Annotated in this window: 45 protein-coding genes and 1 tRNA gene; 21 read left to right on the forward strand and 25 right to left on the reverse strand. The window is 53.8% G+C overall.

What is annotated here, in order from left to right:
• Positions 1-261 precede the first annotated feature (261 nt).
• A tRNA-Leu gene (locus JXO50_06285) sits at positions 262-348 on the reverse strand.
• 151 nt (positions 349-499) lie between these two features.
• On the opposite strand from JXO50_06285, the gene JXO50_06290 reads away from it, so the two are divergent.
• From JXO50_06290 to JXO50_06305, 4 genes are read left to right on the forward strand one after another with little or no spacing between them, the layout of a single operon-like run.
• On the forward strand, positions 500-3,238 hold the full coding sequence (locus JXO50_06290; protein ID MBN2332697.1) for a PD-(D/E)XK nuclease family protein: 2,739 nt from the start codon (positions 500-502) through the stop codon (positions 3,236-3,238).
• Positions 3,228-6,539: a UvrD-helicase domain-containing protein gene (locus JXO50_06295; GenBank protein ID MBN2332698.1), complete on the forward strand. Its 3,312-nt coding sequence runs from the start codon at positions 3,228-3,230 to the stop codon at positions 6,537-6,539. The genes JXO50_06290 and JXO50_06295 overlap by 11 nt, the downstream gene beginning before the upstream one ends.
• Before the next feature lie 24 nt (positions 6,540-6,563).
• Positions 6,564-7,973, forward strand: coding sequence for a diguanylate cyclase (locus JXO50_06300; protein MBN2332699.1), 1,410 nt, complete (start codon positions 6,564-6,566; stop codon positions 7,971-7,973).
• A gap of 13 nt (positions 7,974-7,986) precedes the next feature.
• Positions 7,987-8,460, forward strand: a complete 474-nt coding sequence (locus JXO50_06305; GenBank protein MBN2332700.1) for a tRNA (cytidine(34)-2'-O)-methyltransferase — start codon at positions 7,987-7,989, stop codon at positions 8,458-8,460.
• On the opposite strand, the gene JXO50_06310 is transcribed toward JXO50_06305, so the two are convergent.
• Positions 8,457-10,412, reverse strand: a complete 1,956-nt coding sequence (locus JXO50_06310; protein MBN2332701.1) for an ABC-F family ATP-binding cassette domain-containing protein — start codon at positions 10,410-10,412, stop codon at positions 8,457-8,459. The two genes, JXO50_06305 and JXO50_06310, sit on opposite strands and share 4 nt — an antisense overlap.
• Positions 10,413-10,556: 144 nt before the next feature.
• Between JXO50_06310 and JXO50_06315 the strand changes: the two genes are divergently transcribed.
• On the forward strand, positions 10,557-11,276 hold the full coding sequence (locus JXO50_06315) for a septal ring lytic transglycosylase RlpA family protein (protein MBN2332702.1): 720 nt from the start codon (positions 10,557-10,559) through the stop codon (positions 11,274-11,276).
• Positions 11,277-11,435: 159 nt separating this feature from the next.
• On the opposite strand, the gene JXO50_06320 is transcribed toward JXO50_06315, so the two are convergent.
• The 7 genes from JXO50_06320 to JXO50_06350 form a co-directional block, all read right to left on the reverse strand.
• The gene (locus tag JXO50_06320; GenBank protein ID MBN2332703.1) at positions 11,436-12,671 is read right to left on the reverse strand and encodes a hypothetical protein; all 1,236 of its coding nucleotides are present in this window, start codon (positions 12,669-12,671) and stop codon (positions 11,436-11,438) included.
• Positions 12,672-13,793, reverse strand: coding sequence for an SPFH domain-containing protein (locus tag JXO50_06325; protein MBN2332704.1), 1,122 nt, complete (start codon positions 13,791-13,793; stop codon positions 12,672-12,674).
• Positions 13,794-14,078: 285 nt separating this feature from the next.
• Entirely contained in the window at positions 14,079-15,233 is a 1,155-nt protein-coding gene (locus JXO50_06330; protein MBN2332705.1) for a class I SAM-dependent RNA methyltransferase, read from the reverse strand.
• Positions 15,234-15,245: 12 nt separating this feature from the next.
• Complete coding sequence (gene argB, locus JXO50_06335) at positions 15,246-16,127, reverse strand: acetylglutamate kinase (GenBank protein ID MBN2332706.1); 882 nt, start codon at positions 16,125-16,127, stop codon at positions 15,246-15,248.
• 32 nt (positions 16,128-16,159) lie between these two features.
• A complete protein-coding gene (gene hslU, locus JXO50_06340) occupies positions 16,160-17,557 on the reverse strand; it encodes an ATP-dependent protease ATPase subunit HslU (protein ID MBN2332707.1) in 1,398 nt (465 codons plus the stop codon).
• Positions 17,558-18,109 carry an ATP-dependent protease subunit HslV gene (hslV, locus tag JXO50_06345; GenBank protein ID MBN2332708.1) on the reverse strand — a complete coding sequence of 184 codons (552 nt, stop codon included), beginning with the start codon at positions 18,107-18,109 and terminating at the stop codon, positions 17,558-17,560.
• 49 nt (positions 18,110-18,158) lie between these two features.
• On the reverse strand, positions 18,159-19,103 hold the full coding sequence (locus JXO50_06350; GenBank protein ID MBN2332709.1) for a tyrosine recombinase XerC: 945 nt from the start codon (positions 19,101-19,103) through the stop codon (positions 18,159-18,161).
• 260 nt (positions 19,104-19,363) lie between these two features.
• On the opposite strand from JXO50_06350, the gene JXO50_06355 reads away from it, so the two are divergent.
• Positions 19,364-20,302: an energy transducer TonB gene (locus JXO50_06355; GenBank protein MBN2332710.1), complete on the forward strand. Its 939-nt coding sequence runs from the start codon at positions 19,364-19,366 to the stop codon at positions 20,300-20,302.
• Between the two features lie 47 nt (positions 20,303-20,349).
• Here the strand turns inward: JXO50_06355 and JXO50_06360 are convergent, their stop codons facing one another.
• The 6 genes from JXO50_06360 to JXO50_06385 form a co-directional block, all read right to left on the reverse strand.
• A complete protein-coding gene (locus JXO50_06360) occupies positions 20,350-20,619 on the reverse strand; it encodes a zinc ribbon domain-containing protein (protein ID MBN2332711.1) in 270 nt (89 codons plus the stop codon).
• A gap of 87 nt (positions 20,620-20,706) precedes the next feature.
• Positions 20,707-21,000 carry a DUF167 domain-containing protein gene (locus tag JXO50_06365; protein ID MBN2332712.1) on the reverse strand — a complete coding sequence of 98 codons (294 nt, stop codon included), beginning with the start codon at positions 20,998-21,000 and terminating at the stop codon, positions 20,707-20,709.
• Positions 21,001-21,038: 38 nt separating this feature from the next.
• Positions 21,039-21,341 (reverse strand): YggT family protein, encoded by a 303-nt coding sequence (locus JXO50_06370; GenBank protein ID MBN2332713.1) that lies wholly within the window; start codon positions 21,339-21,341, stop codon positions 21,039-21,041.
• Between the two features lie 28 nt (positions 21,342-21,369).
• Entirely contained in the window at positions 21,370-22,230 is an 861-nt protein-coding gene (pgeF, locus tag JXO50_06375) for a peptidoglycan editing factor PgeF (protein MBN2332714.1), read from the reverse strand.
• 58 nt (positions 22,231-22,288) lie between these two features.
• Complete coding sequence (locus JXO50_06380; GenBank protein ID MBN2332715.1) at positions 22,289-23,254, reverse strand: RluA family pseudouridine synthase; 966 nt, start codon at positions 23,252-23,254, stop codon at positions 22,289-22,291.
• An 89-nt stretch (positions 23,255-23,343) separates the two neighbouring features.
• Positions 23,344-24,111: a tetratricopeptide repeat protein gene (locus JXO50_06385; GenBank protein ID MBN2332716.1), complete on the reverse strand. Its 768-nt coding sequence runs from the start codon at positions 24,109-24,111 to the stop codon at positions 23,344-23,346.
• A gap of 519 nt (positions 24,112-24,630) precedes the next feature.
• Here JXO50_06385 and JXO50_06390 point away from each other — a divergent pair.
• The gene (locus JXO50_06390) at positions 24,631-25,416 is read left to right on the forward strand and encodes a hypothetical protein (protein MBN2332717.1); all 786 of its coding nucleotides are present in this window, start codon (positions 24,631-24,633) and stop codon (positions 25,414-25,416) included.
• Between the two features lie 186 nt (positions 25,417-25,602).
• Here JXO50_06390 and JXO50_06395 read toward each other — a convergent pair whose 3' ends face one another.
• Together JXO50_06395 and JXO50_06400 are read right to left on the reverse strand one after the other, a co-directional pair.
• Complete coding sequence (locus JXO50_06395) at positions 25,603-25,794, reverse strand: zinc ribbon domain-containing protein (protein ID MBN2332718.1); 192 nt, start codon at positions 25,792-25,794, stop codon at positions 25,603-25,605.
• Between the two features lie 59 nt (positions 25,795-25,853).
• Complete coding sequence (locus tag JXO50_06400; GenBank protein MBN2332719.1) at positions 25,854-26,177, reverse strand: winged helix-turn-helix transcriptional regulator; 324 nt, start codon at positions 26,175-26,177, stop codon at positions 25,854-25,856.
• Positions 26,178-26,652: 475 nt separating this feature from the next.
• Between JXO50_06400 and JXO50_06405 the strand changes: the two genes are divergently transcribed.
• From JXO50_06405 to mltG, 3 genes are read left to right on the forward strand one after another with little or no spacing between them, the layout of a single operon-like run.
• Positions 26,653-28,449, forward strand: a complete 1,797-nt coding sequence (locus JXO50_06405) for a DUF342 domain-containing protein (GenBank protein MBN2332720.1) — start codon at positions 26,653-26,655, stop codon at positions 28,447-28,449.
• Positions 28,446-30,029, forward strand: a complete 1,584-nt coding sequence (gene murJ / locus JXO50_06410) for a murein biosynthesis integral membrane protein MurJ (protein MBN2332721.1) — start codon at positions 28,446-28,448, stop codon at positions 30,027-30,029. Before JXO50_06405 ends, murJ begins: the two co-directional genes overlap by 4 nt.
• On the forward strand, positions 30,026-31,036 hold the full coding sequence (mltG, locus tag JXO50_06415; protein MBN2332722.1) for an endolytic transglycosylase MltG: 1,011 nt from the start codon (positions 30,026-30,028) through the stop codon (positions 31,034-31,036). Before murJ ends, mltG begins: the two co-directional genes overlap by 4 nt.
• 74 nt (positions 31,037-31,110) lie before the next feature.
• Here the strand turns inward: mltG and argJ are convergent, their stop codons facing one another.
• The 3 genes from argJ to JXO50_06430 all read right to left on the reverse strand — a co-directional run bounded on the left by argJ (position 31,111) and on the right by JXO50_06430 (position 36,291).
• Positions 31,111-32,289, reverse strand: a complete 1,179-nt coding sequence (argJ, locus tag JXO50_06420; protein ID MBN2332723.1) for a bifunctional glutamate N-acetyltransferase/amino-acid acetyltransferase ArgJ — start codon at positions 32,287-32,289, stop codon at positions 31,111-31,113.
• A gap of 41 nt (positions 32,290-32,330) precedes the next feature.
• On the reverse strand, positions 32,331-34,976 hold the full coding sequence (gene secA, locus JXO50_06425; protein MBN2332724.1) for a preprotein translocase subunit SecA: 2,646 nt from the start codon (positions 34,974-34,976) through the stop codon (positions 32,331-32,333).
• Positions 34,977-35,364: 388 nt separating this feature from the next.
• Complete coding sequence (locus tag JXO50_06430; GenBank protein ID MBN2332725.1) at positions 35,365-36,291, reverse strand: M23 family metallopeptidase; 927 nt, start codon at positions 36,289-36,291, stop codon at positions 35,365-35,367.
• Between the two features lie 186 nt (positions 36,292-36,477).
• On the opposite strand from JXO50_06430, the gene JXO50_06435 reads away from it, so the two are divergent.
• The 4 genes from JXO50_06435 to JXO50_06450 all read left to right on the forward strand — a co-directional run bounded on the left by JXO50_06435 (position 36,478) and on the right by JXO50_06450 (position 41,120).
• Positions 36,478-37,938, forward strand: coding sequence for a DUF342 domain-containing protein (locus JXO50_06435; GenBank protein MBN2332726.1), 1,461 nt, complete (start codon positions 36,478-36,480; stop codon positions 37,936-37,938).
• Positions 37,939-38,001: 63 nt separating this feature from the next.
• Positions 38,002-38,862: an NAD(+)/NADH kinase gene (locus JXO50_06440; GenBank protein MBN2332727.1), complete on the forward strand. Its 861-nt coding sequence runs from the start codon at positions 38,002-38,004 to the stop codon at positions 38,860-38,862.
• Between the two features lie 33 nt (positions 38,863-38,895).
• Positions 38,896-40,620 carry a DNA repair protein RecN gene (recN, locus tag JXO50_06445; GenBank protein ID MBN2332728.1) on the forward strand — a complete coding sequence of 575 codons (1,725 nt, stop codon included), beginning with the start codon at positions 38,896-38,898 and terminating at the stop codon, positions 40,618-40,620.
• Between the two features lie 23 nt (positions 40,621-40,643).
• Entirely contained in the window at positions 40,644-41,120 is a 477-nt protein-coding gene (locus JXO50_06450; GenBank protein ID MBN2332729.1) for an N-acetyltransferase, read from the forward strand.
• Positions 41,121-41,180: 60 nt separating this feature from the next.
• Here the strand turns inward: JXO50_06450 and JXO50_06455 are convergent, their stop codons facing one another.
• From JXO50_06455 to JXO50_06470, 4 genes are all read right to left on the reverse strand, one after another.
• Positions 41,181-42,314, reverse strand: coding sequence for a sodium ion-translocating decarboxylase subunit beta (locus tag JXO50_06455; GenBank protein MBN2332730.1), 1,134 nt, complete (start codon positions 42,312-42,314; stop codon positions 41,181-41,183).
• Positions 42,311-42,472: a hypothetical protein gene (locus JXO50_06460; GenBank protein ID MBN2332731.1), complete on the reverse strand. Its 162-nt coding sequence runs from the start codon at positions 42,470-42,472 to the stop codon at positions 42,311-42,313. The genes JXO50_06455 and JXO50_06460 overlap by 4 nt, the downstream gene beginning before the upstream one ends.
• A gap of 191 nt (positions 42,473-42,663) precedes the next feature.
• Positions 42,664-43,944: a diguanylate cyclase gene (locus JXO50_06465; protein ID MBN2332732.1), complete on the reverse strand. Its 1,281-nt coding sequence runs from the start codon at positions 43,942-43,944 to the stop codon at positions 42,664-42,666.
• Between the two features lie 15 nt (positions 43,945-43,959).
• On the reverse strand, positions 43,960-45,168 hold the full coding sequence (locus tag JXO50_06470) for a PAS domain-containing protein (GenBank protein ID MBN2332733.1): 1,209 nt from the start codon (positions 45,166-45,168) through the stop codon (positions 43,960-43,962).
• 275 nt (positions 45,169-45,443) lie between these two features.
• Between JXO50_06470 and JXO50_06475 the strand changes: the two genes are divergently transcribed.
• From JXO50_06475 to nadA, 6 genes are all read left to right on the forward strand, one after another.
• Complete coding sequence (locus tag JXO50_06475) at positions 45,444-46,712, forward strand: CCA tRNA nucleotidyltransferase (GenBank protein MBN2332734.1); 1,269 nt, start codon at positions 45,444-45,446, stop codon at positions 46,710-46,712.
• Between the two features lie 4 nt (positions 46,713-46,716).
• Positions 46,717-47,598, forward strand: a complete 882-nt coding sequence (locus JXO50_06480) for a menaquinone biosynthesis protein (protein MBN2332735.1) — start codon at positions 46,717-46,719, stop codon at positions 47,596-47,598.
• Positions 47,599-47,713: 115 nt separating this feature from the next.
• A complete protein-coding gene (locus JXO50_06485) occupies positions 47,714-48,295 on the forward strand; it encodes an SIS domain-containing protein (protein ID MBN2332736.1) in 582 nt (193 codons plus the stop codon).
• Positions 48,296-48,297: 2 nt separating this feature from the next.
• Complete coding sequence (locus tag JXO50_06490; protein ID MBN2332737.1) at positions 48,298-49,263, forward strand: hypothetical protein; 966 nt, start codon at positions 48,298-48,300, stop codon at positions 49,261-49,263.
• Between the two features lie 3 nt (positions 49,264-49,266).
• Positions 49,267-50,088, forward strand: coding sequence for a pyrroline-5-carboxylate reductase (gene proC, locus JXO50_06495; protein ID MBN2332738.1), 822 nt, complete (start codon positions 49,267-49,269; stop codon positions 50,086-50,088).
• 49 nt (positions 50,089-50,137) lie between these two features.
• Positions 50,138-51,055: a quinolinate synthase NadA gene (nadA, locus tag JXO50_06500; GenBank protein ID MBN2332739.1), complete on the forward strand. Its 918-nt coding sequence runs from the start codon at positions 50,138-50,140 to the stop codon at positions 51,053-51,055.
• Between the two features lie 4 nt (positions 51,056-51,059).
• Here nadA and JXO50_06505 read toward each other — a convergent pair whose 3' ends face one another.
• Positions 51,060-51,953, reverse strand: coding sequence for a radical SAM protein (locus JXO50_06505; protein ID MBN2332740.1), 894 nt, complete (start codon positions 51,951-51,953; stop codon positions 51,060-51,062).
• A gap of 764 nt (positions 51,954-52,717) precedes the next feature.
• On the opposite strand from JXO50_06505, the gene JXO50_06510 reads away from it, so the two are divergent.
• Positions 52,718-53,503, forward strand: a complete 786-nt coding sequence (locus JXO50_06510) for a tyrosine-type recombinase/integrase (protein ID MBN2332741.1) — start codon at positions 52,718-52,720, stop codon at positions 53,501-53,503.
• Positions 53,504-53,549 lie beyond the last annotated feature (46 nt).

Genomic DNA, 53,549 nt, shown 5'->3' on the forward strand with positions numbered 1-53,549 from the left:
ATCAGCTATCACCAAAGCGAATAAAAAATTCAATATACATTGATAATACTGTTTTACTGGGCTGTCAAACCCATTACATATAAAGTATTAACACGTTATACGTAAATTTATGAAACATCATTCAATCACAAAATTTCAAATCACATCGAGCAACAAAAACTTCTGAGAACCATTTTTCCCCTGTTTAACCTCTACTAAACAAAAAAAGCCCTGATTTCTCAGGGCTTCAAAGATGATACTGGATAGTATCGGAATATGCGATGGTGCCGGAGGTCGGAATCGAACCGACACGGGGTTGCCCCCGCGGGATTTTGAGTCCCGTGCGTCTACCAGTTTCACCACTCCGGCGGCTGTTTTGCTCCGCTGGTATTAGCAATAAAATAGCGCCCATGTCAAGGAGCTTTTCACCCTTCCCCTGCCTACTATGGGTGTGGATTGTTGACTTTCACCGGCCCGTACCGTATGATGCCGGCAACTCTCACCTGTTGCAGGATGACGCATGGGGATTCTCTCTTATCTGGTTGCCCACTTCCGACAAATCCCCGTAGCCCAGCGGCCGGAGCACCTGCTGCTGCTGCCCACCAAAAATCTTCTTGAACAGTTCCAGTTCAGACTCACCAAGGCCTGCGGAACCACCCTGCTGCCCTACTGCTACACCCTGGCAACCTTTATCCAGGACTACGGCCAGATCTACATCTCGCCACTTCCCGGAGCCGGCAGGCTGGCATTGCTGCACCAGATAACCGCCGGCAAATCCTTTGCCCATTTTGCCCCTGGCAGTGAAAAGGCCCTGCTTTCCCTCTGGGATGACTTTGTCCTCGCCGGGCACATTGGCAGCGCCGAAGAGATGCTCTCCGGCAGCTTTCTCAGCCGGATCAGGAAAAAACTGGCCCCAACCTTAACCCGCTCCGCCACCTACCAGTCCTACATGGCAGACTACCTGGAGGAGTTCAACGAGATTTTCTGCCATTACCTCACCCTGCTGGCGGCAAAAAACCTCCACGACCCGCAGTTGATCAGCCGCCGTCAAATCCAGCGCACCATCAGCCAGCTGCCGATGATCACCAGCCGGCTGCAGTGCAGTGTCGCCGACCTTTACGATGCCCCGCCGGTACAGATGGACCTTCTGCGTCACCTGGCAAAGGCCGGAGCCCGGTTTCTGTTCAGCGGCTACCGATTTACTGACCGCGGTATGCTGCCCCAGCTTATGAGCCACCTAAAGTCTGAACAAATCATTTGGTGCAGTCCGCCGGCAAAAAGGCTCCTTCAGCGGGCGGCATCGCCGCAACAACCAAGCAGCAAAGAACCGCCAACCGATCCGATCGTCGGCCGGGTTTTCCCGTCGATCGCGGCCGAATGCTCCTATGTCATTCATCGGGCGCTGGCCCTGGTGAGTAGCGGAATGCCGCCCGAAGAGATCACCATTGTCATTGCCGATCAACACCACTACAAGGAAATTTTTTACAGCCTCCTCCATGCCCTGCCCACCGACCGGCTGCCCATGGAGATTTTTTCCTTCAACCTCAAACGGCAGATCTCGGCAACGGCAATGACCATTTTCATTGAAGCGCTGCTGAGGCTGGCAGGGGGAGCACCCCTTTCGACGCAGCTGCTCTTGGAAGTTATTGAATCACCCTACTTTGCCCTGTTTTTCCCGAATCGGGAAAGCGGAGGCGAAACCATCGAAACCGGCAAAAAACTTCTGCGGCAGGAACTGGCCGATCAAACGATCACGACCATCAATGATCTTGACATCCTGGGAAAACGGGAGAAAGACCCGCAGCTGCAGCAGGGGATCACGGCGCTGAAAGCAGCCCAGAGCGTATTCCCACCCCGGGCATCCCTGGCGCACTACGTGAAAACCATCACCGACTTGATTGACCAAAGCACCGGCCTGCTGAGCAATCTCTATGAAAACGCCGGCCGGGAGCAGCTGGCCACAATCGCCGCCGATCTGCAGCAGCTCGGCATCGAAACCATACACACGCCGGCCTCTTTCCATGCTTTTTTCCGTACCATTATGGCAGAAGAAGAAACGGGGCTCGACTACGACTACCTTTCCGGCATCCAGGTTCTCGACCCCCGCGACGCCAAAGGTATCGCCACCCAGGCACTGTTTCTGATCGGCAACTCCTCACGTTCTTTTCTCGGCCGCCACCGGCACCGCTGCCGGTTCACCGGCCGCCAGCAGGACATGCTGTCCTTCGTCAGCCCCGCCCAGGAGGAGATCCTGCAGCGATTTACTGTTTTCTCCCTGGCAAACAACTGCCGGCAGACCTGGCTGACCAGGGCACTGGAAATTGACGGCAGGATCAAAGAGGCCAGCATTTTTGTCAAAGAACTGACCTGGGCCGGCATGGAAACCCTGATGCCGGACGTTGAACTGGTCTGGAGGACAGGCCGCAGCGAAAGAAGTGCAGGAAAAACGAAAATAACGGCTGACAGCACCAACCTGATCCCCATCAAACAGCTGCCAAAGCGGCTCAGCGGTCACCAAGCCACCAGTTTGTTTCAATGCCCGGCCCGCTACCTTTTCGACGGCCTCAAGCTGAACGCCCCGACCCTGCGGGACCAGCGCCTCGACCCGCTGGGCGAAGGCGCCATCCTCCACCGGATTACCGAAGAACTGGGAAAATGCAGCCCGCAGCCGGCCACCAAAGCGGCGATCCTGGCCCGAATCCGTGACATAAGCCAAGCGATGGAAATCACCTGGGAGGAAAGGATGCTTTTTTCCTTTCTCGAAAAAAGCGGCGCCTGGGACCGACTGGCGGATTTCCTGCTGGCAAGCGGCAGCTGTCTGGCGGTTGAGGAGTGGGTTGCTGCCGACCTGAGCGTGCTTGCCGGCCAGCCGCTGCAGGGGGTGGGCAAAATTGACCGCCGCGATCACGGCCCCGGCGGCGTACGGCTGGTGGACTACAAACGCAACCAGATTCCCTCCGCCAAGGCCGTCACCTCGTTTGCCGACGTTCAGCTGCTGTTTTATGCCCTGTTGAAATCCCTGCAGGGCGAAACGATCGACCGGGTTGCCTACTATTCCATCCGCAAACGGCGGGCCAACTGCACCGAAGTGGAAGCCGCACCCCTGCTGTCAGCGTTCAGCACCATCCTCAAACAGCAGCTTGACGGCATTCCGGCAGCCGGCGGCTACCGGAAAAACATCTCCCGAACCTGCGTTCGCTGTCCCTACCAGGAAATCTGTCTTGATGAAACCCAGCTGAGGCTGTTCAATGAAAACTGAACCGTTCAATCCCTATGTTTCATTTACCATTTCGGCGGCCGCCGGCAGCGGCAAAACCTACCAGCTGGCCGGCCGTTACCTGCACCTGGTGGCCGCCGGCGCCCGGCTGGAAGAGATTGTCTGCTGCACCTTTACCAATAAAGCTGCCGAGGAGATGAAAAACCGGATCATCGATAACGCCCTGCAGCTGCTTGCCGACCCCGAAGCCCAACAGCTGTTTGATGCGCAGATGAACCGGTGGGCCGCGGCGGCAGAGATCGCCGTCGGCTATCCCCGGACAGCCGCCCAAACGGCAGGCATGATTCTCGAAAGCAGTGAAACCATCCAGGTGGTCACCATCGACGCCTTTTTTTCATCTCTTGCCCGCCAATACGCCCCGGAACTCGGCCTGCCGCCGGAGGCTGAGATTGCCGATGCCCTCACCGTTGAAGATCTTAAACAGGAGGTATGGCAAGAGTTGAGCCGGGTCATCTATCACACCCCCGGCCTGCAGCAGGACTATGAAGCCTATCTCCAGGCAACCACCGGCCGCGGCGGCCACCTCTGCCGCCACTATATTGAACAACTGCACCAGCAGCGTTCGGAACTGCAGGCCTACGGCTGCACCATAACCGAAGCGCTGGACAAGCTGCTGCTGGAAGAGCCATCGATCGACGCCGTCAGGCAGCAGTTTTATCTGGCGGCCATCGCGGTGCTCACCACCTTTGGCGATGATCCGGCCTTTTTGCCCTACCGGGAAACCTTTGCCGAACCATTGGCGGCGGCAATTGCGTCGTTGCGGCACGATCAGCCGCTGCCGGAGATCGCCGCGGGCCTCATCCAGGCCGGGCTGCTCACCACCATCGATTTCAGCAGCTACCACTGTCCCGACCGTTTCAGCCTCAGCAAGGGCCGCCTGCGGCGGGCGGAGATCAAGGCGCTGATCGACGAATGCAATCTGGAGCTGGCCAACGCCTTGCGACCCTACCGCCAGGCACTGCTGATCCCGATCTACAACCGCACCCTCCGGCTGATCAGCACGTTGTACGACATCTACGCAACTCGCTATAAAAAGCTGAAACAACGGCTGAAACTGTTGGAATTCAGTGATCTGGGACCGGCAGCCATGGAGTTATGGTCCGCTCCGGCTTGGGAAGGCATCCGCTTTCACCTGCTCTCCGGCATCCGGCACCTGCTCCTGGATGAATTCCAGGACACCTCGCGGCTCCAGTGGGATGTTTTCCGGCATCTGTTAAACGAGGCGATGCTGACCGGCGAAAGCATTTTCGCCGATTTTTCCCTTTTTCTGGTGGGCGATGAAAAACAATCCATCTATGCTTTTCGCAATGCTGACTACCGGGTTCTCGCTGATGCCGAAAAAGCCGCCAGCCACCATCCCCGGGCAATCAGCCACCCGTTGAATGATTCATTCCGCTCATCCACCCTGCTCCTAGATTTTATCAATCGACTTTTTGCCACCGTCAATCAGCACCATCCCGACACCATCCCCTTCACCCCCCACAACCGCCACCCCGACACCTGGCCGCTCACCGGCGGTTCACTGACCCTTTACCATCCCTGCAGGGGCACTGATGACGAAGAGTTGCCGACCAGCGGGATCAGTGAGGAAGCGCTGTTCGTGGCCGATACAATCAATCGGCTGCTTGCCGACCACCGGCCGCTGGTCCGCGAGGCGATCAACGGCACCATCGTCCAGCGTCGCATAACCCCGGGAGATATCACCATCCTCTACCGCAAACGGCAGGGAATTAACCGGCTGCTGCATGAACTAACCAGCCGGCAGATTCCGGCAGTCAGGGAGGATGAAGGGGGATTTTTCCAGCAGCCCGAAATCAGAGACTGCATGGCGCTCATTTCCCTGATGGCGGACCCTGCCGATGACCTGGCGCTTTTACGGCTTTTACACTCCCCCTTGAACCGCCAGCCAGTAGCACTCACGTATGAGCTCATGGAACACCGCCTGGCCGCCGACGGCACCAGCCTGCTCCACGATTACCTGGCAACCGGCGAAAAATCAGCCCTTGCCCGGGCCCTGACCAGCACTGTCCTCAAAAATCAGGGATTGCCCCTTGGCCAACGGGTGGCCCTGTTTCAGGAAATTACCGCCGCCAGGCAATGCTACCAACGCCACAGCAATGACCGGCGGCCGGCCGCCAACCTGGACCGCTTTCTGTCACTGATCGCCAGCAGCGACTACCACTCCGCCATCGAAGCCCGCGTTCACCTGCAGAAGCTGCAGCATGCCGACGATCTCAGCGGCTCCCTAGGGGAACAACAGCATGCCGTCCGGTTGATGACCATTCATCGAGCCAAAGGCTTGCAGAATCATGTCATCTTCCTCTTCAATACTGCCGCCGGGATGAGGACCGACAATGGGATGGTCATCAACCGGGGGCTTTCCCGCGATCAGTTCCCTCTGCTTTTTCTGCCCCAAGCCAAAGAAGATCTGCCGCCGGTTGACTTTCTGGAGGAGATGCAGCAGATCAACCTCCAGGAAAATTTCCGTGAAGAGATGCGGGTGCTCTATGTGGCCCTGACCAGGGCCACCCAGCATCTGTTCATCACCAGCAACGGCAAGGAAGACACTGAACAGCCGGAAATACTCCAGTTCATGGCAGCATCGTTGGCCGCCATGGGCGCCGCAACCGTCGACCTCTGGGGTGAGCCATGCCTGGCCGGCATGGCGGCTCCCCACCCCCAGCCGGCCGCCGCCATGGAACCTGCCGCCCGCTCCGGCAGTAACAGAGAAAGGCTCTCTCTTGACCCGGAGGTTCTCCGATCATTCCGCCGTCTCGGTCGCCGGACACCAAGCGGCGAACCGGCAGTGCCGCCGCCAATCGAAACCGGGCAGGCGTCCGGCTCCGACCGCCTCCTCGGGTTGATCGTCCACCGGGTTCTGGAGGAGGAGTTGAAGGGACTGACGCCGTCACTGTCGGCAATCTGTCAGGCCTGGGCACCGGCCGACCAGCGGGAAGCATACCGGGAAAAGGCCGCTATAATGCTGACCCGGATCCGCCAACATCACGACTATCTGCAGCTGAAAGAACAACCAGCGGCAGCGGAAGTGTCTGTTAGCAGCCTGGATAGTAGCGGCCGCTATCTCCTGGGCCGCCTTGATGTGCTGCTGGCCGATGGGCAGCAGGCCGTCGCGCTGGATTTCAAAACCGGCGGCACCGATCAGGCGCAGCTGATCATCTATCGGGATTTGCTGGCTGAAATCTTTCCCCAAGGTAGGGTTGCCGTGCTGCAGGCAAAAGAAAATGCTAAAGAAACGCAAAAACCTTTCGAGATAAAGTGGTAATGCACATTATGGAAAGGAACAACAGTGGCAGAAAGCAGAGAAACAGATTTTTTACTGCAGCGATTTCAGGAGTTGCAGTGTCTCTATGGCATTCACCTCCTGATTGGCAGCAGTGAGTCATCGTTGGAAACTGTTATCCAGCAGGCGGCGGCCATCATCCCCTCCGCCTGGGACAGCCAGACGATTGCCGGTTGCCGCGTTCATCTGGCATCCCACGATTGCATGGTCCTGCACGGAGAGCCAACACCCCATAAGGAAAGCTGCACCTTTCCCGATGCTCACACCACCAAAGGCATCGTTGAGGTGTATTATGCCGAAGAAAAGGGAGGTAACGGCCGCACCTCGCTGTTGCCGGAAATTGCCGGGCATCTGGCCCGGATGATCGACCAGAAACAGCTGAACCAAACAATCAAGCAGATAAACGATGAGCTGGTGGAAACCAACCAGCAGCTGGAAGCGGCCATCGAACATGCCAACATGATGGCCATTGAAGCGGAGATCACCAACATAGAGCTGACCCAGATATTCAACACCTCCGCCGACAGCATGTGGGTGGTCGGCACCGACTTCAAGATTCTACGGGTCAACAATAAATTGCAGCAACTGATCGGTCTGCAGGAACAGGAAATTGTCGGCCGGCACTGTGATTCTTTACTCTCGCACTCCATCTGCCGAGGGGACGAATGCCCGTTGCAGCGGATAAAGAAGGGCGCAAAAGCCATTGAATACGATCTTGAAGCATTTGCAAAACCGGAAGCGGTTCCCTGCATTATGACTGCCACCCCCTTAAAGGGCCTTGATCAGGAACTAATCGGTATTGTCGTCGGCTTCAAAGATATCACTGACCGCAAAAAAGCGGAAAAAGACCTGCAGCAGGCTAATGAAAAATTGCAGCAGCTGGTCACCATTGACGGCCTGACAAAAATCGCCAATCGCCGCCGTTTTGATGAATATCTACTGCATGAGTGGCAGCGCCTCAAGCGCGACCGGCTTCCCCTGTCACTGATCATGGTGGATATCGACTTTTTCAAACTTTACAATGACACCTATGGCCATCAGGCAGGCGATGAATGCCTGCAGACGGTTGCCAAGGTCATTGAGCAGCAGGCCAAGCGGCCCGCCGACCTGGCGGCCCGTTATGGCGGCGAAGAATTTGCCATTATTCTGCCCAACACCGATGCAAAGGGAGCCTGTCAGCTGGCTGAACAGATCCTGCAGGCAGTTGAAAACCTGCAGCTGACACATTACGGTTCACCGGTAAACTCCCATGTCACCATCAGCCTGGGAATCTCGACCGCTGTACCCCATGCCGACTATACCCCCACCCAGCTGGTTGCCTGTGCCGACCACGGACTCTATAAGGCAAAGGAAGGGGGACGAAACCGGATAGCATTCCAGGAATTTGACCGCTCCTGCACCCATAAACTACCCTGACCAGCCATCGTTCATGCGCACCCTGCCGCCCTTTCATATCGTTCTGGTGGAACCGGAAATCCCCCCCAACACCGGCAATATCGCCCGTCTCTGCGCCGCTACCGGCACCATTCTGCACTTGGTGGGCAAACTGGGATTTTCCCTTGACAACCGGGACCTGAAACGGGCCGGGCTTGATTACTGGTCGGCGGTAACCGTCAATCGCTGGCAGGATCTGGCAACCTTGCAGGCACATTACCCGGCCGGGCGCTTCTGGTACACGTCAAAAAAGTCGGCGACAACCTACGTGAACGCTGATTTTAAAGCAGGGGATTTGCTGGTATTCGGCAAGGAGACCATGGGGCTGCCGGAAACCCTGCTGGCGGCCAATAGATCCCGGGCGATCACCATTCCCATGACCGGCAACGCCGTGCGCAGCCTTAACCTGTCAACCGCTGCCGGCGTTATTCTCTATGAGGCATTGCGTCAGACCGGCCAGCTGGATTAGGGCAGGAGATTAAAATCTTTCTTCAGCGTTTCGATGTCCAGGTTTACAGTTTCCCACTGATTATAACAATCGGCCAGGCGGCCTTCCAGCTGCTGTTTCTGCTCATCCTGACGTCTGACCTCGTCGGCGGCGGTTGTCTGAAAAAACCGGGGGTCGGCAAAAAGGATTTCAATTGTGGCAATCTCCGCCTCCAGCCGGGCAATCTCCGCCTCCAGCTGGCGGCTTTGCTCCACCAGCGGTTTGGCGGCTTTATGATAAGCCTGACGGCTGGCGGCATTTTTTTTCTTTTGCTGTTTTGTTTCCCGATAATCGGCTGGTTTGGCTGCCGCCACCGGCCTGGCAGCCAGATCAACCTGGGCCGCCAGATGATCAGTCCCCACCTTTTCAAGAAACTCCTGATAATTACCGTCAAACATCTCCATCTGCTTGGGACGCAGTTCCAGAATTCTGGTTGCCACCCGATCAACAAGATAACGATTGTGGCTGACCAGCAACACCGTACCGTCAAACGCCTCAAGAGCGCGGATAAAGGATTCGATCGACTCCATATCCAGATGGTTGCTCGGTTCATCCAAAACCAGGACGTTGCCGTGCTGCAGCACCAACTTGGCAAGCACCAGACGGGCCGCCTCGCCCCCGGACAGCGCCTCGGTGCGCTTATGGACGTCATCACCGGAGAAAAGAAAATTACCCAACACCCCCCGAATAGTGCCGATGGTAGCTCCGGGATCAACACTGTAGAGAAACTCATAGGCAGTCGTATTGCCGGCAATCACCTCCCGGTGGTCCTGGGAAAAGTAGTCCGGATAGGTTTTATACCCCCAGCTGTAGGTTCCACCGTCAGCCTGCAGCTGACCCATGAGAATTTTCAGCAGGGTTGATTTCCCCACCCCGTTGGGACCCAGGATGGCAATCTTATCATTGCGGTAGACGGTAAAACTGACATTATCAAGTACCATCAGATCACCAAAGGATTTCTGCAGGCCCTCCACTTCCAGCACCACTTTCCCCGGTGGCCTTCGGGAGGTAAAGGCAATAAGCGGATAGGCCCGGGAACTGTAGACCGGCGCTTCAATCGCTTTTTCCAGCCGCTCTATCTGTTTCACTTTACTCTGTGCCTGGCGAGCTTTGCTCGCCTTACCTTTAAAGCGGGTGACAAACTGCTGCAGATCATCAATCCGTTTCTCCGCCTTGGCCGCCTCCTGCTGACGCATGAGATCATCTTGGGCTTTGGCAGCCAGAAATTGATCGTAATTACCGGGGTACAGCTTGATGGTGCCATAGTCGATATCAGCAATATGGGTGCAAACATTATTCAGAAAGCGCCGGTCATGGGAAACAACCAGCACGACACCGGCATAGGAGCAGAGATACTCTTCCAACCAATGGATGGAAAAAATATCCAGATGGTTGGTTGGCTCATCCAATAACAGGACATCCGGCTGACCAAAGAGGCACTGAGCCAACAACACCCTGAGTTTATAGCCTCCGGACAGCACCCGCATGGGCTGCTGGTGCTTCACCGCCGGAATCCCCAGGCCTTCCAGCATGGCGGCGATCCTGCTCTCAGCCAGGTAGCCGTCATAATGGGCAATAATCTCTTCCAGCTCAATCAAGCGGGCCGGCGATGGCTCTGTCTGCTGCAGCAACTGCTCCTTTTCCTCCAGGGCGGCTGCCAACACCGGCTGTCCCTGGAGAACGGTGGCCATAATCGTGGTGTCCTCAAATGCGAAATGGTCCTGATTGACGGTGCCGACGCTCACTTTGCCGGGCACCGTAATCTCCCCGTGGTCGGCCGCTTCCCGACCACTGATCAAACGCAGCAGGGTTGACTTGCCGGCTCCGTTGGCCCCGACAATGCCATAGCGCTTGCCGGGGTCAAAGCGCAGGTTGACCTTGGAGAAAAGGTATCCGCCACCGTATTGTTTGCTTAGTTCGGTAATACTGATCATCGTCCGCTAAAAACCTGTGAAAAAGAGAAAACAATCAATGTTTCCAGACTGCTGGACAGCAGCAAGGCTGTTGTGGTAACCTGCCATAGCAGAATGTCCGGAGAATGGCAAGGCACATTAAAACAGCAGGGGAAGAACGTACCAATGAAGCCACGAGGGAAAAACCAGGCATGCGGGTTTTGCCGCCGATCACGCTCTCACCGGCCGGCATACCTGGGGATTGCCGCCGGCCTGTTGCTAGTCATCCTGCTGTGGGTAGCCTGCAGCCCGGTAAGGACCACCTATCAGGTTACCAAAGGAACGGTGAAAACAACTTGGAAAGCTCTTGATCTGGCCACTGACCTCACTGGCGGCACCGTCAGAACCGTCTACAAGATCGGCAAATTCACCTTCGATGTGGTTATGGCTCCGGACTACTGGCCCATGACCCAGGACCTGGAAACTATTGACGGACTCTCACCGAAAGAAGCCATTCGTCAGGGACGGGTAAAAAACTCGCCCTATAGCATTCACGGCCAACGGTATGCGCCCATGTCGGTTGCTGCGTCCCAGACCTACTGCGAGGAAGGGGTCGCTTCCTGGTATGGCTATGAAACCAGGCGACAGAAAGGTGGCCATATGACTGCCAACGGGGAAGCCTTCGACCCCCTCAAGCCGACTGCCGCCCATAAACTGCTGCCGCTGCCCATCCATGTCCGGGTTACCAATCTGGAAAATGGCCGGTCAATGATTGTCCGGGTCAATGATCGTGGACCCTTTGTCGCCGGTCGCATCATTGACCTCAGTGCCGGAGCCAGCAGAGAGCTGGGGTTTTATGATCAAGGCACCGCCCGGGTAAGGGTTGAAACCGTAGAACTCAACTGACACTACGTTACCATCGGCTGCTTCACATGCTTCGCATGGCAACCTCTCTGGTTCTGTAGACGTCCGCAGTAAACAAAGAGTTTACCTGACGAAACTGTTACTAAGGATATGCGGACAACAAAACCGAACCGGAAAGGCGGAAGAAGATCGAAGAGGCCGTTACAGCTGGCGACCCCAGCGGAAGGCATTGCGATGAACGGCACCCCCGCCGGAAGGCGCGACAAAATCCTGCCCCTGGGCGGCAAACGGCTGGAAAATGAGGACAGCATCCTGCAAGGTGATTTTCAGGTGGGGCAGCAGCGGAAAAATCCGTTTTTTAGGCATAATCATCGTCGCCAGCAGAACAGTCAGGCTCTCCAATGCCTCAGCCAACGGCAAGGTAACCGGATAAAAACGCCGGGAACCAACACGGCGCTCCGGCTCATCAACTATCTGCTTGATGGTCATCTGTCTGGCAAGACGTAAAAACAGTTGAGGCCGGATCTTGAACGCCGGCAGCCAAAAACAAAGCCGGCGTTCATTCCAGGCAGGAGCAGCAACTTTCGGGATGTTTGCCTGGCGAATCAGATCAGCGTAAGAGGTCAGCTCCAGACCGTCAACAGCCACTTCCAGACGCCAGAAAGGCACCTGCAGCAGCTCTCCCTTGGCCACCGTGGGAGAAACACCCCAGGCCATCGACCGGAGGCCGGCTGGCGACGCAGTCCAGGCAGTATCACAATGGGAACAAAGGAGTACCAGGCTCTCACGATCACCCTCAAGATCCCAGCCGCAGGCGGGACAGAGTGCCGGCACAAAGGAATGCTGCCAGGATGGTCCCCGGGATTCACTATGTTGCAAGATTCCCTCGGCAGCCGTCATCCCGGTCAGGATTGTACCGTCAATGGCATCACGAAAACCATCAGCAGACTGGCCGATAGGGGCATAGATCAGGGAAGAAACCTCACCGATAAAGGCGGCGTATTCGCCAGCCGGCAACCCGCCGGGCAGCCGTCCGGCAGTCAAGTCGCTCACCACGGTTGACAGGGATTTCTGCACTGCCAGCCATGATCCCGGCAGCTCCGGGGTCGCAAAAAGCAGAGACAAAGCCTGCGGTCGGAACCCCAGGCTCTGGGGCAGGGCGCTGCAGGAAAAAGCCGGGAGACTGGTATCCAGCAGGCGGTGGTCTATCTGCTCGGCACGGGCAGCAAAGGAGATCCCCTTCAGCCGCCAATAGGGGACATAAAAAATTTCACCCTGATGGGAGTGTGAAGGAGGAATGTAATAGTGACAAGGTCCCGCAGCTGCAAGATAGAGGCGGACTCGGCAATAGGGACAGGCAAACAGGCGGTCCGTTTCTTCCAGCGTTACCGGTGCTCCGCACTGGGGACACTGGTGTGCCACCTGCCAGCTGTTCATCTACAACTTCTCTCCGCACTGGTTGCAAAAATGGGCTGCCGGCAGATTTTCAGTACCACAGCCGGGGCAGACAACTGCCTGCGGTTTTTCTTCCACCGCGGTACCGCAGCGGGGACAGAACCTGGCATTGGGCGGCAGGTTTTTACCGCAGCCGCTGCACTGGCTGATAATCAGCAGCTGATGGCCGCAAGCGGGACAGAAGCGGGCGTCGTTAGCTACCGGTTCATGACATTCGGGACAGCGATTTTCCACCACTGCCGCCGGGGAACCGTTGCCGGCCGCGCCAAAATTGGCAAACATAGCCGGCATCATCAATCCCAGGCCGACACCCATCCCGGAACCGACATCGCTTCCCGATTCAGGCATCTTCTCCATGGCCATGGCGGTTTTCATCTGCATCAGGCGGTTCATATCATCAAACATGGTCAGACGGCCATGGTCATCAATCGCCTGCTGCACCTCGGGCGGCGGTGTTATGGCGGTGATATAAAGGGCGGTCAACCCGAGGCCAAAGCGGCTGAAATCATCATCAAGACGCTGGCGCAAGGTTGCCGACAATGATTCATAGCAACCCGGCAGATCAAGAATGCTGTCCAATTCCTCCCCCAACAGATCATTAAAGCGGGAGACAATAACCCGGCTCAGGTACTCCTCGATACTCTCGGTGGCATACACTCCCTGGGTCCCCACCAGACGGTTGATAAACAACAGCGGCTGGAGAACCTGAAGATTAAAAACGCCGAAAGCCCGCAGGCGAACCAGGCCAAGGCGGGCATCCTTGAAGGCCACCGGATCGTGAGTCCCCCACTTGAGGTTGGGAAACACCTTCATATTGACGAAATAAACCTCGGCTCGCAGGGGACTGCTGAATCCCCATGGCAGACTCAGCACCTTGGTCAAAACCGGCAGGTTGTGGGTTGACAGGGTATGACGGCCGGCGCCTACCGCATCATAGGCTTTGCCCTGGTAAAAAAACACCGCCGCCTGACTGTCACGCACGATCAGCTGGGCGCCGAATTTCAATTCGCCGGAACCATGTTCAGGGATCCGGTGCACCAGCTCCTGACCACTTTCATCAAACCATTCAATAACTTCCAGAAAAACCAGATTATCAGTCCCCATGTCGCCCCCTATCACTAGTTATGTTCGGTGCTGCCCGCCGGCATGGAGCTTATTTCGGCTGAAAAGCCGTTTTTGTTTACCGGAAAATTCGGGCGCCGGGAGATTGTCAGCCAGGGTTATCACCCCGGCGACCGGCCGAACGTTACGAACTGCTGCCCGGGACATCGTCATGGGTCAACAACCGGAAAACAGAAAGGCAGGCTGAGGGGGCAAAGAAAAAGCAGCACAATAAAGGGGAGGGACAGCAAAGAAAGCACCGATGAAGAAAACCGGCAGGCAGGCCCGCTAAGGACGGCTGCCGGCATACAGCTCATATTCCAGCAGCCGGCACTCGATGGCACCGTTGAAGAGGGGATATCTGCGCCTGGCTTTCAATCCCACCTTTTTTGCCAGATCCAGATTGCCGGTCAGAATAAATCCCCGGTAGCCGGCGCAGTGCTGCTTGAAATAATCGCCGATGCGCTTGTAGGTCGCCGGCAGTTCCGCTAATGATCCCAGGCGTTCTCCATATTCGGGATTGAGGATCACAACTCCCGCTCCCGGCGGTATGGTGGTGGCGGCAAAATCACAGACGCTGAACTCGATAAACGGTTCAACCCCGGCCCGCTGGGCATTGCGGCGGGCAATGTTGATCACCGCCGGGTCATGGTCGGTGGCAATAAGGCGGCCGGCAATCCCCTCTTGCAACTGGCTGCGGGCCTGGCGGCATAGCCGCTGCCAGGCATCCCGGGAAAAACCGGCAAGATGCATGAAGGCAAAGTTTTCACGGTCAAGCCCCGGGGGGATCTGGAGCGCCTGCAGGGCCGCTTCGATGACCAGCGTTCCGCTGCCGCACATGGGATTGATAAAATTTCCCATGCCATTCCAGGCCGCCTGAACCACGGCTGCCGCCAAGGTCTCCTGCAGCGGCGCCCGGCTGCCTTCCTGACGGTAGCCCCGGCGGGCCAGAGATTCCCCCGAGGTATCCAGATAAACAAGACATGTTTTCTGCTTCCAGAAAAGATGCACCACCGCCCCATGGCGACCAGGCCCTGAATCGGGCCGCCGGCCGTACTGCCGTCGCAGTCGATCAACAATCACGTCTTTGGTCTTCTGGTTGGCAAAGCGACTATCGCGAATGGAGGGGTGATCGACCACCGAGGTAACCGTCAGATAACGGTCAGGACGAAGATACTTTTCCCAGCTGATGCGGGCAAGATGGCTGAAAAGCTCTTCCTGGCTGCCAACGGTGAAACTGCCGACCTGAAAAAAAATCCGCTGCCCGGTACGGCAGCAAAGATTCAGGCGCATGGCATCGGACAGCGTCCCCTTGGTGCTGACCCCGGCAACCGTTTCACTGACGATGGGAAAACCCAAGGATTGCAATTCAGCCTTCAGAAAGGGAGGAATCCCTTTTGCACAGGGGATATGGATGGTACTGGCCTGGGAAAAGATGCTCATGGATGGCAGTCTTCAGACAATAATCTCGGTCCCCACCCCCTGCTCGGTAAAAATCTCCAGCAGCAGGCAATGGGCCAGGCGGCCATCGACAATATGGGTTTTTTTCACCCCGGCCTGCAGCGACTCCAGGCAGCAGCTGATTTTGGGCAGCATCCCCCCCTTGATCTCCCCGGAAGCTATCATCGTTTCAACCAGATCACGATTCAAAGAGGAGAGCAGCTGGCTCTGGCCATCCAGCACTCCGGGCACATCGGTAAGCAGGATCAGTTTTTCCGCCTTTAAGGCAGCAGCCACCGCACCGGCCACCAAGTCAGCATTGATATTGTAAGTTTCCCCGGCATCATCAACACCGACCGGTGCAATAACCGGGATAAAACCGGTCTCATCAAGCGCGGTAAGGACGGCAGGATTAACCTGGCTTACCGCCCCCACCTTGCCGACATCAAGAATTTCCGGCGGCTGATCGGCTTTCGGGGTATCATAGATCAGCAATTTTTCCGCCTGCAGCAGATTGCCGTCCTTGCCGCTGAGGCCCACAGCTCTGCCTCCCTGCCGGCTGATCAGATTGACAATCATCTTGTTCACCTTACCCACCAGCACCATTTCCACCACATCCATGGTTTCCTGGTCCGTCACCCGCATCCCCTGCACAAACGAGCTTTGAATACCCATCTTCTGCAGCACTTCACCAATCTGCGGGCCGCCGCCATGAACGATAACCGGATTGATACCGATGAATTTAAGCAAAACCACATCTTCGGCAAAGGAAGTCCGCAGCGCCTCGTCGACCATCGCATGGCCGCCATACTTGATAACAAAGGTCTTGCCGTAAAACTTACGGATGAACGGCAGTGACTCAATCAGGGTGCTGGCTTTCTGAATCAGTTTTTCCATCACAACACCTTCCACTCTGCAGCAGGGACGATTTACAGAATATAGCGGCTGAGGTCTTCATCCTCAACCACATCGTCAAGTTTCCGCTTTACTTCCTGGGCATCGATGGAAACCGTTACCCCCTTCATGTCGGAAGCATTAAAGGAAACCTCATCAAGCAGACGCTCGAGAATGGTATGCAGCCGCCGGGCGCCAATATTTTCATGGTTTTCATTGACATAACAGGCAATCTCGGCAATCTCTTCAATGGCATCGTCAGCAATAACCAGGGTGACATCCTCGGTTTTCATGAGCTCCACGTATTGGGTAATCAGGGCGTTGCGCGGCTCCTTGAGGATTTTGACAAAATCTTCCTTCTCCAGCGAATCCAACTCAACCCGGATGGGAAAACGTCCCTGGAGCTCAGGAATCAGGTCCGATGGCTTGGCCGCATGGAAAGCACCGGCGGCGACAAAAAGAATGTGATCAGTCTTGATGATACCATATTTGGTATTAACCGAAGACCCTTCAACGATGGGCAGCAGATCACGCTGCACCCCCTCACGGGAGACATCAGGTCCACTCCCCCCTTCGCGGCCTACCACTTTATCAATTTCATCAAGAAAAACAATGCCGTTCTGCTCAACCCGCCGCTTGGCCTCGCTGACCACCTTATCCATATCAACCATCCGTTGGGCTTCCTGGTCCACCAGGAATGTATAGGCTTCCGGCACTTTGACCTTTTTTTTCCGGGTTTTCTGGGGCAGGATATTTTCAAACATATCCCGCAGGTTGATATCCATCTCTTCCATGCCGGTGGCGGAAAAAATTTCCACTACCGGCGTCGAACGTTCACTGATTTCAATATCGACCTGGCGGTCATCAAGCTTGCCGGTCCGGAACAGCATCCGCAGTTTCTCCCTGGTTTTCTGCTGTGATTCGGCTGAGGGCGGAATGACGATTATTTCCGGCACCTGGCCATCAGCGAACTCGTCGGTCGCTGTTGTCTCCGGCCGTGATGATGACACGGCCGCCGGCGGCGGCAGCAGAATATCCAAAAGCCGTTCTTCAGCGTTTACCTGGGCCTTGCTCTGGACGCTGCTGGTTTCCTCTGCCTTCACCATGGTAACGGCCAGTTCGGTCAGGTCGCGAATAATCGCTTCCACATCCCGCCCCACATAACCCACCTCGGTAAATTTGGAAGCTTCCACCTTGATAAAGGGGGAATGGGCCAGTTTTGCCAGCCGGCGGGCGATTTCCGTTTTGCCCACCCCGGTGGGGCCAATCATGATAATATTTTTCGGGGCAATTTCATCCCGCAGGTCATCAGGCACCTGCTGACGCCGCCAGCGGTTGCGCAAGGCAATGGCGACCGCCCGCTTGGCATCATCCTGACCAACTACATACTTATCCAGCTCAGCAACAATCTCTCGGGGAGTGAGAGTAGACATTTAGATATTCTCCTCTTCTTCGGCAACCAGTTTTTCAATGGTAAACTGGTCATTGGTATAGATACATATCTTCGAAGTAATGGCCAGCGCCTCTTTGACAATCTCCGCTGCCGGCAACGTTGTATGGGCCACCATGGCCCGGGCTGCAGCCTCGGCGTAGGGCGCCCCCGAACCAATGGCTACCACTCCGTCATCAGGTTCAATAACATCACCATTGCCGGAGAGTACCAGGGTATGCTCATCGTTGGCGATAATCAGCAGCGCCTCCAGGCGGCGCAGCATTTTATCCATCCGCCAGTCTTTGGCCATCTCCACCGCCGCCCGCATCAAATTGCCGTTATACATGTTCAGTTTTTCTTCAAATCGCTCAAACAGAGTAAAAGCATCGGCGGTTGACCCGGCAAAACCGGCAAGAATCTGGTTGTCATAGAGCCAGCGTACTTTGCGGGCCCCATGCTTCATGACCGTATCACCCATGGTTACCTGACCGTCGCCGCCGACAGCCAGTTCAGTTCCTGTACGAACAGCCAGAATTGTTGTTCCGGTAAACATCAGCTATATCTCCTCCATAGGGTAAGTGGTCGTCATCCCAAAGCCAGGCTCATTTCTCCTGCCGGGCGAGCGGATGAGCCCGATCATAGACTTCCAGCAATCGCTTAATGTCGAGGTGCGTATAGCGCTGGGTGGTTGACAAACTGCTGTGGCCAAGCAGTTCCTGAATACTCCGCAGGTCAGCACCATTCTGCAGCAGGTGGGTGGCAAACGAATGACGAATGGCATGGGGAGACAATGGCTTATACAAACGTGCCGCCCTCAGATACTTATCCAGCAAACGGGCTACCGAGCGGGATGTGAGTCGTCCTCCTCTGGCGTTCAGAAAGAGGGGGTCGTCCCGCCGCTGACGCTCATCAGCAGACCCGGCAGAAGGACGCTGGGTCAGATAGGTCTGCAACCAGCGTTCAGCCACCGTACCCAGAGGAATAACCCGTTCTTTCCGCCCCTTGCCAAACACCCTGACAACACCGGCAAGAAAATCAACATCAGGGACATTCAGTGAAACAACTTCAGCTACCCGCATCCCCGAAGCATACAAAAGCTCCATAATCGCCCGATCCCGTACTCCCAGCACCGTATCGGTGGGAATGCTCTCGAGCAGAGTGGCCATCTCCTCCACCTCAAGGCAGGCGGGCAGTCGCTGTCCCTGTTTCGGGGTTACCAACAGATCAGCGGGATTATCCAACCGCAGCCCCCGTTTTCGCAAAAAGAAGAAAAAGGATTTTATGGTAGCCAATCGACGGCTGACCGTCGATCTGCTGGCCCGGGCAAGCTCAGCCCGCAGAAAAGCACGCAGCTGGTGTTCCTGCACCTCAAGCCAGCATTGGTCCTCCTCTTCCACCAGAGAACAATGCTCTTCAAGAAAAATCCGCAGCTGCTCCAAGTCGCCCCAGTAGGCCCTGACGGTGTGTGCCGAATAATGGCGTTCCACCGCTAAAAAGCGAAAGAATAACGCCCGCAGACCGCTCGTTGCAGCGTTCACATCGTGCACAGCAATCCCCCTCTTGGAGACGTATTAGAACATAATGGTCAATTTATCAACCATTAAAGCACAACCATCATGGTCTGTCGGCATCCATCAGCTGCCTTGACTAAGGCGGCACAATAGGCTACAAATGGGTGAGCGCCATGGGATACTGGCGGCCCATTCGGAGACATCAATTATTCCGGGTGACAACTCATGCGCATGAAGCGGGAACCGGCAGGCTGCAATATCTCCAGAGCATCGGATTCCCTGACGGAAAAACCATCTTGTCCGAAAAAAACCACCTCTTTTTTCTTTTTCTGCTGATTTCCCTGTTCGTCCATCTGCTCTTTTTCTACCATTACCGCACGTGGTCACCCGCTGTCCAGTTTGCCAAGCTCCTGGCGACAGAGAAGGAACCTACGCCGGTGCAGATTATCGAGCTGCCACGGGAAGTAAAAAAACCGCAGGAAAAGCCCGTCGAACCGATCAAACCCCGGTTTTTAACCGAGCGGGATCGCCGGGCCGAACAGGAAACCCGGCTCGAGCAGCAGCCCCCGGTTGCCGGTCCTGACCGGATAAGCAGGCCAGCCCCCAAACCGGCAGCAAAAGCAGCCCCGCCAGCACCGAAAACCGAGGTTGCCAAACCGCAGCCGAAAAGAACCGACCCATCCCCGGCCAAGACTGAAAAAGAACCACAAGTAGTCAGAAAATCGCCCATGGGAAGAGCTCCCATTGCCGCCAAACCCGAGGAACAGAAACCCGTTGTGGAGGCACCGGCTACCCCGCCGGCCAACAAGCTCTTCCCCTCTTATGAAGAGTTGACTCAGATAGCCCGGGAAGCCGCCGAGCAGCAAAGAGCCGCCAGACTGCCAAAAGATATTGAAGCGGGACAATCCATTCAGTTGAATACTGAACAGTTCAAGTTCCACTCCTACTTTATCCATCTGAAACGGAAAATCGAAGGGGTCTGGGAATATCCCTACTTAGCCAGGGAATCAGGACTGCAGGGCAGGCTTTTGATGAGATTTGTAATCAACCGGGACGGCACTCTGGCAGAAACGACCATCCTCCAGTCATCCGGCTTCCCTCTGCTGGATCATGAGGCAATCCGGGCGGTTCACGATGCAGCCCCATTTCCACCACTGCCGGCACGAATGGAAGTCGACCGCCTGTCAGTCACCGCAACATTTGAGTATCTGCTGGATTACAAGGTTATCAGATGATCTCCGAAACCCTGCCGGCAGGAGACCATGGATAAGGAAGGAGCCGGTTAGGCAGCAGCAACCGCCTTCTCTTTTGAATCCGACGATTCTTTTTTGACCGGACTGCTTTTAGCTGAGTTGTCTTTCCCTTTGTCTCCGCCCTTGCCATAATCGGTTACATACCAACCGGAACCTTTCAGCACAAAGCTGGTTGAAGAAACCAGTTTGGTTACCGGACCGCCGCACTCAGGACATACATCAACCGGATCATCGGTTATCTTTTGAAGCAGATCAAACTGATGCTCACACCTACTACAACGATACTCATAAATCGGCATACCACGTACTCCTTAACAACCTTTTTCATTACACGACCATCAGGCGCTTGAATCCCTCTTTAAGCCTCAAACAATGGCCACACCATATCATGACACCCCTAAACGTTCCTGCAACTCATCAACCGACAAACCCTCGACCGCAAAGGTTTTCAGCCTTGCTGTTTCGCCGCTGACCAGTTCCACCTTTGACTTGGCAATCCCCAAAATCCGGGCGAGAAATTCCCGGCACAACTTATTTGCCGCACCATCAACCGGTGGGGCTGTCAGAGAAACCTTAACCACGTCTCCGTGCAGACCAACCACCCGGTTGGCAGATGCCCGGGGCTGCACCAAAACTCTGAAAAGCAGTTTTCCCTTGCGCTCCTGGCACCATAAAGCCATCATCCCGGTTCACCGGCAACCGGTTGCCGGCTCCTTTGTTACCCTGAAAGCCGCGCCGCCAGGTCAATGAGCGATTGAACCAGAAACGAACGGAGGAACACGATAACCAGCAGGACAATCATTGGGGAAAAATCCATACCCATGCCGGACAGAGGAATTGTCCGCCGTATTTTATACAGCAGGGGTTCGGTTACCCGGTAAAGAAAACTGACTATGGGATTGTAGGGGTCGGGATTTACCCAGGAGATTATTGCCCGGGCAATAATAATCCACATATAGATGGTGAGGGCAATATCCAGAATCCTGGCAAAACCAACCATGAAATTACTCAGTATAAACATCCGCTTCTTTCACCAAAGGAAAAACCATTTAAGGTCTGTAATCAGCTTGAAAGCCGGCAAAGGCAATCTGCCGGCCCGTTATAGCATGGTCACTACGATAGGAAAAGAAAAAATTTTCGCAGCAGGTACAGCGCCCCGTTTCATGAATCGACGATTCAGGAACCCCCAGAGCTTCCAGCTGCAACCTCTGTAAGCGGGGCATATCAAGATGGCAATCACCGTCATCCTCCTTCGTACGCCATGATAAATCAGCGGCAAACGGCAGTTCACGGACAAAACGCTCAACCAGTTCGGGCCCCACCTGATAACAGCAGCTGCCGATGCAAGGGCCAAAAAAAACCAGCACATCTTCTAACTGCACCGCAAATCTGGCAGCCATTGCAGCCAGCGTTCGGGGAACCACCCGTGCCAGGATACCCCGCCAGCCGGCATGCACAACCGCAATCCCCCGACACTGACGATCAACAACGATGACCGGCAGACAATCAGCCGTGAGAACCCCTAACAACACCCCCGACCGGGAAGTGAGCAGTGCATCGGCCTGCTGATCCGCCAGTTGCTGAAGAGCTCCAGGAGCAACATCTTCCACTACTTGGCACCGGTTGCCATGCACCTGGGAAACAGTAACTAATGGCAGCGAACGCCTGCCACCTGCCAGCATGGCGGCAAGCAACTGCCTATTTCTGCGTACCAGCTGCGGATCATCACCAACATGGAAACCCATGTTGGCCGAAGCATAGGGTGTTGTGCTTACCCCACCGAAACGGGTGGTAAAACCACACTGAATTGGCAGCTCGCTTTCCACCCTAAGATAGGTAATGGGCCCCTGGTCGTCAAGGGTAAAAATACCGCCATGCTCCATGCCAGTCGACCTTTTCATCATCGCCAAGAGTAGATTATCCCGGGAACTTCCGGCTTCATGCAGGGGCAGAACTCAAGGTAAAACATCACAGGTGCCGGAGAGTTTCAATCAACTGCTGCAGGTCCGGGGGAACGGGTGCTTCAAACTCCATATAACCGCCGGTGGCGGGATGAATGAAGCCCAACCTTTTGGCATGGAGGGCCTGACGGGGGAAATCCCGCAGGCAAAGCAGCGGCTGGCCATCGGCATATTGACGTACAATCCCTTTTTTACCATATACCTGGTCACCAACCAGCGGATGCCCCGCCTCACTGAAATGCACCCTGATCTGGTGCGTCCTGCCGGTTTCCAAACGGATGCTCAGCCAGGTCGTCGCAGGCAGAAACTCGAGAATCCCGTAATGGGTCACCGCCTTCCTGCCACCCCGGGAGATCGAGGCCATTTTCTTTCTATCCCGGGGATTACGGCCCAGGTTCGAGCGCAAAACGCCGGGTTCCACCGATACCCGGCCATAGACCAGGGCAACATATTCCCTGGTAATGCTATGATCCTTGAATTGGGCCGCCAGGTGATGAAGGGCTGTTTCATTTTTGGCCACCACCAGAACGCCGGAAGTATCCTGATCAAGGCGGTGGACAATTCCCGGCCGCAACTGGCCGCCGATACCACCAAGATCATGGCAATGGTAGAGCAGGGCATTGACCAGGGTGCCATCCCAGTTGCCGGCCGCCGGATGGACTACCATCCCGGCCTGTTTATCAACGACAATAACCTGTTCATCTTCGTAGAGAACCTTCAGTGGGAGCTGCTGAGGGGTAATAGCAGCCACTTCCTCGGGAGGTGGAATGGTCATGACAATCTGTTCATCGCCGCTCAGGAGATAGGACCTTTTTCGCAGCTGGCCGCCGACCAGTACCAGACCCTCTTTAATCAGGTGCTGGATCCTGCTGCGGGAACAAGTGGGCACTTCATCCTGAAGAAAACTATCCAGTCTTTTTTTTTCGCTGCCGGAGTAGGTCAAGAGTATGGTGGTTGGGGAGGGATCAGCCATAGTAAGAGCAATAAGAATTTGATTTTTTCAACGCGGCCGGCGCTGTTGTTTCATCCGGCCATCATGATCGGCCGGTGATCGACGGCGGTTCATGATGCATCATCAGCATGGATGAGCTTCCCCTGCACGATGGCTGCCAATTTTTCCGCCTCGGGGAAATCCTGCCGCATCATCATCGCCTTTTGCAGGCACACCAGGGCTTCGGACCATTGTCCTTTTTCCACATAAGCCCGGCCAAGATTAAACAAAAGGACCGGATCCTGCACCCCGATCTCAAGGGCTTTTTTATAATTGGCTATTGCCTCATCATACATCTTGTTCTGTCGCAAATCGATGCCAAACTCATTGAACACATGCTTGTTTTCCTCTTGAAAAAGAGCTTCGATCTGGGCAAGCTTACCGAATACTTTGCGGGCTTCCTCCACCTCTCCCCGCTCAAGGTGCACCTTTCCCAAGCCATAATTAGCCCTGACATTCTCTTCATCCAGTTTCAAGGCCGAACCATATTCAAATTCGGCGCTGTTGTATTCTTTTCGTTTGAGATGAAGATTGCCCCGGGAGGCATGCTTGTCAGCCTGAACCTTCTTACGCAAATGACCCTGATCAATTTTTTGGCCAAGGGGCAGATAATCGGGTTTGGGGGTGCAACGACGCTGAAACTCGTCCAGCTCCACCACTTCTTTGATCCTGGTCGGTTCGCCATCCATGTTAAGCAAGCTGAGTTCCACCCGACCATCAGGAAGCTCTTTAACTAAAAAAATATTTTCCCCCGTGGTTTGACGGCGGGTTGCGCCGGTACCCAGGGAAATTTTCACCTTTTCAGAATAATAACCTGCTATTTTTTTTATTTCTGACATTATGCACTGCCTTCCTGACTGCCTCTGCCATCGAAGATTCCAAGAGTAACAAGCCTGATGGCTCCGGAACAACTCCACCTTCTTCGTTACGCCGCAACCTGCAGCACTGCAGCAGACTGTATGTTTTGCGTGACTCAGAGCTGACGCTTAAGGGCGCCATTGATCTGCTGGAAATGTCACAAACTCAACAACCCTGGGGTATGACTAGTCCAGAACCATCTCAGTGAGGTGACCTTGCCGGACAAATCGCCGGTCATCGCTGCCCTGCCCAGACAATCAGGGCACCTTTGCCAGCGGAAATGCCGCTCGCTCTTCTTTTATCTATCGTCAAAGAAAAATTTTTTTTAACAATTTCCCTCGACAAACAGCAGCTTAGCATAAAAGCTGGACTGCAAACAGCATCATCTATCCAAAATGATGACAAAACTGTTTAATTATTCTTCAATGGTTGTCGAAGAGATGAAAATGGCATTTTGAGCCATAAACCAGTGCTCCAACCAAAAAAGAAGTCGTCGACCTGTGGCAGAAGAACAAAACGTTTCTCATAGTGCCAGTGTGGAGCTGGATGACCCCCCCCTGCTGCAGGCAATTCTCCAGCATGCACCATATGGGATTCTTGACATCAACCCCCAGGGAACCATTGTTTTCAGCAATCATCTGGCTGAATTTCTCCTTGGCAACGGCATGACAAGTCTGGTTGATGACAACCTGCTCAACATTCTCCAAAAGCGACACGCTGACACCAAAAGTTTGGTTCAAACAATAACCGCTGAATCTTCCTTGAAAAGCCAGAGAATTACGGTCATCGTACCGGAAGATGATGATGCCGTTTCCTTATCTTTTATCCTTATTCCGTACCGAATGCCCCCGTCTGGCAACCGCCATATTAGCATATTCATCGAAGATCTGACGGGCAAAACGGCGTTGTCAGACGCGATCCAGTTCTATACTGACAATCTTGAATCACTGGTTGAAAGCAAGACCAGGGAAATTAAAGAGATTCAGGCTAAACTAATCACTGCTGAGCGAACTGCAGCAATGGTCAGTACAGCCGGGGGCATTGCCCATGAACTGCGACAACCGCTGACCGCCATTATCGGCGCCGCAGAATTGTTGCACGATCATGCCCTGGAAAACCTCGAAGAAGCAATGCAGAAGAAATTGTCAATAATCCATCAACAGTCTTTGCGAATGGCGGAAATTATTAAAAAAATGGAGCAGCTGGTGGAATATCAAACCAGAGAATATATCCGTGGCACCAGAATTCTGGATATCGATGAATCCAGTATCGTAAAACGGCCATAGCCGGAAAACCTTCTCTTCTCCTCTCCTCCTCCCGTATGCCCCGGCACAACCATACGCCATGGGCAACTGTCACAGAAAAGTGAAACCAAAAGAGAACATCATAAAAAAAAGGGGGCATAACCATGCCCCCGTCACTATAGATTTGCTAAGGTTTATACCGGGGACCCGCCCCGGCTGACATTATGCTCAGGAAAAACCCTGATTGGCTGTACAGCCACCACCATCAACACCACGAGAAATGGCACATGCGGCCACCTGCTTGAGTGGGCTGGGAGCACCGCATCGGGGACATTTCAGCTGTTCGCCGCCTTCACCCAAGCGCTGGATCTGCTCAAAACAATGATCACACTCTCGACAACGATACTCATAAATAGGCATAGACTCCCCCCCCCCTCATGGCGACAAAGCACGGCCCAGGATCTTTCAGCAGAGAATGACTACTCTTTGATACCGGCTACCGGTTTATTGCCTTCACAACAATCAAGTTGCAGCTGATTCATCAAGGTCGAAACAATCAACGTACCGATCTCATCACTGACCCAATACCTCATGGCCACGCCCTCCCGGGCTGAATCAACAATCCCCTTGCCCTTCAGAACCGAAAGATGCTGAGATACCGTCGCCTGGGGTAGGTCAAGACAGTTCCAGAGGTTTTTAACACATGATTCTTCAGTCAGCAAGGTCTGGACAATCCGCAAACGAATCGGATGACCCAATACCTTTAAAATTTCAGCCACCCGATGACATATTTTGTCGTGCATTACAGCCCTCCTCAAAAGTACCGGCAAGCCTTAAGTCAAGAACACCAACTTCATGACAGCTGGCAAGAGAAAAACCCTATCCAAAAACCACTACCGGACCAATTATTAATATATGCAGATGTATAAAGTAAAGTCATGACAATGTCAACTTTTTTCTGAGAAGAATACTGCATACCGGCATCTGTGGCTTGAGAAGGCGCACTGCACTCAGCCACCTGCTCCCTGAAAAAGAAGCTCCGCCGGCAGAAAACGCTTGTTTCTCCTTACAAGATATGGAATAGCATACGTGAATTCGCCGGCAGCACAAAACCGCTTGAGGAAGGGACACGCTCTAGGCTTTCAGGATCTGCCGTCAGGGAAGCCCGCCCGGCACATCATCAGGAAGGCTGCGATGCACCCCTCAATGGCAATCCAGGAGTGTACGGCAAAAAAGTTGGAGCTACGAGGCCGTCAATGGTAGACAAGGATTAACTCTATGCCCTCTGCGAGTACGACCAATACTACCATCGATCTCTTCATCCACATGGATGAAGTACAAGGTCAGCAGCACGCCTACCTCTCGATCAGGCCCAACACCAGAATTGCCAACCCCACCGATGCCCGGGCAAAAACTGAGATCCTGGCTGTTATCGAACAGCTCATCGAGAACAGCACGATCACCCACGGCCTGCTCGCCAAGAAAAAACTTCGCGAGCAGGTTGAACTCTATCTCGATGGTTACCGAAAGAACGGCGAGTATCGAGATTATTTCACTTTCTCTCTAGCTGCCCCGACCCTGCCGGTTCCAGGTTCTGACAGCACCCTCGAAGAACTCATCAACCTGGAGTTGAAAGCCGGTAAAATTATTAACGAAAAGACTGGTAAAATTGATTTTCGCGACCTGGGGTTCAGTGAAAAACTGGTCCACAAAGGCTCCAAGCTGCTCGTAGTAAACCACGCTACCAAAGGCATTGACGGCACGACGATCCATGGCGGTCAAATCCACGCTGAACCGGGAAAAGAGCTGGCAAAACTAAGATACGACCGGAAATCAATCATTGCCGATGAACAGCCGGAAAAAAATATCACCATCCTGAAAGCACTCATCGACGGGTTTTTATACCGGGAAGAAACCAGAGGTTATTTTATCGATCCAGATGTTCTGGTCCAGCAGGTCGATTTCTCCACCGGCAACATTGCCGTTAAAGATTACAGCACCATTGCCACCAGCATTAAAGTTGAAGACTCCAGCAACGTCCTCAAGGATTCCGTAAAAGCGGGGTTTACCCTCAAGGCCAATGGCATCAGGGTTACCGGCAATGTCGGCCGGGGGGCCATTCTAGAGGGTGATACCATTACCATCAATGGCATTGTTGACCCTGAAGCCAGAATAATAGGCAGACATATTACCATTGATAAAGTAGTCGGTGCCCGGATCGAGGGACATGAGGTCACCATCAATGAGGTGATCCGCAACGCCATCATTATTGGCCACCAGGTAAAAATCAAGACCTGCATGTCCTCAACCATCCAAGCAACGGAAGTACATATTGCCGAGTCCATGCATGCCGGCACGGTAACCGCCGGCACCTTTATCTACTGTCACGGCATCCATAGTTCGGGAAAATCGGTTCTCCAGATTGATCCTTTCGCCCTGCCTGACTACCAGCAGCGGGAAGAGAAACTGAATGAAATGTTGAGAAAATCAAGCCTTAAACGTGATCATTTCACCCCGAAACTGGTCAAAAATACCTATCTCAGATCTCAGCTGGAAACGGAAATTGCCCAACTACTGCAAAACATCGAAGAACAGAAAAACATCTCTTTAACCAACCAGCAGAAAACCGCAATCAGACAGCTGATCACCAGCGATCGAGCCGCTGAACTCAGTGAGCGGCTCCACATTCCCCTTGCCTCAATCACCCTGAAACGGCTGCACTCTTTTTATCAGCTTACTCAGGAGCATGAGGAACTGAAGAAAGAGGAGGAGAGCATCAACCGGGAAATCATTGGCTGCAAAGAAGTGATTGCAAACCTGAGACAGTCCTTCTCCCGTGGCTTGATCCTGGCTGACAACGGCGGTGACGGTGAAGTCCATATCAATTTTGGCACCTTCTCCCGCAGGCCCACGACTATCAACACCCCAACTCTTTTCAGCTTTTCCCGTAATAGGAAAACAATCATCGCCACCACCGGCCCCCTCGCCCTCCATAAGCATGATCAGCGTCTGGCATCATTGAGTCCCGAGGCCTTAAAACTACTCAACCGCTTCTCGGCATCCAGAATCTTATGAAAACCAGCAAAGGGAACATTCTCAGAGCCGCAGGCATCGTCAGCGGCGCAACTTTTCTCAGCCGCATTCTTGGATTTGTCCGCGACATGATCACGGCCCATTATCTGGGCACCAGCTTCACTGCGGATGCCTTCTTTGTCGCTTTCCGCATTCCCAACCTGCTCAGGCGGCTCTTTGGTGAGGGCTCACTAACCGCATCCTTCATTCCGGTATTCAGTAGCTATCTGGCCGCCGGCAAAAAAGAGGAAGCAAAAGAGATTGCCCAGACCGCCTTGACTCTGGTTGCCGCCATCCTCGTTCTGGTAACCATTGCCGGCATCTGCTTTTCACCCCTGATCATCTCCCTCATCGCGCCGGGATTTCACGACAACCCGGAAAAATTCCAGCTGGCCGTCCTGCTCAACAGGATTATGTTCCCCTATATTCTGTTGATCAGCCTAGTGGCTCTGGCCATGGGAATATTAAACTCGGTTGACCACTTTCTGGCACCGGCGCTGGCTCCGGTACTATTGAACATCTGCATGATTGGCGCTGTTTTTCTCCTCAGCCTGCCCCTTGGCAATCCGGCGCTGGCCCTGGCAGTGGGGGTGCTGCTCGGCGGACTGGCCCAACTGGCTCTCCAGGTACCGTTTCTGCGAAAAAAAGGGTTTTCCCTGGCCCCCAAATACCATTTCCGCCATCCGGCCATCGGCAGAATCCTGAAGCTCATGGGACCGTCCCTGGTCGGGCTGGCCATCACCCAGATAACTATTTTTGTCAACACCCTGCTGGCATCCCTGCTGATGGATGGCAGCATTTCCTATCTCTACTATGCCGACCGTCTGGTTCAGTTTCCTTTGGGAGTTTTTGCGGTTGCCCTGGGGACTGCAATTCTGCCAGCCCTCAGCAGACAGGCCAGCAAGCAGCAATGGGAAGATTTCTCCCAGACGTTTTCACTCGCCATCCGGGGACTGTTCTTCATTACCCTGCCGGCCATGACCGGCCTGATCATTCTCAGTAAACCAATTATCTACGTGCTTTTCCAGCGGGGTAACTTTGATGCCACCTCCACCGCCATGGTGGCGCAAACTATGATCGCCTATACCTGCGGGCTGTGGGCTTACGCCGCCCTGCGGATTGTGGTGCCGGTATTCTATTCCCTCCAGGATGCCAAGACGCCGGTAAAGGTGGGCGGCGTTGCCCTGATCATCAATATCGTTGCCGCTCTCGCATTGATGCTGCCCCTCAAACACATCGGCCTTGCCCTGGCTACGGCCATCTCAAGTGCCGCCAACATCATCATCCTCATCTATCTGCTGGCGAAAAAGAAAACCATGCCGCCGTTGAAAATCAACAGTATTACCAAATCCCTGGGGCAGGCCGCCGTGGCCACCGGCATCATGGCTGTGGTTCTTCTGGCGCTGCCCCATTGTTCCTGGTTTGCCCTCACCTATGTCCACCAGCTTGCGGATGCCGGCAGACTGGCAGTGATGATCACTATCGGCGGTCTGGCCTATGCCGGCAGCTCACTGCTGCTGGGAAGCAGGGAGATGGACTCTTTGAAGGCAATGATGGGAAAAAGAGGTACGACGGGAACATGAATGCCGGGCGGCGGAGATACTTTTTTTTCCTGCTCCTGCTGGGGCTGGGGGCCGTCAGCTTCGCCGCTGCTGACCTGGCTTCTTTTGCCAGGCGGCAGACCGTGCTTGCCCCTACACTTTTTGAGGTCCAGCCCGGCAGCTCTCTGAGCACAATAAGCAAGCAGCTGGAACAACAGAAAATTATCACGTCCGCCACCCGTTTCACCCTCATCGTCAGAATACGCCGCCTTGCCAACCGCCTGCAGGCGGGAGAATATGAATTTCAACCGGGTGACACACCACAGGCGATCATTGATCAGCTGGTTTCAGGTCGGATAAAACAATACCAGCTGACCATCCCTGAAGGACTGACCATCAGAGAAATCAGCCGTTTGATGCCAAGCCGGCTCTGCCAAAATGGTGAATTTGAGCAGCTCGCTGATGATCCGGCGCTCCTCAAACAATGGAATATTCCAGCAGCTTATGGTGAAGGCTACCTATTCCCCAGCACCTATCCATACAGCAAAGCAACAACTTGCCGGCAGCTCGTCTCCCAGATGCTGAAGACTTTCACCGAACAGTTCCAGCTGGCATCAACCACCGCCACAACTGAGGCATCACTCCCTTTAAGCCGGCATGAGCTGGTAACCCTGGCCTCGATTATCCAGAAGGAGACCGGCCGTCTTGAAGAGATGCCACTGATCGCCGCCGTCCTCATCAACCGGCTGCGCAAAGGAATGCGGCTGGAATGCGATCCAACGGTTATTTATGGCTTGGGAGATGGTTTCGACGGCAACCTGCGGAAAAAAGATCTCCTTGATGCTTCATCTCCCTACAACACCTACCAACACCGGGGATTGCCGCCCGGTCCCATCTGCAACCCCGGAATCATGGCTCTCAAAGCGGCCCATGCTCCGGCTCCGGTTGACTACCTCTACTTCGTCTCCCGCAATGATGGCAGCCACCAGTTCTCAGCCACCTACCAGGACCATCATAAAGCTGTCCAGCGCTACCAGCAGCGCCGCTAATAGCTGGCTGGAAAAACGGCAAAAAATCAGTCTGTTTATTGTTTGGAGAAAACCGCAGGAGGGATACTGCTTGCTCAGGTCCGGTAGTCGGCGTTGATGCTCACGTATTCGTGGGAAAGATCGCTGGTCAGGAGAGAAAAGCTGCCGTTGCCGGCATGCAGGTCAATGGTAATAGTGAAGCTGTTCTGGTGAAAGATCTTCGCACCATCAGCCTCCTGATAGGCGGGGGAACGCCGGCCACCGGCCACCACCTGAATCCGGTCAAGCCAGATATCCACCCGCTCAGGCTGCAGGTCAACACCGGCATAACCAACTGCGGCGATGATCCGTCCCCAGTTGGCATCCTGACCGAAAAAAGCGGTTTTCACCAGCAACGAACGACCAACCGTCCGGCAGATCTGCTCCGCCGCCGTATCATCAGAAGCATTTTCAACCACGATGGTTACCACTTTCGTCGCCCCTTCCCCATCCTTGACAATCAAGCGGGAAAGATAATCAGCAACCTGAAAAACCCCATGTTCAAAGGCCTTTCGGTCTGCTTCATCAACCAGCGAACAACCGGAAGCACCATTGGCCAGCAGCAACACCGTATCATTGGTGCTGGTGTCGCCATCAACACTGATCCGGTTGAATGTCCGCTGCACCACCCCTGCCAATATCTCCTGAAGCTCAGTTCGCGACACTCTGGCATCGGTAAACAGATAGGCAAGCATGGTGGCCATCCGGGGTTCAATCATTCCGGCTCCCTTGGCCATCCCGATAATCTTTGCCGTACCGGTTGACAAGGAGAGATTCACCGCAAACATTTTAGCCAGGGAATCGGTGGTCAGGATGGCCTCGGCAGCCAGGGGCAACGCAGCCGCTGAAAGTTCACCGGCCAGCCGGGGCAAGGCGCCGGTCACCTTTGCCACCGGCAACGGCTCGCCAATAACGCCGGTGGAAGAGACAAACACCTCACCGGCAGGAACGGAAAGGACGTCACCAAGGGCAGACGCCACCTGCCTGACATGGGCAACCCCCGGTTCACCGGTGCAGGCATTGGCATTACCGCTGTTGATCAACACCGCGCTAACCGGTGTTGCCGCCGCCAGCTGCTGACGGCCATAAAGAACCGGGGCAGCGGCAAAGGCGTTGGTGGTAAAAACCGCCGCCGCCGCCGCTGACGGTTCTGAAACAACCAGAGCAAGGTCAAGCTTGCCATTTTTTTTCAGGCCGGCGACACAACCGGCAAAGCGGTAACCGCTGCATTCCATGGTCACAGTCGCCCTTTTTATCTGTTCGTCCATCGGCATTGTTATTGACCGCAGCACCGTTTATATTTTTTTCCGCTGCCACAGGGGCAGGGGTCATTGCGGCCGATCTTGGCTGTCGTTTTCTGCACCGGTTTCCGTTTCCCCGCTTCATCAACTCCCTGGCCGCGACTGAGGACGACTTCGGTCTGCTTTCGGGACTGCTGATCGAGAGCTTCAACCTCCTCCTCACGGGTTACCCTGACATAACACAGCTGGGTCACCGCGTCCTCTTTCATCTTGGCCAGCATGGCGACAAACATATCAAACCCTTCCCGCTGGTACTCCCGCAGAGGATCCTTCTGGCCATAGCCCCGCAGACCAATGCCTTCTTTGAGCTGATCAATATTATAGAGATGTTCTTTCCAGAGGGTATCCAGGGTATGGAGCAGCACAATCTTTTCCAGCTGCCGCAGGGTGTCCGCCCCCAATTCCTTTTCCCGCTGGTCGTAGAACTCCCGCAGCCGGAGGTAGATCTTTTCAAGCAGGGAACCCTTGTCAACCACATCAGCCATCATCTGGTCACGGAAAAAATCGATACTCAGGGCAAAGGTTTTGGCAAAGCTGACCGCCAGTGCCTCCCGGTCCCAGCTGGCGGGCGGCTCTTTGTCCGCCACCAGCTGGTCAAGCAGATCAGCCGCCACCTCGTCCATATAGTCAAAAACCACCTCCCGCAAATCGTCCTGCCCCAGAATCTCCCGGCGCCGGGAGTAGATGGTTTCCCGCTGCTTGTTCATCACATCATCATATTCCAGCAGCTGTTTCCTGATATCAAAGTTATGCCCCTCCACCCGACGCTGGGCATTCTCAATGGCTTTGGAGATCATGGCATGCTGGATGGGTTCACCATCTTCAATCCCCAGTTTATCCATCACCGTCGCAATCCGTTCGGAACCAAAGATACGCATCAGATCATCATCAAGGGCAAGAAAGAAGCGGGTAGATCCCGGATCTCCCTGGCGCCCTGAACGACCACGCAACTGGTTGTCGATCCGCCGGCTCTCATGGCGCTCGGTTCCCAGGATATGCAAACCGCCGGCAGCCAGCACTTCCTGCCGTTCCTGCTCACACTGATGCTGCAGCTCCCGGAGAATTGCCTCCTGCTCCTCCGGCGTCATACCCTCTTTGATCTTCTTTTTAGCCTGCATGCCGGCATTACCGCCCAGAACAATATCCGTACCACGGCCGGCCATATTGGTGGCAATGGTTACCGCCCCCAGACGGCCGGCCTGGGAGACGATTTCAGCCTCTTTCTCATGGAACTTGGCGTTGAGGACCTCATGCTTCACGCCTTTCTTAACCAACATCCGGCTCAGCTTCTCAGAGTCATCAATGGAGATGGTCCCCACCAGCACCGGCTGTCCCCGATGGTGGCAGTCAATAATCTCTTCCACCACCGCCTTGTACTTCTCCAGTTTTGTTTTATAAATCACATCTGGATTATCAATTCGGATCATGGGCATGTTGGTGGGCATCACCACCACATCAAGGTTATAAATCTGTTTGAATTCCACCGCTTCCGTATCGGCGGTCCCGGTCATACCGGCCAGCCGGTTATACATCCGGAAATAGTTCTGGAAGGTCACCGAAGCCAGAGTCTGATTCTCACTTTCGATCTTGACCCCCTCTTTGGCCTCCAGGGCCTGATGCAGGCCATCACTGTACCGCCTGCCGGGCATCAGACGGCCGGTAAACTCATCGACAATCATCACCTGGTCGTCTTTGACCACATAATCCACATCCCGCTTGAACAGGGCATGGGCTTTCAGGGCCTGATTGACATGATGAAGCACTTCCATCTGGGCCGGTTCAAACAGGTTGTTGATTTTCAGCAGTTGCTCCACCCGGGCCACCCCCTGCTCGGTAAGGACAACCGTTTTGGTTTTCTCCTCCATCTCGTAATCGGTATCTCTGTTCAGCCGGGGAATCACCTTGTCAATCAGGTAGTATTTATCCGTCCGGTCTTCAGTGGGTCCGGAGATGATCAGCGGCGTCCGGGCCTCATCGACCAGAATGCTGTCCACCTCGTCGACGATGGCATAATTCAATTCTCGCTGGACGTAGTCCTCCAGACGAAACTTCATATTGTCACGCAGGTAGTCAAAACCAAACTCATTATTGGTACCGTAGGTGATATCGCAGCCATAAGCCGCCTGCCGCTCCTGATCATCCAAACCATGCAGAATAACCCCCACCGTCAGACCAAGGAACTGGTAAATAGCCCCCATCCATTCAGCGTCACGGCGGGCCAGGTAGTCATTGACGGTGACCACATGGACACCTTTACCACTGAGAGCATTGAGATACACCGGCAATGTCGCCACCAGGGTTTTCCCCTCACCAGTCTTCATCTCAGCAATTTTTCCCTGATAGAGAACAATACCGCCCATCAGCTGGACATCAAAATGCCTCATCTTCAAGGTCCGGATTGAAGCCTCCCGAACAACGGCAAACGCCTGCGGCAAAAGATCATCCAGCGTCTGCCCTTCAGCCAGCAGCTGGCGTAAAAAAGCGGTTTTGCCCTGCAGCTGCTCATCACTTAGCTGCTGCATCTCCGGCTCCAGGTCATTTATCTCCCGAACCAAAGGCTGGAGTTGTTTCAGTTCGCGGTCATTTTTACTGCCAAAGACTTTTTTGACGATACCAAACATTGTATTGCTATCCTTATGCCAGGAAAGGTTATATGTTGCCTTGCAACGCAGGCTATCAACAACAGATGAACAGCTCAGACGGCTGCGGGGGTACAAGAGGGGAAGAAGTTGCAACCATGATGGGATACCCGGGAGAGAAGAAAAACATACTCGCTAGCGTGAATATGGAAACTACATGAAGCCGTCAGAACCAGACCCAAATGCTTGAGTATGTCTGGCGCATTTTTTTGGCTGGCAATGAGCGACGGGCAACCCGGAACCGGACAAGAACGGCCGGTGAGATTGAGGGACAACCTAGGTTTATCAGCCCAGAATGCATAGACAGAAGTGACAGAAACCCCCAACCGCAAAACCTGAAATGAGGGGAAAACCAGGCGCCGTAGGCAGACTAATCAACAAAATACTGAACCGGGTTCACCGTATTGCTTTTCATCACCACTTCATAGTGAAGATGCGGCCCCGTGCTGCGTCCGGAATTGCCAAGCAAACCAATTTCCTGCCCACGGACCACCTTTTCACCCACCTTGACCCCAATCCTGGACAGATGACCATATTTTGTTTCCACCCCCGTACCATGGTCCACAACAACCATTTTACCATAACCACCGTTGACACCAGCAAATTTGACCCGACCGTCAGCCGTGGCAATAACCGGTGTTCCCTTCCGGTTGACGATGTCAACCCCGTGATGAAATTCACGGCGGCCGGTAAAGGGTGAAATACGATAGCCGAATTTCGAACTGACCCATCCCCGGACCGGCCTGACGGAAGGCGTGAAGTTAAGCAGTGTCTTCTTTTCCTCCAGATAATCATGGAGCAGGTTGCTTTCCTGCCGCTCATCAGCAAGCTGCAGCTCCAGCGTCTGGAGATCACGATGCATCCGCTCCACTACCTGTCGGCGGGCTTCACTCAAGCTGTCGGTTGTCAGCACGGCAACCGCATGATCAGGCCCACCAATACCCTGCCGGTCAACGACACCAGCATGGGCTTCGAGGTTTGCCAATACTTTAATTTTGGCATTGCTCTCTTTTATTTCGGCCAAACGATCCGTAAGCTGCTCTATACGGTGGCTGAAAAAATCAACCTGGGCCTCCATTTCTGCAGCCTGCTGCACCACTTTCTCATAGCCATTGATACTTTCCAAATTACTGGCGTAAAGAAAAATGGCAACCACGGCACCAATAAAAAGTCCCGCCATCGGGGGGAACAGCAGAAGAAAGAGACGCCGCAGCCAGGTGCGGGAAAGAGATATCCGGCGAGGATGATGGTTGCCATCACGCAGCAGGACAATGGTATATTTTTCTGTTTTTTTCATACATTCATCTACTGGCAAGAGCCACTTTCCGGCATAATACTGGGGGTGTCTATAACAAAACAACCCCGCAATGTCAATTTTTTTAGTTTTACCTTTGGCGTGCGCCCACCTGGTTTTACCGTACAAAACAAGACTAAAGTATGAAGGAAAAACGCCGAAAGAAAAAGATACAACAAGAGCTAGCAGATGTCTTGCAACTTACTGCACCATCCTTCGGCCAGACATCACCAGATCCATAAGGACATTGCTGCCGCCATGATCACCTCACAGATAAGTGCCGACCGACTCCAGGCAACCATTGACATCACCCTGACGCCCGGCGATGAAGAACTGTTGACGGTGGAATACGTCATGCAGGTGCTGGCAGAACAGCAGGTGGTAGCCGGCATCAATGAAGAGGCAATCAAGATGTTCTGCCAGCAGGCAACCGCCAACCCAGGCCAGTCCGTCAAGGGCATCGTCGCCCAGGGGATCAAATTTGTCGAAAGCAGCCAGCCCATTTACAAGTTTTACTTTGCCACCCGGAAATCCATCGGTCAGGTACTGGAATCAGGCAAGATTGATTATCGGGACCGTGGGGCTGTCAACTTCTACCAGCCAGGGGCTGTTCTGCTGAAAATCACCCCTGGAAAAGCAGGTTGTAAAGGCCTGCAGGTTGACGGAACAGTCACTGAACCGGAACCACTGAAACATCTGAAAAAAATTACCGCCGGCAAAAACGTTGCCATGGAAACCGATGCGGATGGCTGCCTGATCTTCAAATCCCAGGCAGCCGGGCAGGCCAACCTGGATGGCAGTCAGGTCATCATTGAAAACATCTATCACCTTGAGGGAGATGTGAATCTTGATACCGGCCACATCAAATATCAGGGACCGGTACAGGTAAGCGGCAACCTGGATGCCGGCTTTTCAATCATTTCGAACAATGATGTTTTTATTGGCAAACTTATTGATGGTGGTTCGGTGAAGGCCAAGGGAGACTTGGTGGTCGGCACCGGCATCATCGGCAATCCCGAAGCATCGTTGACCGTGATGGGCAACATCAAATCCGAATACATCAGCGGTGTGGTGCACTGCAAGACAAAAGGCAGTATTATCGCTGAAAAACATATCATCAACAGTTCCCTGATTGCCGGCGGGGCGATCCGTTGTGCCGGCAAAATTACCGGAGAATGCGTCATCTCTGCTTTTTCCGGGGTGGAAACCGGTGAATTGGGTTCGGAAAGCGCCAGTCGCGCACTTGTCGAAGTGGGCAATACCGTCTTCATCCGGGAACAACTACAGAAGATTGAGCAGGTCATGACCCCCATGGTTGAACGTTCCATAGAAATTGTCGATAGCATCGGCATGCCGGTAATCATCAAAAAAGATCCCTCCCTCCTGCCGCCGGACAAACGGGAAGAAGGCACTCAACTGCTTAAAGAATACCAGCAAATTGACAAGCAGATGAACCTGCTGAAAAAGAAAAAAGTGGACCTGGAAGAAAAAATCGCCGCTGCCTCGGCAGCCAGGGTAACCGTCCACCACCAGGTGCATCCGGGCGTCGTGATCAAGATTGGCCATGAAACCTACACCGTGGACAAACCCCTGAGCGGGCCGGTATCTTTCTGGCTCGATCATGACAACAAGCGGATAACCACCCGCTGACCCCTTTGCCTTTCCCATGACTTTCCACTTTACAGCCCCGAAACCCTATGGTACAAATTTGCCATGCAGACCATCGGGATCGTCATTAAACACAATAACACAAAGGCATTGGCAGTCGGCATTGAGCTGACAAACTGGCTCCTTGCCCGAGGGCTCAAGGTTGTTTTTGACGAAGAGCTGGCCTGTGGCATTCCTGGCAGCACCCCCACCCGCAAGCCCGATATCCCCCAACACGCAGATGTCATCGTTGTCCTGGGTGGTGATGGCACCCTGCTGAGCATCGCCCGGCTGATTAATGGGCAGGACGTCCCTATCCTGGGGGTTAATCTTGGCGCTTTGGGATTTCTGACCGCCATCACTCTTGACGAACTGTTCATGGTCATGACCGACATCCTCCAGAACAACTACAGTGTCAGCCGGAGGATGATGCTCACCGCCCGTATTTATCGACAGCAGGAGCTGATCACCACCTATAACGTTCTCAATGATGTGGTGATCAACAAGGGAGCGGTGGCCCGGATCATAGAACTGGAAACAACCATCGACCAACTCTATCTGACTACCTTTAAGGCTGATGGGCTGATCATTTCCACGCCTACGGGATCGACAGGCTATTCCCTGTCCGCCGGCGGCCCCGTGGTCTACCCTACCCTCGACAGTGTTATTGTTTCCCCGATCTGTCCCCATACGTTGACCAATCGGCCGCTGCTGATCCCTTCCGAGGTTACCATCGAAACTGTCCTCACCTCTGCCGGCGGCGATGTTTTCCTCACCTTGGATGGTCAGGTGGGGTTTTCCCTGCAGCAAAATGATAAAATAGCCGTTACCAAGGCCGACCATGACATCAAGCTGATCAAGTCTCCCACCAAAAGCTATTTTGAAGTTTTACGGACAAAATTGAAGTGGGGGGAACGCTATGTCTGACAAGGCGTTTCCCGGCGCCGCAGGTAAGATCCCGTGTTAACATCACTAACGGTCAGCAATTTCAAACTGATCAAACACCTGGAGATTCAGCTTGAACGGGGCTTAACGGTCATCACCGGCGAAACCGGCGCTGGCAAATCCATTATTGTCAGTGCGCTAAGCACCCTTCTGGGCGGCAAGCCCGACCGGGAGATGTTTGTTGACCCGGAAAAACCGATCATCATCAACGGCAGTTTCTCCCTCGATCAGCTTCTGCAATTGGAACAACTCCTGGCAGATGCCGGTTTTTCCCTCGATGGCGATGATCTGTTTCTCAAGCGAATCATCACCTTGAGAAATGGTCGTCTCCAGAATCGGGTTTTCATCAATGATCAGCCGGCAGCGGCCAACACCCTGAACTGGCTTGGCGCTGAATTGGTGGAAATTGCCAGCCAGCACGAGCAGCAAGCCTTGTTGCGCCCTCAGGAACACTTGGCATTTCTTGATCTGTTTGGCAACCTTACTGCACTGCGTCAGCCTTATGAACATGCCTATGCCAGCCTGCAGCAAACCCGCAAAGAACTGCAGGCATGGCAGCAGCAGGAACGTGAAGGCAACCAAGAGGCTGACTACCTCACCCACCAACTGCAGGAACTTGAGCAGGCCCAGCTGACCGCCGGAGAAGAAGAGGAACTGGGAACACAACAGCAACGCTATCAACAGCGCGAACAGCTCCTTACCTTGGCTACCGGGATAGAACAACTGCTCTATTCCGGCAATCAATCGCTTATTGATGGCTGCTACCAGCTCTCCGACCTGCTGCGCAAACTTGCCAGCTGCGATAGCTCTGTTGCCGCCAGCGAACAGCAGCTGCTGCCCGTCCTTGAACTCTTTCATGATCTACGGTCAACCATCAGCAACTACCTGGAAACTCTTGACATCGACCCGCAGCTCATCGAAGAAACCCACATGAGACTGGCAGAAATAGAACGACTGAAAAGAAAATTTCGTTGTTCCTTCGATGAGCTCATGTCTCTCAAAGAGGAGTTTCGGCAAAAACTGGCTGCCTGGGAAACCCGGGGGGAACGTCACCAACAACTGGTGGGCATCTGTAACAAACAGGAGCAGGAGGTCGAACATCTGGGGGAACAGCTCTCCCAGGCCCGGCTGGAACAGGCAGGAAAACTGGAAGCAGCTGTCATGGAACATCTGGCGGACTTGAGGATGAACCATGCCCGCTTCCAGGTGGCCCTGACAACAGAAAGTCTTGGCCCCCGGGGCAAAGATCTGGTCACCTTCATGATCAGCACCAATCCCGGGGAGCCTTTGGCTCCACTGCACCAGGTCATTTCCGGCGGAGAGTTGTCCCGTTTCATGCTCGCCTTGAAAACAGCAGCTGCATCCCGCTACCTGATTCCCACCCTGCTGTTCGATGAAGCGGACAGCGGCATTGGCGGTGCTTCAGCTGATGCCGTCGGCCAAAAAATGGCCGGTATTGCGCGCAACCACCAGGTTCTTGCCATCACCCATCTGCCACAGGTGGCTGCCTGGGGAGACCATCACCTGACCATCAGAAAACGGGTTGATAATGGTCGTACCACCATTGCTCTCGAGTGTCTGGATGAGGTCGGCAACGATGCCCGGATTGATGAACTGGCCAGAATGGGCGCCGGACAGGAGGTCAGCACGATCTCCAGAGATCATGCCAGGGAACTGATCCTCCAGGCGGAAAATAAAAAGCAGATTGCTGCAAACAACCTATCCTGCGGCGCACCCTAAGCAGCCGTGAAAGAGGAGACACCATGCTGCGCCACGCTACCACCAGGGACGTCCAGGTCATTCAGAAGATTTTAGAACACTATGCCCGGCAGGAAATCCTGCTGCCCAGATCCCTGAGCGACCTCTATGACAATGTCCGGGATTTTGTTGTTTACCAGGAGGGAGACAAGGTTATCGCTACATCAGCGCTCCATGTCTGCTGGGATGATCTGGGGGAGATCCGATCACTGGCCGTGCTTCCCGATTACACCAAAAGAGGAATCGGTGCTGAACTGGTAGCCCACTGCGAAGCGGAAGCACGGCAATTGGGACTGCGACAGGTTTTCACCCTGACCTATCAGGAGCGCTTTTTTGCCAACCTGGGCTACCAAAAAGTCGACAAAGCGACCCTGCCTCATAAAGTCTGGAGTGACTGCCTGAAATGCGTCAAGTTCCCCAACTGCGATGAGATTGCCATGTCCAAAACCCTGGTGGATACCCATGAGGCAATGCCGTCTTAATGGGCTAACCGACCGACTCTCAAACCCAGGGCAAGTGACAGGTGATGTTTGAGATGCTTTTTAACGGACAAACAGACTCAAGAAGTAACCACCGGCAATAGCCGAGCCGATAACCCCGGCAACATTGGGCCCCATGGCGTGCATCAGGAGAAAATTATGCTTATTCTCCTTCTGTCCCAGGTGCTGGACAATACGGGCCGCCATCGGCACCGCCGACACGCCGGCCGCGCCCACCATAGGATTAAAAGGCTCCTTGGAAAGCTTGGAGTATACCTTCCCCAGCAACACCCCGCCGACTGTACCAAAAGCAAAGGCTGTCAGACCAAGCAACAACACCAGCATGGTCTTCAGTTGCAGCACCGCTTCCGCGGGCATTGAAGCCCCGATCCCCAGCATCAGCAGGATGGTGATAATATTCATGAAATCATTCTGTGCCGTTTCACTGAGCCGTTTGACGACGCCGCTTTCGCGAAACAGGTTGCCCAGCATCAGCATCCCCACCAACGGTGCTGACTGCGGAATCAACAAAACAACAATGATCATGGTGATAATGGGAAAGAGGATCTTTTCCAGCCGGGAAACCCGGCGGAGCATCGGTTTCATTTTAATCTGCCGCTCTTTCTTGGTCGTCAGCAGTTTGATGATCGGTGGCTGAATGACCGCAACCATGGCCATATAAGAATAGGCTGCAGTGGCCGTAATCCCCATAATCTCCGGCGCCAGAAGCCCTGTGGTATAGATGGTTGTCGGACCATCGGCACCACCTATAATACCGATGGAGCAGGCCTCAGGAATGGAAAAACCCAGAAAGAAGGCCCCGATAAATGCGATGTAAATACCGATCTGGGCCGCCGCTCCGAGGATAAACGAACGGGGATTGGCGATCAAGGGGCCGAAATCGGTCATGGCACCAATACAGAAAAAGACAAACTGGGGCAAAATAGTCCAATGATAGAGACCATATTTAAGGATGATGCCCAGAACACCGGCCATCCCCGGCCCCACATCAGGGCCCGGCTGCAGAGTAATGCCGGTCAGCGGCAGATTGGCGAGAATCATGCCGGCACCGATGGGCAGCAGCTCGTACGGTTCCCACTCCTTGGCAATCGCCAGATAGATAAAACCCAAACCTATGACAATCATTACCACATGGGGCAGATCAAGACCACTAAACCCCGTATGTAACTGCATCATGATTGGTTTCCTTTCAGCTTTTCTTTCTGCTTTTTCTCCCACCGTTGAACCATCATTCCGGTCACTTCCATGATGCCGGCCAGCAGGACCATAACGACCAAAACCAGGCCAAAACCGGTGGTGGAAATCCGCATCACATTGGCAAAGGTATCTTCCATTCTTTCCTCCTCACCTACCCAATCGGTGGACAGCGAAAAACCTGCAAGAATCACTCTAAAGGGGCGCTAGCCCCGCGGGAAAGGACCTTATAGCAGTAAAAAAATAAAAAAGGAAGTGATTTTTCACCTCCTTTCAGTAAGAATTCCCCACCCCCATCAGGGGAGGAGAGACTTTTATTTCACCGCCCCCATCAGCTCATGACACTTGCCTTGACCTGGTTGCGGCCGGCGTCTTTGGCTTCATAAAGAGCCGCGTCAACCCGCCTGAGGTAGGCATCCAGCGTATCATCTTCCTGCAGTTCAGCAACCCCGAAGCTGGCAGTGATGGAAAAGCGTTCACCCTTATAGGCAAAACGGCTTTCGGACACCCTCATTCTGAGTCGTTCAGCAACCTCAACCGCCGGCTGCAGGGTCGTATGAGGCAGAACAATGATGAACTCCTCGCCGCCATAACGAGCCAGCACATCGATATCACGGATCTCCTTTTTAAGTATCCCGGCCACCACCCGCAACACACCATCACCAGTCCGGTGGCCATAGGTATCATTGACAATCTTAAAATGGTCAATATCAAGCATAATCAGCGATGTCTTACTGTCATATCGCTTGAAACTGGCAAACTCCTGCTTGATTTTATCATCAAAGGCCCGGCGGTTATAAACCTTGGTGAGCGGATCGATGATAACCTCCTCCTTGATCTTCTCCATCTGCTGCTTCAACTTCTCGATCTTCTGGTTCGCCGATTCAACCCGCGCATTGGCCTGCTGCACCTCGGTTATCATCCGGCCGGTTTGCTCCTTGAGCGACAGGGTTTCTTTGAGCAGCAGATCACGAACCGACTGGATTTCACTGAGTTCTTTCACCACCTGCAGACGTTTGGCATAACTGTCAAGATTACTGCTGAAGGCGCCGCCAATATCCAGAAAAGAGGTCAGCGTGGCCGCCATGATGACAATAATATTTTTCAGCTCATCGCGCTCCTGTTCAACAACACCCTGGACCAGCGCTTTCTGGTAAAAAAGGTTTTTCAAGTGGCGGCTGAACTCATTCAAATCCTCAAGCGTGTTCAGCGCCGCCAATTCCTGCCGCACTTCTTCAAACAGGTGGCGCAATTTCTCATCCTGATCTGACAGGCCTTCAACCTCTCTCAAAGACAAGGCAATCAGTGATTTCATTCCTGATACAAGACTGCTGAGCTCCTTATCTTTCAACGACTGGGACATGATATCCTGCTTCAAGGTGGTGACTTCTGCCCCCAGGGATTCAACATTCTGGGGAGTTTCCTTGACCAGCAACTCTTTAATTTGGCGATGAATATCTTTGATCTGAGCTGCTTCACCGGCAGTTTCCAGAGCAGTAAGCAGAGATTTCATGGTTTTACCAATCGGCTGTTCAGCACGATACGAAGAGCCCAGAGCCTTCAGTAAAACCTGTGACAAGGTTTTATACTCTTTGATCAGAGCAATATCCATTAGCATGACCTCCGCTCAGACAATCGTTTCCCTATCAGTCCGGCCGGCAACAGGCAGCTTGACGATAAAGGTGCTACCGACGCCAACGTGGCTTTCCCACTCAAGTATACCACTGTGTTTATCAACTATGGTCTTAACCGTCGGCAGCCCCAGACCGGTTCCCTTACCACTGCCGGATGAGGTGCTTTTGGTGGAATAGTAGGGCTGCATAATGGCTTCAAATTTATCTTCGGGGATGCCGCAGCCATTATCACCAACGGAAAAACCGACCCAACCCTTATCGCACCAGGTGCGGACAATAATTTCCCCGGCTTCGACAACCTCCCCGCCACCTCTTTTTTCCCTGATCGCATGGGCGGCATTCATCATCAGGTTGAGCAGCACCTGTTCCATCTGGGTTTTCATCATTGGCGTCAAGGGCAGATCATCGGCCAGCTGGCAGTTGACAACGACCTGTTCCCTTTCCAGCTCATAGCGACTGAAAGAGAGTACTTCTTTGACAATCTGATTCAAGGAAATGGGCAGGATGTCTTCCTGGTCAGGGTGGGAAAAAAGGGATAGATTTTTGGCAAGCAAATTAAGGGCTTCCACCTGCTCCACCAGGCGCTGAAACAGGTGATCCTCCTTCTGCTGATTCCTGACATTGTCCTCCCGCATCATCTGCAGCAGCTGGACAATACCATAGATGGAAGCAAGAAAGTTATTGAGGTCATGGGCAATACCGGCGGCCATCTGTCCCAAGGAAACCATTTTTTCCGCCTGGGCGGTCTTTTCCTCCAGGGCAACCATTGCCGATGCATCCTGAATATAGACCACCACTTCCTCACAGCACTGTTCTCCGGGGTCAATAATAGGGTGATAGAAAATATTGACGTAGGGCCGCCCAACTTTGAAACTCTTTTCCCGCAAACGACCCTGTCCTTGGCCATTGACAAAACAGCGTTTGACATAGCAGTTGGGACATACATCATCCCTGCCCCAAAAAACCTCGTAACACTTGCGGCCCACCAGGTCCTTGGGATGGGCCTTAAAATATGCCGCTTCAGACCGGTTGATGGCAGTCAGGGTATACTCCCTGTCAACCAGGTAGATGCCGTCACTGATGGCATCGATAATGCGGCGGTAACGGGTATTCTTCTCCAGCATGCAGTCCTTCCCCTCGGTTTTCTCTTCTACGCTTACCTGCAACCGGCTGTTGGCCGATAAAAAACCAGTTTCCCTCACACATCACACCCATATCCTGAGCAGCATCTAGGCATGAAGCTACCATGGCCGCTCCAAGGAAGAACCACCAGTGTGGTGTTTTTCCTTTTCGACCGGTTTCTAGTCATTCTTTACCCTTTTCAGCGAACTATAGCCAGCAAAATCAGCCTCTTCAAGCGCGACACCTAGACGACGCAACGCGACAGCCAGCTTGACAGGCTCGGCAATCAGTGGTACATGAGCCCGACGAAACGACCGTCCAATACACCTAGACTCCTAACCCAGGCCATACCCTGATGACTGCATTAGACCCTTCTTCTCCACCCCTGATTATTCCCCGTCCTGAGCACGCCATCTCGCGAAAAAAGATTGACCGCAACGCGCTCAAAATCATGTATCGTCTAAAAGATCATGGTTTTCTTGCCTATCTGGTAGGCGGGGCAGTGCGGGATCTGCTATTGGGTCGCCAGCCGGCTGATTTTGACATCGCCACCGATGCAACACCGCAGCAGATCAAACGATTATTTCGCAATTCACGCATCATTGGCCGGCGATTCAGACTGGCCCATATTTTTTTCACCGACCGCATCACCGGCATCCAGCAGATCATTGAAGTTGCCACCTTCCGCAAGGAATTCACCCTGACGGAAGGCAACCAGGAACTGGCGGCCGCCAAGCCCACCATCGTCAACAATATTTACGGCACGCCGGCGGAAGATGTCCAGCGTCGTGATTTCACCATTAATGCCCTTTTTTACGCCCTGGATGGCTTTAGCGTTATTGATTATCTCGATGGTCTGGCCGACCTGCGTGATGGCATCGTCAGGGTTATTGGCGATCCCTATGAACGCCTGGTTGAGGATCCGGTCCGCATTCTGCGGGCAATGGAATTCGTCTGCCGTCTGGGATTCTCCCTGGAAGAGAAAACCCGGGCGGCCATGCTGTTTTGTGCACCTCGGCTTGCCGAGGTCCCTGCCAGCCGCATGCGTGAGGAGTTGCGCGGTCTTTACAGCAAAGGAACCACCTCTGCCATGCTGGAACTGGCTACCCAACTCAACCTGCTGAACTTCTGGCTTCCTGAGCCGGTCCAGACCACTTGGGCTGAGGCAAAAAAGTTACTGGAAGCCATTGAAGGAACTTTTCCCCTGGAAGGTGATGACCAGCTGCTGGAAACCCTGGTAACTACCTCTTTCATTCTCCCGGAACTCATCAACCGCTGCCATTTGACACCGCCGGCACCCCTGCACGAGGTTGCCGAGACCTGTGAGCAGCTGCTGCAGCCGCTGGCTGGCAACCTGCAACTGCCCCGCTTCCAGCGACACCGGGTCAAAGAGCTGATCGTCGGCTTTTTTCGTCTCTGCTCGGGAGATAAACGGACAAAGCGGCTGCAAAAACGGGCTGATTTTCATCTCTCTCTGTTCTTTTTCAGCCAGGTCAGCGACCTGCACCGGCAGGAACTCGGGAACATTGCTGAATTCTGGCATAAACAGGTTCGCCGCTGGCCACCCCAGAAAAAATATCCCGGCCTTGAGCTGGCAGCCCTGTTTCAGCATCTAAAACGGTAAAGGAATGTCTTCTTTAACACTTGGTGAAATTGAATTTCTCAACTGCCTGCCGCTCTTTGCTCTGCTCAAAGACTATTTTCCCGCAGCAGACTACCGCTACATTCAGGGCAATCCGGCCCAGCTGAACCATTTGCTAGCCACCGGTGCCATCGATATCAGCCCCTCTTCATCCATGGAGTACGCCCTCAGACCACACAACTACTTTATTCTTCCTCACATTGCCATCAGTTCAAAAAGAGAGGTACGCAGTGTTCTGCTGGTCAGCAAAAAACCCATTGAGGATCTGGCCGGCAGCACTATTGCCTTGACAGCTCAATCACTGACCTCCATCTATCTATTGAAAATTATTCTTTCTCACTTTTACCGGCTTGATCCAGAACAGCTTACCTATAGTATGGCTGAATTCTCGCCGGCTGACCATGCTCCTGAAGCAGCCCTGCTGATCGGCGATCAGGCCCTGCGGCTTTATCACCGGCAACCGCCAGGCTACCTGATCTACGATTTAGGTTCCTTATGGTATCAGTTTACCGGCCTGCCCTTTGTCTATGCCCTGTGGATTGGCAGAAACCATGGTGACGACGAACGGCAGAAAAAAATTATCCAGCTTCACCAGCAGCTGTGCCGGATCAAAAACAGTTTACCGGATCATGGCACTGATCTCCTGGCGCTTGCCAGCCGCCGGTATCCGGAGCTGCCGCACAGCGCTATCCAGGCATACTGGCACAAAGCAATCTCCTATGATTTTGGCCCGGAGGAACAACAAGGTCTGGTCCATTTCTACCAGCTGACCCACCAGCAGGGCTTCTTGCCCGCCACCCCGCCGCTGAATTTTTTTCCGAACCTTACCAACCCCTCCAGGCAATCGTTTCCTGACACAAACATCTGATTTACTTGCAATTGCCAGGGCGATTTGCTAAGTAGTGTCGATCCGGCACCGGCAATTTCTCGGCTGAAAGCGACTTTTTTCTGGTCTTTCTCCGTTTAAGGAGCAATAGAAGCACATGCCTCTCCAACACATCGATTCCCTGCTGCAGGATTTCCATCACCTTGCCACCGTCTTTTTCCAGGAGAACAACCAGACGATCAGGCAACTGATCAAGGTCATGGTCCAGGCCCTGGAAGGAGGACAGAAGCTTATCTTTTTCGGCAACGGCGGCAGTGCTGCCCAAGCCCAACATCTGGCAGCAGAATTTGTCAATCGCTTTCTCATTGACCGGCAGCCTCTGGCAGCCCTGGCCTTGACCTGTGATTCATCGGTGGTTACCTCAATCGCCAACGATTACCGTTTTGACGACATTTTTCTCCGCCAACTGCAGGCCCTTGGCCGGCCCGGCGATGTTGCCGTTGGCCTGAGCACCAGCGGCACCTCGGTAAACGTCACCCGCGCCCTGGAATATGCCGGGAAACACCAGCTGATCACCGCCGGCTTCCTCGGCAATGACGGCGGCACCTGCAAACAGGCATGTGACTACCCACTAGTGGTCAACTCGTCGGACACCCCCAGAATTCAGGAAGTTCACCTGCTTCTCGGACATCTCCTCTGTGAGGTGGTGGAACGGGAAGTCTGCACCAGAACCTGTTGATCATGACTCTCGACTGGCACAAGATATCCACCTATTCCCTGCTGGACCGTCCCAGCAAAGTCAACGCTGCTGATTTTGGCCGGCCATTGACCGGCAGGGAGACGGTTGGCGAATTCATTGCTGCCCTGCCGAACATCCTGGGTGGTCAGGAGTTGAGGGAAATCATCAATACCGCCTGCCATGCCGTCGATTCCCGGCGGTTAATGCTGCTGGCCATGGGCGCCCATGTTATCAAGGTTGGGCTGGCACCGATGCTCATTCCCCTGATAGAACGACGGATTATCCAGGGGATCGCCATGAACGGCGCCGGCATCATCCACGATTTTGAAACCGCTTTTGCCGGTAAAACCTCGGAGGACGTCAGCGAGGTTCTCGGACAGGGCACCTTTGGCATGGCCGCAGAAACCGGCCAGCTGCTTAATCAGGCAATACGAGAAGGCGCTCGCAACGGCTGGGGCCTGGGGTATGCCATCGGTCGCTTCATCACCGAAGAGCAGCTCCCCTTCCTGGATAAAAGTCTTGTCGCAGCCTGCTATCGGCACCAAATTCCCCTGACGGTCCATGTCGCCCTGGGCACTGACATTATTCATATGCATCCCGACTGTGACGGTGCGGCGGTCGGCTCTACCTCCATGACAGATTTTCGCACTTTTTGTGAACTTGTGGCCAAGCTTGATCAAGGGATCTATTTTAATGTCGGCTCGGCGGTCATTCTGCCGGAAGTATTTCTGAAAGCCTTGTCTCTGGTCCGCAACCTCGGCCATCAGGTAAGTGGTTTAACCACCGTAGCAATTGATTTCATCCGCCAGTATCGGGTCCAGGAAAACGTTGTCAAACGGCCGACCCAGAATGGTGGTCGGGGCTATTATCTTACCGGCCAGCATGAAATTCTTCTCCCGCTGCTGATTGCCGGCATTCTTGCCCGGTTGGAGCAACAACAGGCAATCAGCCACCAAAGGAAGGAGTAGCAGATGAAGCTTTCCACCTTCAACCTCGGCATCATCGGTACCGGCAACATGGGACGGGCCATGATCAAGGGCCTGCTGGCCAACGATGATTGCCCGCGAATCTGCGTTTATGATATCTCGGCAGCCAGTCGCAAAGAAGTGGAACAACTGTTTTCCGGTGCCCTCTCGCTGGCCAGTAATAACAACGACCTGGCAAGCAGGAGTGACATCATTATACTGGCAGTCAAACCGCAGGTCATCAAGGAGGTGTTGGCTGAAATTGCCGGCCATCTGCAGACCAAGCAGCTGCTGATCTCCATCGTAGCCGGCGTTCCCCTGGCGGCCATCGAAGATGTTGTTGGCCGCCGGGCACCGGTTATCAGGGTGATGCCCAACACCCCGGCACTGGTCCAGCGGGGAGTTTCCGCCCTAGCCGCCGGCTCCAGCGTCAACGAAGAACAACAGCAGCTGGCTGCCGCAATTTTTTCCCGGGTGGGAAAAATCGTCAACGTCCCGGAACATCTCATGGATGCGGTTACCGCCGTTTCCGGCAGCGGCCCGGCCTATGCTTTTCTGGTCATCGAAGCGATGATCGACGCAGCCGTCAACCAGGGATTACCCCGGGATATAGCCAGGACGCTGGTCATCGAAACCTTCAGCGGCGCTTGTGCCATGTTGCAGGCCACCGGCCAGCAGCCCATGGCTTTGAAAGATATGGTTACCTCGCCGGGCGGCACCACTATTGCGGGCCTGGCTGAGCTGGAAAAGCAGGGCGTGAGAGCAGCCTTTTTTAAAGCCATCAGTGCCGCTTGCGAGCGGGCTCATGAACTGGGAAGCAAGCAGTAATCTGCCAGGCTGGCGATAGATGGTCGTGAGGGAAAAAGGACAGATAACCATGGATAAACAGACGCTGATCAGCGAGATACAGCAGTTGAAACAGAAGCGGCGCGCAGTTATTCTGGCCCATAATTATGAACCAGGTGAAATCCAGGAGATTGCCGACATCACTGGTGACTCCCTTGGACTCAGCATCCAGGCTGCCGCAACCGATGCCGAGGTTATTGTCTTCTGCGGCGTTTTGTTCATGGCCGAGAGTGCGGCCATTCTTTCTCCTGAAAAAAAGGTTTTGCTCCCCTATCGTGAGTGCGGTTGCGGGCTGGCTGACATGGCCACCGCCGAGCAGGTCATTGCCGCCCGCCGGCGACATCCCGGAGCCGCGGTGGTAACCTACGTCAACTCATCGGCCGCCGTCAAAGCCGAAAGTGATATCTGCTGCACCTCGGGCAATGCCGTCAATGTGGTCAACAGCATTCCCCGGGAGCAGGAAATCATCTTTGTCCCGGATCAAAACCTGGGTAGCTATGTGATGGCGCAGACCAAACGTTCACTGATCCTCTGGCCGGGCTATTGCCCGGTGCACCACACCATCCGGGCAACGGAGATCCTGGCAGCCAAAAAACGCCATCCTCAAGCTATCGTTATTGTTCATCCGGAATGCCGGCCGGAGGTAACCGCTCTGGCCGATGTGGTGTGCAGCACCGGCGGCATGTTTGATGCCGTAGCCGCCGCCGATGCCCGAGAGTTTATCATCGGCACCGAAGCGGGGATGCTCCACCCTTTGCAGAAAGCCCATCCCGATCGCCGGTTCCATCCGGTCACCTCGACGATGATCTGCCACGACATGAAAAAGATCACCCTGGCCCACATTCACCAGTCACTGACCACCATGGAACCGGTTATCACCGTCGATCCAGCCATCGGCCAGAAAGCGCGGACAGCCCTGGAACGCATGCTGGCCGTGCCACGAAGCTAGAGCCCTAAAGACTGCGATAATCCCGGTAGTCGACCTCGCTCTTTTGACAATAGGCAACCGCCGCTTCCAGCGCCGCAATCATCTGCGGTTGATCATCAGGCAGCTTGCCGTCCAACGGCACAATGTTGGATACGTGGTCGTTGAGAAAACGGGAGCTCACCCGCAAACCCCTGACGATATCAAGTTCCTCCTCAACGCTCATCAGGGGTGAAATCAGCGTAAAGCTGCCCTCTTCAATCCACCGGGCTATGGGGGTTTTAGGAATCGGGGTCAGGGTCCGAACCCGGATAAAGTGAGGGTCTACCTCGTTCAAAACCCGCACCGTCCCCTGCCGATGCGCCATAGTATGCTCCACCCCACCGATACCCAGCAGCACATACATGGAACATTCAAAGCCCGCCTCTTTGCTCAGCCGGCCGGCGGCAATCATCTCCGCCGCGGTCGCCCCTTTACGGATCAGGGCCAAAACCTGGTCATCACCACTCTCCAGCCCTATATGGAGACGAGTCAGTCCGGCCTCACGGATAGCCTGCAGTTCTGTCAGTGGTTTCTTGGTCAGCGTTTTTGCCCGGGCATAGGAAGTCACCCACTCAAGGTGGGGAAAAACCCGGTACAGGTGTTCAAGGACAGCAACCAAATCAGCGGTTTTCAGCAGCAAGCTGTTGGAATCACCAAGAAAAGCCGTCCTGGCATGGGTGCCGTACACCTGCGGCATCAGATCAATATCTTTTTTTATCTCATCAACTGATTTACGGGCAAAAGAATACTTTTTATACATGGAACAAAAAGCACACTTGTTCCATGGGCAGCCGCGGGAAACCCGCAGCAACATGCTGTAGGCCTCGGAAGGCGGCCGATAGGGGGGGAAATCAAATTGCTCGATGGCTGATGATGGCATGGCAGTCCTACTCCTGTATGTTTTACCCGTTACGCACAATAACAATATAGGAACGATATACCAGAATGTCTATCCCGGCACAAGTACGCCGGTTCCGGTAAAAAAAACGAGCATCGTTATACTATGGTCAAGACTCACGACAGCAGACACTTGGGCATAATAACCGGCACACCGCAAGGCTTCACCACTTCATTCTGTATGGCTTATAAAGGCTGCCATTCAAAAATACTTTGGCTAAACTACTAACCTGTTTTTCCAATATCTCAGCGGGACACAGTTTTTTTTTTGCGATTTCCCAGAATTGGAGTTATGGGAAGTGAGAGTGCAGTAATCATTTGATATTTTCTTCCTCGGTCAAAGCAGAGAATCTATTTTTTAAGCATTTTCGAGCAGTTAGTCCTCTCTCAAAAAACTTCGTGAATGCATTTGCGAAGTTTTTTGAGCATTTATATTCGATATATCACCGAGCCCCCTGCCAAAGCTTAACAACGAAGCCGTTTTTCTTCAGGAATACCGTTTTTTCGAAAATTATCATAAGAAACCGGTTGATCAAAAGGAACCATCCTTAATTCATACTCAGGAATTGTTTTGTTTCTCCCTGTTCTTCGCAACCGTCCCCAATTTTCTTCCCCCATTTAGGCTTTTCGAACTCCTGCTGGTTTTTCCGCCAAACAAAGTTCAATTCCCGATTATATATCGTCTTGACATTATCTTCATAAAATTCTTCTTCCCCGGAATCGACGGCAACTTTTTTGGAGGTACCAATGAAAAAATTTTTACAAGGCTCTTCTTCGTGGTGTCGATCAGCCCAAGATTTTTTAAGCGAGATGGAGAAGAACGACTATGCCCCAGCAACAATCACCACCTACAAACTTCACTTGAGCAGACTTGTCCCCCTGGTTAACGGTAAAACAATCAAAGATATCAATGGCCATGATTTGAACGCGGCAATAAAAAAACTGAGAAAAATGTATCCGGGTTCGTACCAGAGGCCAAGTTCGGTGAATTTGCTCAAGAATTGTTGCAAGGCTTTTTTTAAATGGAAGTCGTCATATTGCAAGAGTGAAAATCCAGCTATGTTTATTCGTGCCAGAGGAGGTGTGATTTCTGAAACAATGCCGATTTTTCCAAAGGAAATACAGCGACTTCTCGAAACAATTCGAACCTCTGAAGACTTCTATAAAGAACGGGATGAGGCGCTTTTTGCAACCTATGCATATACCGGCTTGAGACGGGCTGAAGCCTTAACTCTCAGAATGGCGAATTATCAGAGTGAAAAAGCGTTGTTGAAAGTAGTTTCAAAGGGCGGAGGCAGCCGGTGGATTCCCGTCATTAAACCGCTCAAGGCAATACTTGACCGGTACCTTGACAATGGGAACCGGCAATCGAAGACGTGGTTCCTGTTCACGGGAAGAAGTAATACCCGCGCACTTTCCTGCCGCCAGGCCAATAATCGTTTTGTCAAATGGCGAAAAATTTCCAGCCTGCCCGAATATTTGACGATCCATTCCCCCCCCGTTTCTGAATTTATGACTCAAAAACAGGAATGAATTATGCTACTGGTTGAAAAGTTGAAAGCATGGCGGAGGGAGCCCG

The organism is Candidatus Anaeroferrophillus wilburensis (genome assembly GCA_016934315.1).
GTDB lineage: Bacteria > Desulfobacterota > Anaeroferrophillalia > Anaeroferrophillales > Anaeroferrophillaceae > Anaeroferrophillus > Anaeroferrophillus wilburensis.

Bases quoted from the DNA above. Each gene is read 5' to 3' on its own strand.
- JXO50_06510 (MBN2332741.1), top strand. From the start codon at position 52,718: ATGAAAAAATTTTTACAAGGCTCTTCTTCGTGGTGTCGATCAGCCCAA.
- JXO50_06310 (MBN2332701.1), bottom strand. From the start codon at position 10,412: ATGATCAGTATTACCGAACTAAGCAAACAATACGGTGGCGGATACCTT.
- JXO50_06325 (MBN2332704.1), bottom strand. From the start codon at position 13,793: ATGGGGACTGATAATCTGGTTTTTCTGGAAGTTATTGAATGGTTTGAT.
- JXO50_06480 (MBN2332735.1), top strand. From the start codon at position 46,717: ATGTCTTCTTTAACACTTGGTGAAATTGAATTTCTCAACTGCCTGCCG.
- proC (MBN2332738.1), top strand. From the start codon at position 49,267: ATGAAGCTTTCCACCTTCAACCTCGGCATCATCGGTACCGGCAACATG.
- argJ (MBN2332723.1), bottom strand. From the start codon at position 32,289: ATGGAATGCAGCGGTTACCGCTTTGCCGGTTGTGTCGCCGGCCTGAAA.
- JXO50_06380 (MBN2332715.1), bottom strand. From the start codon at position 23,254: ATGGCTGATCCCTCCCCAACCACCATACTCTTGACCTACTCCGGCAGC.
- JXO50_06450 (MBN2332729.1), top strand. From the start codon at position 40,644: ATGCTGCGCCACGCTACCACCAGGGACGTCCAGGTCATTCAGAAGATT.
- JXO50_06395 (MBN2332718.1), bottom strand. From the start codon at position 25,794: ATGCCTATTTATGAGTATCGTTGTCGAGAGTGTGATCATTGTTTTGAG.
- JXO50_06465 (MBN2332732.1), bottom strand. From the start codon at position 43,944: ATGGATATTGCTCTGATCAAAGAGTATAAAACCTTGTCACAGGTTTTA.
- secA (MBN2332724.1), bottom strand. From the start codon at position 34,976: ATGTTTGGTATCGTCAAAAAAGTCTTTGGCAGTAAAAATGACCGCGAA.
- nadA (MBN2332739.1), top strand. From the start codon at position 50,138: ATGGATAAACAGACGCTGATCAGCGAGATACAGCAGTTGAAACAGAAG.
- JXO50_06490 (MBN2332737.1), top strand. From the start codon at position 48,298: ATGACTCTCGACTGGCACAAGATATCCACCTATTCCCTGCTGGACCGT.
- JXO50_06370 (MBN2332713.1), bottom strand. From the start codon at position 21,341: ATGTTTATACTGAGTAATTTCATGGTTGGTTTTGCCAGGATTCTGGAT.
- hslV (MBN2332708.1), bottom strand. From the start codon at position 18,109: ATGTTTACCGGAACAACAATTCTGGCTGTTCGTACAGGAACTGAACTG.
- JXO50_06400 (MBN2332719.1), bottom strand. From the start codon at position 26,177: ATGCACGACAAAATATGTCATCGGGTGGCTGAAATTTTAAAGGTATTG.
- JXO50_06320 (MBN2332703.1), bottom strand. From the start codon at position 12,671: ATGAACAGCTGGCAGGTGGCACACCAGTGTCCCCAGTGCGGAGCACCG.
- JXO50_06475 (MBN2332734.1), top strand. From the start codon at position 45,444: ATGACTGCATTAGACCCTTCTTCTCCACCCCTGATTATTCCCCGTCCT.
- JXO50_06505 (MBN2332740.1), bottom strand. From the start codon at position 51,953: ATGCCATCATCAGCCATCGAGCAATTTGATTTCCCCCCCTATCGGCCG.
- JXO50_06290 (MBN2332697.1), top strand. From the start codon at position 500: ATGGGGATTCTCTCTTATCTGGTTGCCCACTTCCGACAAATCCCCGTA.
- JXO50_06455 (MBN2332730.1), bottom strand. From the start codon at position 42,314: ATGATGCAGTTACATACGGGGTTTAGTGGTCTTGATCTGCCCCATGTG.
- JXO50_06460 (MBN2332731.1), bottom strand. From the start codon at position 42,472: ATGGAAGATACCTTTGCCAATGTGATGCGGATTTCCACCACCGGTTTT.
- JXO50_06315 (MBN2332702.1), top strand. From the start codon at position 10,557: ATGAAGCCACGAGGGAAAAACCAGGCATGCGGGTTTTGCCGCCGATCA.
- hslU (MBN2332707.1), bottom strand. From the start codon at position 17,557: ATGTCTACTCTCACTCCCCGAGAGATTGTTGCTGAGCTGGATAAGTAT.
- JXO50_06435 (MBN2332726.1), top strand. From the start codon at position 36,478: ATGTCTTGCAACTTACTGCACCATCCTTCGGCCAGACATCACCAGATC.
- JXO50_06485 (MBN2332736.1), top strand. From the start codon at position 47,714: ATGCCTCTCCAACACATCGATTCCCTGCTGCAGGATTTCCATCACCTT.
- JXO50_06360 (MBN2332711.1), bottom strand. From the start codon at position 20,619: ATGCCGATTTATGAGTATCGTTGTAGTAGGTGTGAGCATCAGTTTGAT.
- JXO50_06430 (MBN2332725.1), bottom strand. From the start codon at position 36,291: ATGAAAAAAACAGAAAAATATACCATTGTCCTGCTGCGTGATGGCAAC.
- JXO50_06330 (MBN2332705.1), bottom strand. From the start codon at position 15,233: ATGAGCATCTTTTCCCAGGCCAGTACCATCCATATCCCCTGTGCAAAA.
- murJ (MBN2332721.1), top strand. From the start codon at position 28,446: ATGAAAACCAGCAAAGGGAACATTCTCAGAGCCGCAGGCATCGTCAGC.
- argB (MBN2332706.1), bottom strand. From the start codon at position 16,127: ATGGAAAAACTGATTCAGAAAGCCAGCACCCTGATTGAGTCACTGCCG.
- JXO50_06440 (MBN2332727.1), top strand. From the start codon at position 38,002: ATGCAGACCATCGGGATCGTCATTAAACACAATAACACAAAGGCATTG.
- JXO50_06385 (MBN2332716.1), bottom strand. From the start codon at position 24,111: ATGTCAGAAATAAAAAAAATAGCAGGTTATTATTCTGAAAAGGTGAAA.
- JXO50_06295 (MBN2332698.1), top strand. From the start codon at position 3,228: ATGAAAACTGAACCGTTCAATCCCTATGTTTCATTTACCATTTCGGCG.
- JXO50_06305 (MBN2332700.1), top strand. From the start codon at position 7,987: ATGCGCACCCTGCCGCCCTTTCATATCGTTCTGGTGGAACCGGAAATC.
- mltG (MBN2332722.1), top strand. From the start codon at position 30,026: ATGAATGCCGGGCGGCGGAGATACTTTTTTTTCCTGCTCCTGCTGGGG.
- JXO50_06405 (MBN2332720.1), top strand. From the start codon at position 26,653: ATGCCCTCTGCGAGTACGACCAATACTACCATCGATCTCTTCATCCAC.
- JXO50_06365 (MBN2332712.1), bottom strand. From the start codon at position 21,000: ATGGCTTTATGGTGCCAGGAGCGCAAGGGAAAACTGCTTTTCAGAGTT.